Origin of the sequence: Kitasatospora sp. NPDC051914 (assembly GCF_040680995.1) — a bacterium.
Classification (GTDB): Bacteria; Actinomycetota; Actinomycetes; order Streptomycetales; family Streptomycetaceae; genus Kitasatospora.
In genome coordinates this window covers 1-54,447 of sequence record NZ_JBFAXX010000034.1, presented here as the reverse complement: position 1 = coordinate 54,447, position 54,447 = coordinate 1, and the positions used below count along the sequence as shown (strand labels likewise).

Sequence of the window (54,447 nt, the reverse complement as noted above, 5' to 3'; positions counted from 1 at the left end):
AAGTCGAGCACCACGGCGACCCGCTTACGCCCGGCCCCGGCCGGGGTGGCCGCGCACAGCGCCGCGAAGTCGCCGGCGGCGCCGGGGCGCGCGGCGTCCTTGCCGCCGTCGGGGCTCAGCGCGAACCGCCAGCCGTCGACCGAGCCGTCCGCCGGCACGTACACGGCCGGGCCCTGCTGCTGGTAGGTCCAGGCGCCGCCGCTCCACTTCCAGAACGACCAGTAGCGGTAGTCCGCGGCCTGCGCGGGTGCCGCGGCCGACACCAGGACGAGGAGGGCTGCCGGGACGGCGGCGAGCAGGGCCGCCGCCCGGCGCAGCGCGCTGGTCACTGCTGCCCGTCGTCCTTCGCCGGGGTGTCCGTCGATGCGGCCGCGGCGGCCTGCCGACGGCGGTTCAGGCTGATGGCCAGCCCGCCGCCGATGCCGACCACCAGGCCGGTGCCGACCAGCCAGATCGGCGAGAAGCCGCCGTTGTCCTCGCCGTCGGTGATGCCGGAGCCGGGGGCCGCGGTGCCGTCCGGGTTGGCGGACGCCGCGGAGGCCGCGGCGGAGGGCACCGAGGCGGCCTTCGGGCCGGCGTCCAGCAGCAGCTGGACGAGGTTGGTGCCGCCGAAGTTGTAGGGGTCGAGCTTGGCGGCCTGGGCGACCAGCAGCAGGGTCGCGGCGGCGGCCGCGTCGGTGCCGTTCTTGCCCTTGGCGGCCCAGGTGTAGCCGTTGCCGGCCAGCCAGTCCGCGGCGGCGGCGGCCTGGTGCGGATGGCCGGCCTTCACCAGCGACAGCACCGCCCAGGAAGTGGCGTTCAGGTCCGGGGCGGGCTCGGCGCCGGGGGTGGTCAGCATCAGGTGCTGGCCGTTGGCGTTCAGCTGCGACACCAGGTACGCGGAGGCGGCCTCGGCGGACTGCGCGCGCGGCACGGCGGTCGCGGCGCCGCCCTGGGCGCACGGCAGGGCGACCGGGGCGGAGTCCACCCGGTCCGTGGTGGTCACCGGCAGCGCCCCGCCGGCCGCGGCCAGCGCCGCCTGCGCGGAGGCCAGGCCGTTGGCCTTGGCGTCGGCGGCCGGCTGGTAGACGAAGCCGCCGCGCTCGGCGGCGGTGGCGGCGCAGCCGAGCTGGAAGGAGGCGAGGCCGTCCCAGGCCGTCCGGCCGGCCTTGGCGACCTTCGCCGGGTCGGCGTGCGCGGCGGCCAGCGCGTTGAGGGCCAGGCCGGTGGAGTTGGCGTCGCCCGGGTTGCCCGGGTTGTAGGACCAGGTGCCGTCCGCGTTCTGGTTCGCCTTCAGCCAGTCGACGCCCTTGGTGACCGCGTCCTGGTGCCCGCCGAGCACGGTGAGCGCCTGCACGGCGACGGCGGTGGCGTTGCTGTCCTCGGTCTTCGGGTCGCAGGCCGCCGCGGTGTCCGCCCGGAACGACGGCCAGCCGCCGTCCGCGCACTGCTGCCCGGTCAGCCAGTCGACGGCGGCCGGAGCCGGGACGACCTTCGCGGAGGCCAGCGCGGTCAGTGCCAGCGCCTGGCGCCACACGCCGTCGTAGGTGGGGTCGCCCTTGCCGTACAGCGCGGCGGGCGGCGTGACCGGGGACGGCGCCGGGGTGTCGGCCAGGGCGGGGGCGGCGGCGCCGGCCAGCAGCAGGCCGGCCAGCGCGGTGGCGCCCAGGCGGGCGGCGGTGAGCATGTGAGGGTGAGCCTTTCGGTGAGCGGTGCAGCAGCCCGGCGGGGCTGCCCGTAGACCTCGACGGAACCGGGCGTGCCACGCCCGGCCGGCCGCTCGCCCCGGCCCCGGGCAGTCCGGCTCGCCCGCCGGGCGGGCTCACGGTTGCGGGTCAGCGCCGGATTCGCACCGGCTTCCCCCGGGAGGGGCGGATGGAGTTGTCGTGCGCCCCGACTCTAACGGGCGACCGTCCGGGGACTGCGGCCGCTCCGGTGGAACGTGTTCCAGTTCCGGCCGGGGACACCCCGAAGAACGGCCCGGTACCCCCGCTAGCCCTCCACGGTGAGCAGCCGTGCCGCCGCGTGCAGGTCGCTGCGGACCTCCGCCAGTGAGCTGCGCCCGGACAGCCAGCTCAGCAGCGTCGCGTGCCAGGTGTGGCCGACCACCCGCAGGGCGGCCCGCTGCTCCGCCGTCGGCGGCCCCGGCAGCCGGGCCGCCGCCAGGACGATCTCCGACGTCAGTTCGGCCACCGCGTCGACCTCGCGCCCCGCCGAGCGGTCCGCGAAGGACAGCGCCCGCACCATCGCCTCCGCCAGCCGCGGGTCCCGCTGCAGTGCGTGGAAGGCCAGCGTCAGCGTCTCCGCGACCCGTCCCGCCGGGTCGGCGGCCGTCGGCGGATGCCTCCTCACCTGCTCCTTCAGCCCGCGCAACTGCTCCTCCATCACCGCCACGAGCAGGTGCACCTTGGACGGGAAGTAGCGGTAGAGCGTGCCCAGCGCGACCTGCGCGCCCTCGGCGACGTCCCGCATCTGGACGGCCTCCCAGCCGCCCCGGGAGGCCAGCGCGGTCGCGGCGCGCAGGATCGCACGGCGGCGCTCCGCCTGGCGCTGGGAGAGCCGGCGGTCGGCAGTGCTGGACGCGGTCAACGGAGCCCCCAGGGCGTTGACGGAACGAGACCGGGCACGTGGCGTGAATCACCTTCCCTGGCTCAAGCCGTGAAGCTACGGGCCGGTATCTTCGAGGTCTCTCGTCGTCCACCTGCCCGACGACGAGGAGCCACTTCGCCATGAAACGTGATCTACTTTAACCGCTGCGGCCGCCGGTGCCGGGTTGAGTAGGGATAAGGGGCCAGCATGACCGCGCTGCCGCGACCGCTGCGGATCGCCCTCCTGTCCTACCGCGGCGACCCGTTCTGCGGTGGCCAGGGCGTCTACGTCCGCCACCTCTCGCGCGAGCTGGCCCGGCTCGGCCACCACGTGGACGTGATCGGCGCGCAGCCCTTCCCCGTCCTCGACGAGGTCGAGGGCCCCGGCTCCGTCCGGCTCGTCGAGCTGCCCAGCCTCGACCTGTACCGCAGCGACGACCCCTTCCGCACCCCCGCCCTCGCCGAGTACCGCGGCCCGGTCGACGTGCTGGAGTTCCTCACCATGCGCACCGGCGGCTTCCCCGAGCCGCTCACCTTCTCGCTGCGCGCCCGGCAGTTCCTCGCCCGGCACAAGGGCCGCTACGACGTCGTCCACGACAACCAGACCCTCGGCTACGGCCTGCTCGGCCTGGAGCGGCACGGCTTCCCGCTGGTCACCACCGTGCACCACCCGATCACCGTCGACCGGAGGCTCGAACTGGAGGCCGCGGCCACTGCCGTCAAGCGGCTCTCGCTGCGCCGCTGGTACGCCTTCACCCGGATGCAGAAGCGGGTCGCCCGGCGCCTGGAGCACGTCATCACCGTCTCCTCGAGCTCCGCCGCCGAGATCGTCGAGCACCTCGGGGTCGCCGCCGGCGCCGTCTCCGTGGTGCCGATCGGCGCCGACACCCGGCTCTGGTCGCCCGACCCGTCGGTGGCGACCGTGCCCGGACGGATCGTCACCACCTCCTCCGCCGACGTGCCGCTCAAGGGGCTCGTCCACCTCGTCGAGGCGCTCGCCAAGGTCCGCACCGAGCGCGAGGCCCACCTGGTGGTCGTCGGCAAGCCGCAGAAGGAGGAGGGGCCGGTCGCCGACGCGGTGCGCCGCTTCGGCCTGGAGAAGCACATCGACTTCCGGACCGGGCTGACCGACCGGGAACTCGTCGACCTGTACCGCTCCGCCGAGGTCGCCTGCGTGCCCTCGCTGTACGAGGGCTTCTCGCTGCCCGCCGCCGAGGCGATGGCCACCGGCACCCCGCTGGTCGCCACCACCGGCGGCGCCATCCCCGAGGTCGCCGGAGCCGACGGCGAGACCTGCCTCGCCGTACCGCCCGCCGACGCCGGCGCGCTCGCCGCCGCCCTCGGCCGCCTGCTCGACGACCCGGCCCTGCGAGAACGCCTCGGCACCGACGGCCGCGAGCGGGTGCTGGCCAACTTCACCTGGCAGCGCGCCGCCGAATTCACCGCCGAGCGCTACCGCGCCGCCGTCGCCACCGGGGCCGGGCAGCGCGCCCGCGCCGGGCACGGCTGGCGCTACGTCGCCTGACGCTTCGCCATCCTCCTTCAGTACAGCAGCAACGAATGGGAGCCCCGCAGTGCTGACCGTCGATTTCTCCCGCTTCCCGCTCGCCCCCGGCGACCGGGTGCTCGACCTGGGCTGCGGCGGGGGCCGGCACGCCTTCGAGGCCTACCGGCGCGGCGCGAACGTCGTCGCCCTGGACCAGAACGGCGACGAGATCGCCGAGGTCCGCAAGTGGTTCGCGGCGATGGAGCAGGCCGGCGAGGCCCCCGCGGGCTCCTCCGCGGTGGCCATGGAGGGCGACGCGCTCAACCTGCCCTTCGACGACGACACCTTCGACCGGATCATCATCTCCGAGGTGATGGAGCACATCCCGGACGACAAGGGCGTCCTCGCCGAGATGGTCCGCGTCCTCAAGCCCGGTGGCCTGCTCGCCGTCACCGTGCCCCGGTACCTGCCGGAGAAGATCTGCTGGGCGCTCTCCGACGAGTACCACGAGGTCGAGGGCGGCCACATCCGCATCTACCGCGGCGACGAACTCGTCGACAAGGTCCGCGAGGCCGGCCTGGAGCCCTACGGCACCCACCACGCCCACGCCCTGCACTCGCCGTACTGGTGGATCAAGTGCGCGGTCGGCGTCAACAACGACAAGGCGCTGCCCGTCCGCGCCTACCACCAGCTGCTGGTCTGGGACATCGTCGGCACCCCGGTGATCGGCAAGCTCACCAAGGCCGCCGAGAAGGCGCTCAACCCGGTCATCGGCAAGAGCTTCGTGGTGTACGCCTCCAAGCCGCACCGGGCCGGCAAGTGACCGCGGCCGTCCCCGAGGCGCTGCTGCTCGACGGCGTCCTCGACGCCGAGCAGGCCGTCGCCACCGTCCGCTCGATCCTCGCCGACCAGCAGGCCGACGGCGCGATCCCGTGGTTCCACGGCGGGCACCTCGACCCGTGGGACCACACCGAGGCCGCCATGGCCCTCGACACCGCGGGCGAGCACGCCGCCGCCGAGGCCGCCTACCGCTGGCTCGTCGACCACCAGAACCCGGACGGCTCCTGGTACGCCGGCTACTCCTACGGCCACGGCGGCCCCGACGGCGAGGTCACCAACACCGCCAAGGAGACCAACTTCTGCGCCTACGTCGCCGTCGGCGCCTGGCACCACCACCTGGCCACCGGCGACGACACCTTCCTGGAATGGATCTGGCCCACCGTCCGGCGCGCGCTCGACTTCACCGTCGGACTGCGGCTGCCCGGCGGCCCGATCGCCTGGCGCCAGGACGAGGACGGCACCGCCCCCGACGAGGCCCTGCTCACCGGCTCCTCCTCGATCCTGCACGCCCTGCGGTGCGGTCTCGCCATCGCCGACCACCTCGAAGAGCCCCAGCCCGACTGGGAGTTGGCCGCCGGACGGCTCCGCCACGCGATCGCCCACCACCCGGAGCGGTTCCTCGACAAGGACCGCTACTCGATGGACTGGTACTACCCCGTCCTCGGCACCGCGCTGCGCGGCGACGCCGCCGAGCAGCGGCTCGCCCGCGACTGGGACCGCTTCGTCGTCCCGGAGCTCGGCGTGCGCTGCGTCAGCGACCGGCCCTGGGTCACCGGCGGCGAGAGCGCCGAACTCGCCCTCGCCCTCTGGGCGGTGGGCCAGTCCGACCGCGCGGTGGAGATCCTCCGCTGGATCCAGCACCTGCGGCACACCGACGGCTCCTACTGGACGGGCTACGTCTTCGAGGACGACGCCATCTGGCCCGAGGAGCGCACCACCTGGACGGCCGGCGCCCTGCTGCTCGCCGTCGCGGCCCTCGGCGGGGACCACGCCACCGTCGCCGTCTTCGGCGGCGAGGGCCTGCCCGCCGGCCTGGTCGTCAACGACTGCTGCTGACCCCGGAACGCAACGCCGGAGGGGCGGTACCCGGACCGGGTACCGCCCCTCCGGCGTTGCGTCTCCGTCAGCCGCGCTGGATGCCGGAGGTGTCGTTCAGCAGGCCGTGCGAGCCGTCCGGCAGCTGCGCCACCAGCGCCGCACCGCGCTGCTCGACCGCCAGGTACCAGGTGCCCGGGACGAGCTCGCCGACCGGCGGGCCCGCCGGGTTGTCCTTGCCCACCAGCTGGCGGACGGCCGGCACCGCGAACCAGAACGGCTGGAACGGCGCCGCCGGGGCGGCGTGGGCGTCCTGCACCGGCTGGGGCTGCGGGTGGCCGCCCTGGGCCGCCGGGTAGCCGTAGCCGCCCGGCTGCGGCTCGGCGCCGAACGGCGCCTGCGCGGCGCCCGGCTGGCCGCCGGCCTGCGGGTAGCCGTACTGGCCGGGCTGGCCCGGCTGGCCCGCGCTCTGCGGGAAGCCCTGGAAGGCCTGCGGGGCCGGCGCGGCCGGCTTGTCCGACAGCAGCGGCGCCTGCAGCGCGGGCACCAGCGGGCCCGCGGCCGCGGCACCGGCCAGCACCAGCGCGGCCAGCAGGCCGAGCCAGGCGCCGAAGCCGTGGTCCACGTTCTCGCCGGCGCCGCCGAGCGCCCACAGCGCCGTCCAGAAGTTGGCGACCGCCAGCGCGGTGCCCCACTGGTCCAGGCGCAGGCCGAGCACCTGGCGGGTGGCCGAGGCCTCGCCCTGCAGGCGGTGCACCAGGATCAGCGCGGCCGCGACGATGCCGAGCAGGAACGCCGACGGCAGGATCGGGAAGAGCGCGGCCTTCCAGGCGTTCTGGGTGTCCGAGGTGCACCGGCCGGCGATGCAGAACTCTGCGGACAGGTAGGGCAGGAAGGACGCGATGAAGAGCAGTACGGCCGCACCTGCGACGGCGGCGTCTCCCCGCGTGAGAGCGCGCAGATTCACTAACGTTCCCCTCGTTGGTGTGTCGTGGACTGCGTGTCGGGGCGGTCGGCTGACCGTACGGGATGTCCCCGGACTGCCAAGAGCCTAGGGCCCTGGTCGGGCGCTGTGCACAGCGCCCCGGGTATACCCCCGATTTCGTGGCGAAATCGCCCGTGACTCCAGGTCAGCGCAGGGTACTGTCGCCCCTCACCTCCGGGCCCTCCTGATCCGGTGCCGACGGTCGTCGCTCCGTCGCTGCGCTCCCTCGCTCCTCGCTTTCGGCACCGGCGGGCCCTTCGGCTCGGGGCGGTCTTCGCTCCCTCGCTCCTCGCTTTCGGCACCGGCGGGCCCTTCGGCTCGGGGCGGGTGTCGCCCTCGCGCTCGGGCGGGTGCCCGCCGTCAGGAGCCGGCGGCGAGGAAGGCGGTCACCGCCTCGGCGATGCCCTCGGCGGCCTTCTGTCGCCACTGCGGGTCCGTCATGTGCTGGGCGTCTTCGGAGTGGCGCATGTTCCCGCACTCGATGAACACCTTCGGCACCCGCGACAGGTTGAGGCCGCCCAGGTCCGTGCGGGTGTCCAGGCCCTGCTTGCCGATGTAGTCGGAGTACGCCTGCCCGGTCGCCTGCTGGAACCGGTCGCGCAGCAGCTCGCCGAGCCGGTGCGAGGGGTCGACGATCGCCGTGGTGTCGGCCGGACCGGCGGCCACCTTCCCCGGCATGATCACGTGGAAGCCGTGGGCACCGGCCGGGGCGCCGTCGGCGTGCACCGACACGGCGGCGTCCGCCTTCGCCTCGTTGCCGATCCGGGCCCGTTCGTCGATGCACGGGCCGAACGGCCGGTCGCCGTCCTGGGTGAGCACCACGCTCGCGCCCCGCTGCCGCAGGATCTCCCGGGCCCGGTGCGCCACGTCCAGGGTGAACTGGGCCTCGCTGTATCCCGCGTTCGTCGAGGTGCCGGTGGTGTCGCACTCCTTGCGGGCGTTGCCGATGTCCACCTGCCGGTTGATCTCGGAGGTGTGCTTGGCGTTGCCCGGGTTGTGCCCCGGGTCCAGCAGCACGGTGCGGCCGTTCAGCGGGCCGGAGCCGGTCGGCGCGGACGGGCTCGGCGCCGCCGCCGAGGAGGCCGGGGCCGGCCCGGCGGGCTCCGGGAACGCCGCCGTCGGCTCGGCCGGCGACCCGGCGGCGGACGGCGGTGCGGCGGACGGCCGGGCGCCGTCGGCCAGCGCCTGCCAGCCGAACCAGCCGCCCGCGCAGAGCGCGGGCACCGTGCAGACGAGCACGGCGATGCCGAGGCGGCGGGCGCGGCGGGGGCGCTCGGGGTACTGGGTGTCGCTGGCGGTGCCGGTCACGGGTGGTTCAGATCCTGTCCCAGGTGCGCTCGGTCAGACCGTAGGTCTTCGCGATGGCGTTCCATTTCGCCACGAAGTCCTTCTTGGACTGGGTGGCCTGCGGATTGAGGTCGTTGGCGCGCTTCTTGTCGGCGGTGTTGGGGGCGGTGCTGCCGGAGCAGCCCTGGGCGGCAACAGTACGTGCCCAGGCCGCGTACGCGCGGTCGATGTCCCCGGACGTCTGCCAGGCGGTCTTCAGGGTCTGCGCGGCCTCGGCGCCGCCCGGCAGGTCGCCGAGGTCCAGCTTGCCGAGGTCCGCGACCAGCTTGTCGCGCTGCACGGCCCCGTCGTCGAAGACCTGCGCGGCGCTCTCGACCTCGGACTTGTCGGGGCAGCTGGTCACCTTGGCGACCGCGCTGCCGATCGGCGCCTTGGCGCTCTCCCCGCGGGCCAGCAGCGCGTCCAGTGCCTTGGCCTGGCCCTCCGCCCCGGCACCGGCGCTCGCACTGCCGCTCGGCGAGGCCGCCGCGGACGCGCTGCCCGCCGGCGCGGAGGCGCCGCCACCGGCGCCGCCCTGCGGCGCGGGCAGGGCGGTGCCGGCCGGGGCCGCCGTGGACGGCTTCCTGCCGCTGTCGGAGTTCTGCACCGCCCACACCACGCCGACCCCGATCAGCAGGACCAGCGCCACACCCGCGGCGATCAGCAGCGGCGTCCGGTTGCGGGGCGGCTCCTCCTCGTCGAGGTCCTCGTACGCCGGGGCCGGGGCGCCGAGCGGGCGCGCCGGGGCCTGCGACGGGTCGAAGCCCGGGAACGGCGGGCGGGCGGCACCGTCGAACGGGGCCGCGCCCTGCGGCGGGAAGCCCTGCGGCCGCGGGGGAAAGCCCTGTGCCTGCGCACCGGCCTGCGGCGGGAAACCGGGCGGCGGGACCTGCGGCGGGAAGCCGGGCGGCCCGGAGACGTACGGGCGGGCACCGAGCGGCGGCCCGGCATCGCCGACGCCCCTGGTGGGCACCGGCGGCAGCAGCGCGGTCGACTGCTCGTCCTCCGCCGCGACCCAGCGCGGCGGCACGCCCTGCGGGGGGAAGCCCTGCGCCTGCGGCGGGAAGCCCGACGGCGCGGCCGCCGAGGGTGCGGGAGGAGCAGCCGGGGGCGGGCTGCCCTCGGGCACGGCCCTGCGCCGCACCCAGCCGCCGGCACCGCCGCGCGCGGTCGGGTCCCAGACCGCCGGCGGCGTGTTGTCCTGATCCGTCATTCCCCTGCCCTCGCCCGCTGCGTTGTCGCGTCGTACCCGCCGCGCCGTGCCCCAGCCGTTCGACTGCTGCCGCACACCGTACAGACCGGAGGTACGCCGCGGCACGGCACCCGGCGGGTGCCGCCCGTGTCGTACGACGGAGGAAGGCCCGCGATCGTGCCCGCGGGCCCGTCCGGCCCGGTCAGCGGGCGGTGCGCCGCAGCACCCGCAGCGAACCGGTCACCGAGACCTCCTCGAAGCCCTCGTCCAGGGCCCGCAGGTAGACCCGGTACGGCGCCTGGCCGCCGTCCTCCGGGTCCGGGAAGACGTCGTGCACCACCAGCAGGCCGTCCTCGGCCAGGTGCGGCGCCCAGCCCTCGTAGTCGCCCGTGGCGTGCTCGTCGGTGTGCCCGCCGTCGATGAACACCAGCGCCAGCCGGCCGCCCCACAGCGCGGCGATCTGCGGCGAGCGGCCCACCAGCGCCACCACGTGGTCCTCCAGCCCCGCGTGGAACAGCGTGCGGCGGAACGACGGCAGGGTGTCCATCCGGCCGACCTCCGGGTCGACCAGCGTCGGGTCGTGGTACTCCCAGCCCGGCTGCTGCTCCTCCGAACCGCGGTGGTGGTCCACGGTGAGCGCCACCGTGCCCGTCCGGCGGGCCGCATCGGCCAGCAGCACCGCCGAGCGGCCGCAGTACGTGCCGATCTCCAGCACCGGCAGCCCGGTGCGCTCCGCGGCCTCCACGGCCGCCGCGTACAGCGCCAGCCCCTCGTCCACCGGCATGAAGCCGGTCGCCGACTCGAAGGCCTTCAGCACCTCGGGCCCGGGCACCGGGCGGTCCGTACCGGGCACGTCGTGGCGGTCGGTCATGCTGCTGCTCCCTGCTGGGCCGGACGGAACGGTGCAGGGGACCCTACCCGACGGTACGGACCCGGCCGCCGCCCAGGTCCGAAGGCCGGGTCCGCGGGCCCGGTCGCAGGCCGACGGCCCCGCGCGGCCCGGCCGCCCGTACGCTCGTCGCCGGGAACGGCCGCCACACGAGGGGAACGGGAGCACCCATGCGCGCAGCGATCCTGCACGAGACCGGACAGGACGAGCTGGAGGTCCGCGACGACGTGGAGACGGTCCCGGTCGGGCCGGGAACCGTCCGGGTCCGGCTGCGGGCGGCCGGGCTCTGCCACTCCGACCTGTCCGCGATGAGCGGGGTGCTGCCGCAGCCGGCGCCGTTCGTGCCCGGCCACGAGGGCGCCGGCGAGATCACCGAGGTCGGCGAGGGCGTCACCGGCCTCGCCCCGGGCGACCGCGTGGTGCTCTGCTGGATGCCGCCCTGCGGCAGCTGCCCGCACTGCCGGCACGGCGAGACCCACCTGTGCACCGCCAGCCTCAAGCGGCTGTCCGTGCCCGCCTTCCGTTTCGGGCCCGGCACGCCCGCGTACGGCTTCTACAGCACCGGCAGCTTCGCCGAGGAGACGGTGGTCGCCGCCGACGCCGTCCTGCGGATGCCCGAGGACCTGCCCTTCGAGCTGGCCGCCCTGGTCGGCTGCGGGGTCACCACCGGCTTCGGCGCCGTGGTGAACACGGCGCGCGTCGAGACCGGCTCGACCGTGGCCGTGCTCGGCGCCGGCGGGGTCGGCGCCGCCGCCGTCCAGGCCGCCCGGATCAGCGGCGCCGCCCGGATCACCGTGGTCGACCCGGTCGTCTCCCGCCGCGAGCGGGCACTGGCGCTCGGCGCGACCGACGCGATCGCCCCCGAGGAGCTGAAGGCCGCCGCCAAGGGCCTCGCCCTCGGCGGCTACGACTACGTGGTGGAGGCGGTCGGCCGCTCGGAGACCGTCCGCGCCGGCTACGACGCGGTTCGGCGCGGCGGCGCCGTCGTGGTGGTCGGCGCGGGCGCCCGCGACGACCGGGTCTCCTTCAGCCTCGGCGAGCTGTTCTTCAACGAGAAGCAGGTGCTGTCCTCGCTCTACGGCGGCGGCGACGTCGCCCGCACCGCCGCCACCGTCGTCGACCACTGGCGGGCCGGCCGCCTCGACCTGGCCGCCCTGGTCACCCACCGGGTACCGCTCGCCGACGTGAACGAGGCGATCGCACAGATGCGCAGCGGCGAGGCGCTGCGCACGGTGATCACCCTCGACTGAGGCCGGGCGATGTAGGCCGGGAGAACACACCGGCGGCCCGGGGCGGGTGCCCCGGGCCGCCGGTGAGCGGGCGGACGGTCAGCGGCGGTGCCGGCCGTGCGGGTCGGCGTCGGCGCGGTCGTCCGGGGCCGTCCTGCCGCGGTGGCGTCCGTGCGCGCTGTCCTCGGTCATGGCCTCGTCGGCGCCGGGCGCGGTGCGGTCGTGCTCGGTGGTGTCGGTGAGGGTTTCGGACATCAGGTTCTGTCTTCTCCGTGCGGTGCGGTGCTGCGGATGCAGCGTCGTCTGGACGGGCGCAGGGCGGCAGGCCGCCCGGGGCGTTCGGCACCCGGGCCGGGGCCGCCGCGGCGGCCGCATCGCACAGGAGCCTATCTGGACGGTCACTGCCCGCGCACAGCAGACGCCAATCCCCCCGTCCACGGGCCGGGACACCGGCCGGGGGCGGCCCCCGGGGCGCCGCGGCCGCTACGCCGGGCGGCCCGTCCGGAGGAAGCCGGCCAGCAGTTCGTGCAGGACGGCTGCGCCCTCCTCGGTGAGCAGCTCGTGGCCGGCCCCGGCGGCCTCGACGTAGCGGAAGTCGGAGCCCTCGGCGCGGCCGAGCCGCAGCAGCTCGTGGCGGAGGGTGCGGGACTGCCCGACCGGCACCACCTCGTCCCGGTCGCCGTGCAGGACCAGCAGCGGTGCGGTGATCCGGTCGGCGAGCTGCAGCACGTCCCGCGGGCCGCGGCCGTCGCCGGGTTCGGCGTCCCCGCCGAGCCGCGCGCACATCGCCCGGACGGGCTCCGCGGACTCGGCGAGCAGCCGCGCGCCGGAGAGGAACGGCGCCACCACCGCACACCGGGCCAGGTGCCCGGCAGGGGCGTGGGCGGCGGCGAGCAGGGCGAGGAAGGCGCCGTAGCTCACCCCGAACAGTGCGGGCGGCTCCAGGCCGAGTGCGGCCCGCTGCTCGGCCAGGCCGTCCAGCAGGTGGAGGACGTCGTCGAGGTCGGGACCGCCCCAGGCGCCGTGCACCGCCGCCTCGTGCTCCGGCCCGTAGCCGGTGGAGCCGCGCTGGTTGGGGGCGACCACGGCGGTGCCCTGGGCGGCGATCCGCTGCAGGGCCGGGTCGAACTCCAGCCGCCAGGCGTCGGCCGGGCCGCCGTGCAGCGCCAGCACCAGGTGGGGGGCGGCGAGCCAGCCGTCGCCGCCGTACACCACGGCCTCGACCGTCCCGGCCGGGCCGCCGAGGTGGACGATCCTGGCGCCCTGCCAGTGGCCGCCGTCGCCGGGCTCGGCCGAGCCGTCCACCCGCCAGCCCGGGTGCTCCCCGGTGCCGGCACCGGGCGGCGCCTCCGGCACCGCGCCGGCGGCGAGCGGGGCGAGCTGCAGCGGCAGCGGCGGCGGGACGGCCCCCGGGGCGCCGCCTGCGAGGGAGGCCAGCAAGGTGTCCACGTCGAGGGTGGCCAGCGCGGCCGGGCGGTCCGGTGCCGAGTACGGGATGCGCAGGCCGCCCGCCGACCAGTGGCCGGTCTCGCCGAAGCGGCCGGGCGGGGCGGGCAGCCGGTCGAGCCGGCCGGCCGCGGGTTGCCAGAGGGCGAGCGCGGACGCGGCGCCGTGGTCGAGCTGCAGGACGACCCGCGGCTCCGCCGCGCCGCCGGGGGCGAGCGCGATCGGGCGCAGCAGGGTGCCGGGCAGGTGCAGGCAGTCCGGGAAGCGGACGGGGTCGGTGCCGCCGAGCACGGCCCAGCCGAGCCGGTCGGCTCCCGCGGCGTCGCTGCGGACCATCCCGAAGCCGCTCGCCGGGTCGAACAGCAGCAGCCGGTCGTTGCTGCCCTCGGCGATCTCCAGCAGCGGTGTGACGGCGCCGAGTTCGAGGTCCAGGACGACGGTGCGCACCGATCCGTCGACCACCCTGTCCAGGGCGAGCAGCCGGCCGGCGTCGTCCAGCCAGACGCCGCCGCCGTACAGGCCGGGGAGTTCGGCGGCCGGGGCGGGCGGTGAACCGTCGGCGGCGATCCGCCAGACCGTGGTGACCGGGCGCTGGTCGGTGCCGAGCGCGATCGCGCCGCCGGCCGGTGCGGGCAGCAGCCGCAGGCCGGGCATCCACAGCCGGGCCAGCTGCTGCTCGCGCTCGGCGGCGCCGGGGGAGAGCAGGACGAGGTCGTGGCGCTCGCCGTCGTGGCGGCAGACCAGCACCCGGCCGTCGGGCAGGGCGACCAGCTGCGAGCGGAGGTTCTCGGTGCGGCCGCCGGGCAGGGCCAGCGGGCCGGTCTCGGCGGGGCCGCCGTCGGCGGGCAGTCGCCAGCTCTCCGCGTACCAGCCGCCGTCCGGGCCGGCGGCCAGGCAGGCGGCGTGCGAGCCGTCGGGGGCGAAGGTGAAGCCGAACCGGCGCAGCGCCCGGGCGGCGGTGGGGGCGGCGGTGCTCATCGGCGGCACTCCTGGTCCGTGCGGGGGCGGGGCGTTCGGCGCGGTCGGCAGCGGTCAGGCGCCGGGCGGTGCCGGATCGGCGAGGGCGGCCGCCGCGCGGTCGAGGGACCAGCGGTCGGCGGGTGCCTCGGCGCGCAGGCCGAGGACGAGCGGGGCGAGCCTGCGGGCGGTCTCGCCGCTGCGGGCGGCCAGCGCCAGCCAGCGGCGCAGCCGGGCCTCGGCGGGCAGCGGTGCGGGGGCGGCGGCCCGGGCCTCCGGGAACTCCTCGGCGAGCAGCGGGTCGTGGCCGGCGGCCAGCAGGAACAGCAGCCCGCCGAGCGCGTGCCGGTCGTCGCCGTACCCGCCGCGGCGCAGCACCGCGGCCCCGGCCGCCGGGGCCGGGTACGGCTGCGGACCGGCGAGCCACAGGGCGCCGTCCGGCCGGACGCGCACCTGGGCGGGGGAGAGGTCGCGCAGCGCGAGCCCCAGCCCGTGCACCCGTGCGAGCAGCTCGACGAGGTCGCGGGCGACCGGTCGGGCCGCGGGCCAGGCGACCCCGGGATCGCCGTCGCGGCGCAGCCGGTCGAGGACCCAGCGGCCCAGCGGCAGCCCGGCGGAGCCCGCCGGCAGGCCAGGTGGTGCGGCCAGCCCGGCACGGGTCAGGCGGGCGGATAACCGCTCCCGTTCGCCGGCCGGCCGGCCGGCCGACCCCCTCCCCTCGAAGGGGTCGACCGCTGACGCGGAGAAATCCCGTGCACCACCGGGGAGTTCGCCCTCTGCCGGCCTGCGTCGCACCGCGGTGCGGTACGCCGTTGCGGACGGCCGGGCGCTGCGCCGGGGGCTCTCGACGGCGGCCGCCCGGCCGCCCTCGCCTCCCCGCCCCTGCGCACCGGCCGCGGCCGTCCGCACGACCTCCAGTGCGGTGCCGTCCGCATCCGGCCCCTCACCGACCGGCCCCGCCACCGAGGCCGAACGCAGCGGTGTGCCCGCCCCCATCGCTTCACACCCCTTCGTGTCGACGCCGCGGCTGCCCACTGCTCCGGCACCGCGGCCCGGTCGTCCTGGAAGTGACGAGAGCCGCCCTCCGCCGGACCGCCCCGGGCCACTCGCCCGGCCCGGGCCGATCGACGGCGCCCCTTCCCGACCCCCCAGGTCAGGGCAACTCTCGTTCGCGGAACTGAAGTTACTTTCGTGGTCGGTGTGACTCAACGCAGCCCGGGTCACTTCACTCATAAGGGTGATCCAGATCCCATTCCGGTCGTTCGCGGCCGCCGGTGTGCGACCGGATCGCGGCCTACCGTGCCGGAGCGCGCCGGCCGCGGAGCGCTCCTCCTCCGGCGGCCGCCGCGGACCGCGCACCGTCGCGCGCGGGTTGACGCGCAGCTGTACGGGCCGCGCTCGGAACGGCGCGGAACGGCGCGCCCGCCGGGCGCGGTAGTCTCGACAGGTGCCGAATCTGTCCGACGTGATCACCGCGCTCGAAGAGCTGTACCCGCCGCAGTGGGCGGAGTCCTGGGACGCCGTCGGCCTGGTCTGCGGCGACCCGGACGCCGAGGTCGGGCGCGTCCTCTTCGCCGTCGACCCGGTGCAGGCCGTGGTCGACGAGGCCGTCGCGTGGGGCGCCGACCTGGTCGTCACCCACCACCCCCTCTACCTGCGCGGCACCACCAGCGTCGCCGCCACCACCTTCAAGGGCCGGGTGGTGCACACGCTGATCCGGCAGGGCATCGCGCTGCACGTCGCGCACACCAACGCCGACCACGCCGACCCCGGCGTCTCCGACGCCCTCGCCGAGGCGGTCGGCCTGCGCGTCACCGGCCCGCTGGTGCCCGACCCCACCGACCCCGCGGGCCGCCGCGGCGGCGGCCGGATCGGCGTCCTGCCCGAGCCGATGACCCTCGCCGCCTTCGCCGCCCAGGTCGCCGCCGGGCTGCCCGCCACCGCCACCGGCGTCCGCGTCTCCGGCGACCCGGAGCGGACGATCTCCCGGGTCGCCGTCTGCGGCGGCTCGGGCGACTCCTTCTTCGCCGAGGTCCGCGCCGCCGGCGTCGACGCGTACGTCACCGCCGACCTGCGCCACCACCCCGCATCCGAGGCGTCCGAGGCCGCGCCGGTCGCCCTCGTCGACGCCGCACACTGGGCCACCGAGTGGCCCTGGCTGGACCTCGCCGCCCGGTCCCTGACCGAGGCGGCCGGCAAGCACGGCTGGCAGCTGGAGACCAAGGTCTCCACCGTGGTCACCGACCCGTGGACGGGGCACGCCCCCATGCCGTACACCGCCTGACACCTGATCGATTCCACACAGGAGCTTCCCGCTTGAACGCCGCGCCCGCCGACCAGATCCGCCTGCTCGACCTGCAGGCCATCGACTCCCGCCTGGACCAGCTGGCCCACCGGCGCCGCACCCTGCCCGAGCTCGCCGAGATCGAGAAGGCCGGCGCCGACCACACCGCCCTCAAGGACCTGGTCGTCGCCGCCCAGGCCCAGCTCTCCGACACCACCCGCGAGCAGACCAAGGCCGAGCAGGACGTCGAGCAGGTCCGCGCCCGTGCCGCCCGCAACCAGCAGCGGATGGACTCCGGCACCGTCACCTCGCCCAAGGACCTGGAGAACCTCCAGCACGAGATCGGCTCGCTCGCCAAGCGCCAGTCCGACCTGGAGGACGTCGTCCTCGAGGTCATGGAGCGCCTGGAGTCCGCCCAGGGCCGGGTCACCGAGCTGACGGCCCGTCTGCAGCACTCCGAGGTCGTCCTCAAGGAGGCCGAGGAGCGCCGCAACGCCGCCTGGGCCGAGATCGACGCCGAGGTCGAGAAGACCACCCGCGACCGCGAGGCCGTCGCCAAGGTCATCCCCGCCGACCTGCTCAAGCTCTACACCCGCCTGCGCGAGCAGCAGGGCGGCGTCGGCGCGGCCCGTCTGCAGCAGCGCCGCTGCGAGGGCTGCCGGGTCGAGTTCGCCATCACCGACCTCAACGCCATCAAGGCCGAGCCCGCCGACGCGGTCGTCCGCTGCGAGAACTGCGGCCGCATCCTGGTCCGCACCGCCGAGTCGGGCGTCTGAGCCCGTGGCCGGCCGCAGGTTCATCGTCGAGGCCGACGGCGGCTCCCGGGGCAACCCGGGGCCGGCCGGCTACGGCGCGGTGGTCCGGGACGCCCAGTCCGGGGCGATCATCGCCGAGGCCGCCGAGTTCATCGGGCACGCCACCAACAACGTCGCCGAGTACCGCGGGCTGATCGCCGGCCTGCGGGCCGCCCACGGACTCGACCCGGACGCCTCCGTCGACGTCCGGATGGACTCCAAGCTGGTCGTCGAGCAGATGTCCGGCCGCTGGAAGATCAAGCACCCCGACATGCAGCCGCTGGCCGCCGAGGCCCGCACCGTCTTCCCGCGCGGCCGGGTCGCCTACACCTGGATCCCCCGCGAGCGGAACAAGGACGCCGACCGGCTCGCCAACGAGGCCATGGACGCCGGCCGGGCCGGCCGCCAGTGGGAGCCCAAGGCCCGCCCGGCCCCCGCCGCCCCGGTGGAGGAGGCACTGCCCGAACCCGCCGCCCCGCGGGCCGGCTGGGCCGCCCCCGCGGACCTCGGCACCCCCACCACCTTCGTCCTGCTCCGGCACGGCGAGACCGCCCTCACCCCGCAGAAGCGCTTCTCCGGCAGCGGCGGCACCGACCCCGAACTCTCCGAGAAGGGCCGCTGGCAGGCCGAACGGGTCGCCGAGGCGCTCGCCGCCCGCGGCACGGTCCAGGCCGTCGTCAGCTCCCCGATGCGGCGCACCCGGGAGACCGCCGAGGCCGTCGCCCGGCGGCTCGGCCTCGACGTCCGGCTGGAGGACGGCCTGCGGGAGCTCGACTTCGGCGCCTGGGAGGGCCTCACCTTCGGCGAGGTCCAGGAGCAGTACCCGGACGACCTGAACGCCTGGCTCGGCTCCGCCAAGGCCAAGCCCACCGGCAGCAGCGAGAGCTTCGCCGGCCTCGCCCACCGCACCGGCGTCGCCCGCGACAAGATCCTCGCCCGCCATCCCGGCCGGACCGTCCTCGTGGTCTCCCACGTCAGCCCCATCAAGACCCTCGTCCGGCTCGCCCTCGGCGCCCCGCCCGACGCCGTCTACCGCATGGAGCTGTCCGCCGCCTCCCTCTGCGCCGTCCAGTACTACACCGACGGCAACGCCTCCCTCCGCCTCCTCAACGACACCAGCCACCTGCGGTAGCTCCTGTCAGGGCGTGGGTCAACCACACAGGGGCGCGGGAGGTGCCCCCACGCGCCCCTGTGCGGTTGACCCGGCCTGCTAGTGGATCTCGTTCACCACGACGTCGAGCTGCCAGGGCCGGCGGGCCGTGCCGCGGGCGGAGACCTCGACGCGGTAGCCCAGCGCGGTGAGGGCGTCCACGAGGTCGCCCGGGCCCGCCGGGTCGGCGCCCGCGTTCAGCAGGTCGCGCACCAGCCGGCCCTTGGTGGCCTTGTTGAAGTGGCTGACCACCGACCGCTTCGGCTCCCCGTCGACCATCCGCTCGTGCAGCACCCGCACGGTCGCCGTCCGCGCAGCGACCTCCCCCGCGGGCTTCCACGCGGCGGCGTACGCCGAACTCCGCAGGTCCAGCACCAGCCCGTCCCCGGCGGCCTCCGGCAGGACGCTTCCGGTGGCGGCCCGCCAGTACGTGCCGAGGGCGCCGAGCGGCGGCAGCTTCACCCCCATCGAGCAGCGGTACGGCGGAATCCGGTCGCCGATCCGTACGGCGCCCCACAGCCCGGAGAAGACCAGCAGCGAGCGCTCCGCCCGCCGGTACGCCTCCTCGTCGAGCTTGGCCAGGCCGAGGTTGTCGAACAGCACCCCGGTGTACACCTCGCCGGCGGGCAGGGCCCCGGCCTCCGGCAGCCCGGCGTTGCGGGCGATCTCGCCCCGCAGCCCCTTGGACAGCCCGAGCACCTCGGCCGCCGTGTCCTCGTCCCCGCGGCAGAGCCCGACCAGGGCGTCGAGCACGGCCCGCCGCGCCGAGGTCAGGCCGGGCAGCGAGAGCCCGTCCAGCTCGACGGGTGCGCCCTCCGCCGACGCGGCCTTGCCCTCCGAGGGCGGCAACAGGACCAGCACGGCGGCACTCCTCAACACTTTGTGGCAGACGTCCCCGCCACTGTACTGGCGCCCGGGTGGCCGCCCGCACCCCGGCCCGCACCACTCACAGCGGTCGCACCGGCCCGTCCGGAGACCGGTCGTCAACTCCCCGCCACGCGGCCTCACCGCCTCCGACCACCGGGGGGACGCGCCCGACGGGCCCGGGCCCGGTCCCGCCCTTACGCTGCGATCATGCCGCGCCGACAACTGAGTGTCCGCACCGCCGACACCGCCCGGATCAACACCGAGCTCGCCGATCTGCGCAGCCGGCTGGAGATCCGCACCGAATGGCCTGCCGAGGTGCTCGCCGAGGCCGACCGCGCGGCCGCCGTCCCCCGGCTCCCCGATGCGGACGCCACCGACCTCGAACTGTTCACCCTGGACCCGCCGGACTCCCGCGACCTCGACCAGGCGATGCACCTGGCCCGCCGCGACGGCGGCTACCGCGTGCACTACGCCATCGCCGACGTCGCCGCGTTCGTCGCACCCGGTGGCGCGGTCGACGCCGAGGCCCACCGCCGGGTGCAGACCCTCTACTTCCCCGACACCCGGGTGCCGCTCCACCCGCCCCGGCTGTCCGAGGACGCCGCCAGCCTGCTCCCCGGCCGGCTGCGCCCCGCGGTGCTGTGGCAGATCGACCTCGACGCGGACGGCGCCGTGGTCCTCGCCGACGTCCGCCGCGCCCAGGTCCGCTCCCACCGCAGACTCGACTACGCGGGCGCCCAGGAGGCGGTCGACGCCGGCACCGCGGACGAGCAGCTCCTGCTCCTCGCCGAGATCGGACGGCTGCGGGAGCAGCAGGAGGCCGCCCGCGGCGGGATCAGCCTCCCCGTCCCCGAGCAGGAGGTCGAACCGGCCGACGGCGGCTACCGCCTGGCCTACCGCTCGCCCCGCCCGGCGGACGGCTGGAACGCCCAGATCTCCCTGCTCACCGGCATGGCCGCCGCCGACCTCATGCTGGACGCCGGGATCGGCCTGCTCCGCACCCTGCCCGCCGCCCCCGAGACCGCCTACGCCAGGCTCCACCGGGTCGCCCGCGCGCTGGGCGTCGACTGGCCCGGGACCATGGCGTACCCCGACCTGATCCGCTCCCTCGATCCGGCCGACACCCGCAACGCCGCCTTCCTGGAGGAGTGCACCGGCCTGCTGCGCGGCGCCGGCTATCACGCCTTCGACGAGGCACAGGGCGCCGCACCGCCCGCCGACCCGGGCCACGCCGCGCTCGCCGCCCCGTACAGCCACTGCACCGCGCCGCTGCGCCGGCTCGCCGACCGGTACGCCCAGGAGATCTGCCTGGCGGTGGCCGGCGGCACCGAGGTGCCCGGCTGGGTCCGCGACGAACTGCTCGGCGTGCCCGGGGCGATGGAACGCGGTGACCGGCGGGCCCACGAGGTGGAGCGGGCCTGCGTGGACCTCGTCGAGGCCGAGCTGCTGAACGGCCGCGAGGGGGAGGACTTCGACGCCGTGGTGATCGACGTGGACGAGCACCGCCCCACCCGCGGCACCGTACAGCTGTCCGAGCCCGCCGTCGTGGCCAAGTGCGACGGCGACGGGGCCGGGCTGCCGCTCGGCGAACGCATCCGCGTCCGCCTGACCAGCGCCGACCCCGCCACCCGTACCGTCCGCTTCGCACCCGTGTGAGCCGCCCCGATGTCCCTGAGCCGACCCCTCCCGCCGTCGCCCGGTCCCGGTTTCGGCGACCCCGACGCCCGTGCCGACGCCCCGGACGGCGGCCGCCGGCGCCGCCTGCTCGTGCTGGCCGTCTGCTGCCTCAGCCTGTTCATCGTCAGCCTCGACACCACCGTGGTGAACGTCGCGCTGCCGGCGATCCAGCACGACCTGGCGGCGCCCGCCTCCGGCCTGCAGTGGGTGATCGACGCCTACACCCTGGTGCTGGCCGCACTGCTGATGCTCTCCGGCTCGGTCGCCGACCGGGTCGGGCGCAGACGGATCTTCCTGATCGGCCTGCTGGTCTTCGTCCTCGGCTCGCTGCTGTGCAGCCTCGCCCCCGGCCTCGGCTGGCTGATCGCCTTCCGCAGTCTGCAGGCGGTCGGCGGCTCGATGCTCAACCCGGTCGCCATGTCGATCATCACCAACACGTTCACCGACCCGCGGGAGCGCGCCCAGGCGATCGGCGTCTGGGGCGGAGTGGTCGGCATCTCGATGGCGCTCGGCCCGCTGATCGGCGGCTTCCTGGTGGACAGCGCCGGCTGGCCGGCGATCTTCCTGGTCAACGTCCCGGTCGGCCTGGCCGCCTTCGTGCTGACCGTGCGGTACGTGCCGGAGTCCCGGTCGCCCAGGCCGCGCCGGCTCGACCCGGTCGGCCAGCTGCTGATGCTGCTGCTGCTCGGCTGCGGCACGGCCGCGATCATCGAGGGACCCGGTCACGGCTGGACGTCCCCGCTGATCCTCGCCCTGGCCGGGGCGGCGCTCACCGCCCTCGTCCTGCTGCCGCTGTGGGAGTCGCGGGTGCGGGAGCCGCTGATCGACCCGCGGTTCTTCGCCAGCGTGCCGTTCAGCGGTGCCACCGTGACCGCCGTCTGCGCCTTCGCCTCGCTCGGCGGCTTCCTCTTCCTCAACGCGCTGTACCTGCAGGAGGTCCGCGGGTACGACCCCGTCCAGGCGGGGCTGTTCACCCTGCCGATGGCGGTCATGATGCTGGTCTTCGCCCCGGTCTCGGGACGGATCGTCGGGCGGCGCGGGCCCCGGTTGCCGCTGGTCTGCGCGGGTGTCGCGCTGGCCGCCAGCGGACTGCTGCTGACCCGCGTCGCCGCGGACTCCCCGCCGGCGATCGTCCTCGGCGCCTACGCGCTGTTCGGGCTCGGCTTCGGCCTGGTGAACGCGCCGATCACCAACTCGGCGGTCTCCGGCATGCCGCTCGCCCAGGCCGGGGTGGCGGCCGCGGTCGCCTCCACCAGCCGCTCGGTCGGCCAGTCCCTCGGGGTTGCGGTGATCGGCACGGTGGCCACCTCCGCCCTGGTCGGACCGCTCGCCACCGGCTTCGCCGAGGCCAGCCACGCCGGCTGGTGGATCGTCACCGGTCTCGGCCTCGCCGTCGTCGGCCTGGGCGTGGCCACCACCACCCCGCGGGCGGCGGCGAGCGCCGCCCGGGTCGCGGCCCGGCTCGACCCCGCCAGGGCCGGTGTGCCGGGGGCGGCCCCCGAGCGGCTACGATGACCATTACGGCGGACGAGCCGGCCGGGCGGTCGCGACGGGTCCCACACGGGCCCGCCGAGGAACGTCCGGGCTCCACAGAGCAGGGTGGTGGGTAACGCCCACCCGGGGTGACCCGCGGGACAGTGCCACAGAAAGCAGACCGCCCACCGCTTCGGCGGCGGGTAAGGGTGAAACGGTGGTGTAAGAGACCACCAGCGACCGAGGTGACTCGGCCGGCTCGGTAAACCCCACCTGGAGCAAGGTCAAGATCGGTGCCCCTCGGGGCCCCGTGCGCGGATGTTCGAGGGCTGCTCGCCCGAGTCCGCGGGTGGACCGCACGAGGCTGTCGGCAACGGCAGCCCTAGATGGATGGCCGCCTCCCCGGGCCGCGCAAGCAACCCGGGAGACAGAACCCGGCGTATAGGTCGACTCGTCCGTCGGTCACTTGAGGGAAGGCCCTCTGATCTGCATCTCCGCAGGTAAGAGGGCCTTCTTCGTGTCGAGACGAGGTCGGCCCACTTGCTGCCTGATCGGGCCTTTTTCGGCCTGTTTCTCGGTGCCGTGTGGCGATCGTGTGGAAGTGAGGACCGGCCGATGTCGGCAATCAGGGGGCCAGTCGACACCCTGGAGAGCCCAGCGCTGGCAGGTCCTTGTGGCGGACTCGGTGACCGAACTGCTCGAAGACAATCGCGCCGAGTGGGCAGGTCTAGGAGTAGTCCCCAGCCAGTGCTTCGGTGATAGTCCCGGCAACGTACCCACTGATCTGCTCCATCTCGTGAGTCAGATCCACGCCCGCGTAGTTCCCGGCCAGGCGCAGCCAGGTCGAGAGCACCAAGCCGCTGACGATCAGCACGTCGACCACCGTGGGACCGCCTGCGATGCCGGAGGCCAGCACCCACGGACGGCTGTGCGACGCGCCGGAGAGCCGGGTGTACGGATGCCCAGCGTCCTTTGGCCAGAACCCGGTGATGACGTTCGCTATGACCATCTCGCTGACCTTCGCCCCGGCCAATTCGATCTTCCGCTCCTTCTTCTCCGGATCTTCCACGACCTGAGCGCCAGCGTGATCGCAGATCCGATCCAAGCCGCGCTGGTAGCGGCCGTTCGAACCGATCGCCGGCTCTCCTAGAGTCTTTGCCAGCTGGCCGGCGTAGTGTGCGTCGGTTAGCAGCACGGAGGCCGTCCGCCCGAGGCGCTTGCGTACGTCCTTCTCGGTCTGGAATAGGTACGCGAACCCCGCCTCGGCCTCCAGCGCGCTGCGTACGAGCGAGGTCGTGGACCACACCGGGTCCGGGTCATGCCGGGTGAGGTCGTGGGCTGCGGCGCGCAGGTAGTCACGCCCGCTGTTCCAGGTCAGTTCACCCATGCCGAGGGCGATCCGGTGCAGGGCGAGCCTTCCAGAGAGTTCGGTGTTCTTCGTGGCGGCCTTCCGGATGGCGGTTGCATCGGCCAGGGCGCCGGCTCCCGTCGCAAGGTCCGGGAAGGCGTCCTCCGCAATCTTTAGGCAATCGAGGACGGTCTCTGCCGCCGCATGCTTCAGCATGGGGGTCAGGGCGATGTCGGCGGAGGTCGGCTCAGGCTGTGTGGGCATGGTCCCGACGGTAGGAGCAGCAGGGTGCGCGCGGCCACAGCTTAGTGTGGATCTCTATCGGCTATCGGGTTCTCCTCGACTGTCAGTGTCAGCTGGTAGGAGAGTATCCATGGCTGACGACCGCCCTCCTATGCCTTCGCCCCTGGAGAGTGCCCTCTCCGCGATGAAGCCCCTCAGCGGATGCGTTCTAGGAAACCCTGAACTGCTTAGCCTGCTGGGCGACAACATCAGCGATCGGGAGACCGCGCACCTTCGTCAAGAGCGAGAGAAGCACAGGGCGCAGGCGGCCGACGGTACCGCTCCGGTCATGCAGTTGCTGTTGGAAATTGCCCACATTCGTGATTGGGCAGACGCCAAGCGGGTTGTTCGTGATGAGGGTTGGCCCGAGTCAATGGCGCCTCTTGACGTGGCCGCTCAACGGTTTCATCGACTGCTGAACGTCACCCTGCTCTGTCCGGACAGCCACAAGCTGTACGACAGCCAGCACAACCCGTTCGACGCGCGAACGGTCGAGATCGCTACGGACTTGATGTGGAGCCAGCCCGAGGCGGCGCACCCACTGAGGAAGTTCATCGACTCACTGGAGGGCCGATTCGGTCACCAGCCCGACGTCATAAACGTCGGGGCCGCCGCCGGCCTCCTCCAACGGCACCACGCTCAGGCGGACCCGATCACTGTCCGGCCTTGGCAAAAGAAGCACCGAGATCTGTGCACTGCGGTGCACTTTCCGGCCGACGGCGGCCCATTCCTGCGGAGAAGGTCTGTGTCTGCGCGGCAGACACAGACCTGACACGACCGAGAGCGTTCGCGGACTGCAACCCAACCTCGGCAAAGCCAGGACGGCCGAGGCTTGTTGGGGCGACGATGGGTTGGGCCGCAAGGCGCGCAAGCTCTCGCAACTTCTGGGCATGGGAGGACAACATGTCGCTACGGTTCATCGCCAAGGACCCGAACTCGCCCGACGGCGACTCGCCGACCATCTGGGTGGACGAGGAGACTTCCGATCTCGTCATCCAGGGCTGGAAGATCGACCAGGCCACCGAGGACGAGTGCAGGGCCGTCGGTAACATTCCCGACCACGAGACCGTGGTCCGGGTGCCCGCTCGACTGGCGCGGGCCATTAGGGAGGCGTGCGATGTCGCTGAGCGCGGCAAGGATTGACGAGCTGCTGCGGAACACCCAGCGATCCGCGATGCACCTCGAAATGCGCGACGGCTACATGCAGGATGATCCCGCCTTCGCCGCCTGGAAGGCCGGGCACCGCCTCGACCCGAATGACAGGCAGTCCTGGTGGCGCCCCTGGCTCGACGTGATCGCCGAGGCCACCAGCCGCGGCGTCGAGGTCCGCCGGGCCCGCATCGTCTCCGAGCCGGTGAGCGAGTACATCCGGTACGAGTACGACGTCACCTTCCCCAACGTCGCGGCGGGCGAGCAGGTCCGCTGGCTTCCCCGGCGGAACGCCTCGAACATCGCGCTGCCTGGCAACGACTTCTGGCTGTTTGACGGCAAGATCCTGCGCTGGGGCCACTTCTCCGGCGATGGGGACTCACTCGGCGGCGAACTGACCGAGGACCCGGCGGCCGTGAAGCTGTGCGCCGAGGCGTTCGAAGCCGTCTGGGATAGGGCGATCCCGCACAGCCAGTACACCGTCTGATCACCGCACCCAGCCTCCGCACAGAGCTCCCGGTCATGGCCTACACCCCGTCGTCCAGCGTCGTCGCCGCACGTAAGGCGCTCGCCGTCCGCCTCCAGGACATCCGCAAGGACGCCGGCATTACCGGCCGGGAGCTCTCTGCGCGCTGCGGGTGGCACCCCGCAAAGACGTCCCGAATCCAGGACGGCAAAGCCGCCCCGTCCGAGGCAGACATCCGAGCCTGGTGCCAGGCATGCGGGGCCGAGGACCAGATCGCCGAGCTCATCGCCTCCTCCCGGGCCGTCGACTCGATGTACGTCGAGTGGCGCCGCATGGAACGGGCGGGCCTCCGCCAGGCCCAGGAGTCCGTCCTGCCGCTCTACGAGCGCACCAGCGCCTTCCGCGTCTACGCCAGCCGTGTCGTGCCCGGTATGCTCCAGACGAAGGCGTACACGACCGCCGTGCTACAGGCTGTGCAGCGCTCCCGAGGCACCCTGGACGACGTCGAGGCAGCCGTAGAGGCCCGCATGGAGCGACAGCGCATGCTCTTCTCCGGTGGCCGCACCTTCGCCCTCGTCGTCGAGGAAGCGGTCCTGCGAGGCGGTGTCTGCGACGCTGATGCCATGGCCGGACAGCTCGGCCACCTGATCACCATCAGCACCCTGCCGGCCGTCAGCCTCGGGGTGATCCCGTTCCGGCAGGAGCGGCTCCGCTCGCCAGCCGAGGACTTCTACATGTTCGACGACGCGCAGACATCCGTCGAGCTCGCCTCCGGCTACCTCCAACTCACCCAGCCGCACGAGGTGGCCATGTACGCCAAGACCTTCGTCGAGCTGTCTCAGATGGCCGTGTACGGGCCGAACGCGCGCGCGGTGATCACGGCCGCGATTGACGCTCTCGGGTGACGTCTGCGCAACTACTCGCAACTTTCTGGAGGGCGAATCGCCCCCTTCCCTAACGTCTAAGGCGTCACCAAACGCCTTGAGACGGGGGGAAGATGACATGACTTCAGCCATTGTCGTAGCGCCGTCACGAAGCCCGGCCACCGCCGCTCTCAAGTACCAGCCGGAATCCGCCGGCGCCGCCCGTCGACTGGTGCGGCGGAAGCTGGTCGAGTGGGGCCTCGACGGGCTCATTGACGCCGCCGAGGTGATCGCGAGCGAGCTCGTCAGCAATGCCGTCAAGACCGGCTGCCACACGCACATGGTGGTCAAGATCCGCCGCAGCACCGAGGGCCTGATTCGAATCTCGGTCCGAGACGGCTCGCGGACCATGCCGGTCCTGCTGCGGGCAGGCGCCGACGACGAGTGCCACCGCGGCCTCGCCCTCGTGGACATGCTGACCGGCGGCCTGTGGGGCGCCACCCCGGACCCGTTCGGCAAGACGGTCCACGCCGACCTGAGAGTGCCGGCAGCCCAGGCCCCTTGAGGCCCGACAAGCTCCCGCCGGGTTCGAGGAAGCACGCGCCCGGCGGGTCTCAACTCCCGCTCCTCATGGGGCGGGTACGGTGCGGGGACGGTCTCCGCGCCGGCAGTTCGAAGGAGGCAGAACCATGCCCGACCTCGGCATCTACGAGCTCCAGGCCGACCCGAACGCGCAGTCCACCGCCTACTGCGGCGGCGCCTGCACGGACGGCTGCATGGAGGTCACCGCGCTGGTCGAGAACGCCTTCGCGGTGACCGACAACAAGCTCACCCGCGTCGGCCAGACCAGCCCCGAGATCCGGATGTCCGGCGACGAGCTCGACACCTTCGCCGTCCAGTGGGCGCGTGAGCGTGGCCTGAGCCTCTGACACACCGACACAACCACAGCGGCCCCCTCGCTCCCACCGCAATTGGGAGCGGAGGGGCCGCCTCCATCGAGAGTAGAGGTGCAATGGATCACTGGACCAGGCCGGGCCTCCACTGGCATGCCTACCTTTGGACGGGTACGAGTCGGCCCGAGGACAAGCAGAGGCGGAACCCGCTGGAATCGGCGCCGCCCTTGGAGGTCATGCACTGGCTCCGGAAGTCCCCCGAGCAGATGAAGCTGACCTCCAGCGATCCGGCGGAGGTACTCGTCTGGCTGGAGGAGCGCCTCAAGGAGAACCCGCCGCTCGACGGCTACCAGCACGAGCCATCGTGGCTGGACGCCGCCCGGGAGTCCCTCGCCCGCTTTCCCGGTGACGTCGTCTGGGGCTTCTACACGGTGGGCCAGCAGTACCGGGCCATCGCCGCGGTCTCCTGCCCCCGGACCTTCAACGCCACCAGCGAGACCCTGCCGCCGTGCCCCCTTGGCCAGCCGGCTGCGTGACGAGCTGCACCAGACCGAAGACCACGATCTCCAGGGAGAGAATCGTCCGGCCAAGGTTGCGCTTGGCCACCACGACGAAAGAGGGGCGTCCGTCCACAGGCTGTGGACGGACGCCCCTCGGGGGTTTAACCGCCGTACGGCTACTACTCACCCCCGGGCGATCCGCATGCCGTCGGGCAGAGGTGGGAATAGCCCAGGTACTCGTGTCCACAGAGTGAGCAATCCTGGGGGGAATCATGACGGGTGACCGTCACGACGGGGCCGGCCCGGCTCGCCGCACCTGGCGCGAGAAGAGGACGGCTTGGTGGGGCCGCAATGCGTTGTGGGTCGCCATAGGCGGCTTTTTGCTGATGGTGGCGGTGTTCTTCCTGATTGCGCTCACCAACCCTCCCAGCGGTGGCAGGCCGTGCCCGCCCGACAAGGTCTGTGGTTTCGTCCGTTGAGCTTGCCGAACCGGCCAAGCGAACCTGACCAGCTTGCTTGGCCCCTCCGTGACCTCGTGTCCCGGCCCAACGAGCACGCACCTCCCCGTACTGGGCGGGACACCGCTCCGACTGGCTCAAGTACCGCGTGAAGCAGGTTCGAGCGGCTTAGCGGACCGGGCAGGCTCCGGTCGAGCACTCCTCGTCGGTGCCGTCCTCGATCCGGGTCAGCTCGTACTGGGCGAACTGCTCGGCCGTGATCCGGGTGTACGGCGCCTGCTCTCGCGTGCCGTCGACCATGATGGTCGTGCCCTTGAGCTTCGGCAGCCACCGCTTGATGGTCGCCGCGGTCTCGTCCAGGTCTAGGCCCTCGGGAACGTTGGCCGTGAAGCTCACCGCGTTGTCCGCGTAGTGCTCCTGGTACATCGCCTGGAAGGCGAGGAGCTGGTCGAGGGTGAGCTCGTCCTGCGACTCGACGATCTCGGCGGGGTAGCCCATCGCCTCGACCTCGGCGACGAGCTTGTCCTTCGTGGGGTAGACCACGACCGCGGTGTTCCCGCTCTTGTCGTAGACGCACTCCTCGACGGCGAAGCCCTGGGCGAACGCCTTGTTGACCGTATCGGCCTGGTCCGGGTCGGCGAGGCTGAAGCGCACGCGGCGCTCGAAGAAGCGGGAGTAGATCGCGTGGATGCCCTCGGACACGCCCGGGAGCTTGGCGATCGTGCCCGTCGGGGCCACCGTGGTCACCTTGACCGGCTCCGAGATGCGGAGCTCGAAGGCGTACGAGCGAGCCTCATCGCGGACGTGCTCCGACATCAGCTCCAGGTCGAACGGGAAGTCGCTCTCGGGTGCCCGCGAGTACCGAATCCCGCGCTTGGCCAGGAAGCCCTGTACGCCCAGGTGGCCGACGCCGATCCGACGGTTGGCCGCCAGCCGGCCAGCCTGCTCCGCGTCGTTCACGTCGCCGTAGGTGGCTCGGATCAGGAAGCGCGTCATGAGGCGGTGGGCCTCCAGGATGCCGTTCCAGTCCTCCTCCGCTCCCTTCTCGGTCGGCGCGAAGGAATCGAGATTGATGTGCCCGAGCGCGATCAACCTCCGCAAGCACATTCAGCCGACCTTCGGCGGCGTGCTGCTGCATCGCATCGAGCCAACCGACGTACAGGCGTGGGTCAACGGGCTGAAAGCCAAGGGTCTGGCGCCCCGCACGGTGCACCTGATTTACAAGACGTTCCGGGCGTGCATCAACAGCGCTGTCCGGAAGCGGGTCCTGCCCTACTCTCCGTGCGTCGACATTGATCTTCCGAAGGTGCAGAAGAAGCGCATCGTTCCCGCGACGCGCGAGCAGGTGTGGGCACTGTACAAGGCCATGCCCGAACACTCTCGGGCCCTGATCATGGTGGGTGTCGGCTGCGGCCTGCGCTCCGGCGAAGCCCTGGGCCTCTGCGAGGATGCGATCGACTTTGAGGCCGGCACCCTCACGGTCCGCCGCCAGGTCATCAAGGTGCAGTCTCGGGCTGAGTTGGTCGGCTACAACAAGACCGAGACCTCACACATGCGAGAGGTCCCGCTACCGGCCTTCGCGCACCGGGCACTCCTGCTGCACCTGGACACTCAGTCGGTGCTCGTCACCCCCGAAGGGCACCGCGTGCTCTTCCGCTCGTCTCGCGGCAACCTGTTCCGGCGAGATGCCTTCTACAAGACGTTCAAGAAGGCACTGGAAGAGGCGGGCCTGCCTCTGGACTTCCGCTTCCACGACCTCCGCCACACCTTCGCCTCTCACGCCCTCGATCAGGGTGTGCCGGAGTCGACAGTGCAGCTCTACATGGGCCATGCGTCGACCGAGGAGCTGAAGGGCACCTACCACCACCAGGTGAAGGGTGCGGCGGCCCGTGACCGCGTGGCCCTTGAGACAGTCTTCTTCGAAGAGACTGCCGAGGTGGACGTTCCCGCTACCGTGGAGGCGGATGACGAGGACGACGCCGAGTGAGTGTGGCGGCCTCTGGGGGTGTGGCGATTGCATGGCGATCGGAGCCCTTCGGAGGACGTTTTACCAGCTCAGTGCCCCTAGGGCGACTGTGCCCGGCGTACAGGCCGACTCGTCCGCCCCCAGCCACTCGGAAGGCCCCCGGCCTGCGCAGCGCGGCCCGGGGGCCTTTGCGTGTCAGCCGGGCCGACGGGGGCTCAGCCGGTCTGCAGGAGGGTGTGGATCTTGGCGGAGGCGGGGGAGAGCCGGTAGACGCCCTGGACACCGACGGCGCGGAGCAGGCGGCCGTCCTCGACGTGGTCGAGGGTGCGCTCGCCGCGGCGGGAGATGTAGGTGAGGCGTTCGAGCGGGTCGGCGTCGCCGTCGTACGGGGTGATGCGCTCGACCCGGAGGCAGCCCAGGACGTGCAGGCGGGCGTTGAAGGCGCGGACCGGGTGGATCCGGTCACCGGGCTGCACGCCGGCCCGGCGGAAGCCCGGCTGGGACTGGTGGGGGCCGCCGAAGAGGACGGTCGGGTCAGGCCGGTCAGGCGCGTTCGGCGTCGTGGGCGGCCACGGCGGCGGTGATGCGCAGGAGGTCGGCGGGGCGGGCCGGGTCGAGGCCGGTGAGGGCGGCGATGCGGCGCAGGCGGTAGTCGACGGTGTTGGGGTGGAGGTGGAGGGCACCGGCGGTGTGCCGCCGGTTGAGGCCGCCCGCCAGGTGGGTGCGCAGGGTGGCCAGCAACTCGCCCGCTCCCTCCAGGGGTTGGATGAGGGCGGCGAGTCTCGGCCGGGCGTGGCCGGGTCTGCTGAGCTGGTACTCCAGCAGCAGGTCGTCCAGCCGGTACAGCCCCGGCGGGCGGCCGAACGCCTGGGCCACTTCCAGTACTTCGCAGGCGAGTGCGGCGGCCGCGGCCACGCCCGCCGGGTCGGCGGGCGCCGCCGCGGCCAGGACGGGCACGCCTGCCGCCCGTGCCGTCCGGGCGACGGTGTCCGCGAGGCGCTGCCACTCCGCGGCGGGGACGGCGGACGGCCGGCTCTCCAGCGGGACGAGCACCACGCCGCCGCTCGCGGAGAGCACCGAGAGGGCGGAGTGCCGTGTCCGGTGGTCGAGTTCGGCGCGCAGGCGGCGGAGTTTGCGGCGGCCGGCCACCGTCCGGTCGACGCCCTCGGTGTGCTCGTCGGGGTGGTCGGCGACGGCCAGGACGAGGACGGCGTAGCCGGGCGGGAGCCGTACACCGGCGCGGGCGGCGGCCTCCTCGGCGGGGGCGCCGTCGAGCAGGGCGGTGAGCAGGGCGTGCCGGGCGGCGTGCCGTTCGTCGACCATGGTGCGGCGCTCCTCGAAGTAGCCGGCGCCGGCCGCGGCGGTGATCTGCCGGAGGTGGTCGAGCAGCAGGCGGTGGAGGGCGAGCAGGTCGGCGGTGTCGCCGTCCCCGGCGTGCCCGGTCATCCGCTGCCAGCAGACCTCCAGGCCGAGGTGGTGGGCGAGCAGGACGGCGTCCAGCGGCAGTCCTTCCTCGGCGCGCCGGGCGGCGGCCTCGCGCACGGTGGCGAACTCCTCGTCGGGGGCGGTCTCCCCGGTGCGGACGGCGCGGGCGAGGGTGCGGATGCGGCGTTCGGTGGTGCGGCTGAGTTCGCCGTCGACCAGTTCGCGCGGCAGCCGCCGGTAGGTGGGCAGCCGGTCGAGCAGGACGGCGAGCACGTCCCGGACGAGCTCCGGGACGGCCGCGAGCAGCCGCTGGTCCGCGGGGACGCCGCCGATCACCGGGACGCGCCAGTCTCCTGCGGGCGGAGGGGAATTGTGACTGCTCACAGAAATCACCGTCCAGGTCTGGGGGACGCCCAAGCGCCGGTCGGGTGCGGCGACCCGATGATGGAGGCACTCCGGGTTACCTGTTGGTAACAAACTTCTGGTGTGGAGGCAACAGTTGAGAACCCCACTTCTCTGCTTCTCCGCAAGACCGCTGCACCGCAAGCCCGTTCGCAGCAGGCTCGTCGCCGCCCTCGGCTCCGCCCTGCTGGCCGCCGCACTGCTGGGCGGCGGTGCGTCCACCGCCGTCGCCGCCGAGACCGCGACCGCCGCCTCGACCCCGCCCGACGGCGACACCGTGGCCTCCCCGCCCGGCGCCAACGACTGGAACTGCCGGCCGAGCGCCGCGCACCCCAACCCGGTCGTCCTGGTGCACGGCACCTTCGCCAACCGCTACGAGAACTGGCTGGTGCTCTCCCCGCTGCTGAAGAGCAAGGGCTACTGCGTCTTCGCCCTCGACTACGGCATGGTGCCCGGCATCACCTCCTCCGGCAGCGGGCTGCTGCTGCCGATCGGCGGGCTCGGCCCGGCCGCCGAGTCCGCGGCCCAACTCGGCCGGTTCGTCGACCTGGTGAGGTCGTACACCGGCGCGTCCAAGGTCGACATCGTCGGGCACTCGCAGGGCGGGATGATCCCGAACTACTACCTGAAGTTCCTCGGCGGTGCGAGCAAGGTGGACAAGCTGGTCGCGCTGGCGCCGTCCAACCACGGCACCACGCTGTCCGGGATCGCCAACCTGGCCCCGTACCTGCCCCGGGTCGCGGAACTGATCTACACCGCCTGCCCGGCCTGCAAGGACCAGGTGGTCGGCTCGGCCTTCAACCAGAAGCTGTCCTCGCTGCCGGACACCGTGCCCGGCGTCCGGTACACCGTGATCTCCACCGTCTTCGACGAGGTGGTCACCCCGTACCGGACGCAGTTCCTGGCCGGGCCGAACGTGGACAACATCACCGTCCAGGACAGCTGCCTGATCGACCTATCGGAGCACGTCCTGGTGGCCTTCGACCCGACCTCGCTGCACCACGTCACCAATGCGCTCGACCCCGCCCACGCCACGGCGGTCTGGTGCGGCTGATCCCGCCCCCGACACGGTGTCCGCACCGGCCCTGCGCCGGTGCGGACACCGTGCGTTCAGGGCGCGGTGAGCACGGCGAGGACGCGGTCGCGCAGCGGGGTCAGCCGGCTGCCGCTGAAGCCGTGGTAGACCGCGTTGGTCAGCAGCACCGCGTAGCGCCCGGTGCCGGGGGAGAAGAACAGGCTGGTGCCGGTGTAGCCGTGGTGGTAGGCCGCTCCCGCCTCGGTGAGGAGCCAGCCGAGGCCGCGGGTGCGGCCCGGGTCGACGGCGATCTGCGGCGCCAGGGAGGCGGCCGGCCAGGGATCGTCGGTGGTCAGCAGGTGTTCGGCGAAGAGGGCGAGGTCGGCGGCGGTGGAGAACGCCCCTGCGTGGCCGGCGATGCCGTTCAGCAGGGCGGCGTTGGGGTCGTGCGGGATGCCCCAGGTGCGGGGTGCGCCGCGCAGCCGCTGTTCGGTCGGGGCCACCTGCGGCGACCGCCGGATCGGCCCGAACTCGGTTTCCCGCATACCGAGTTCGCCCCACAGGCGGTCGGCGAGGGCGTCCAGCGGCAGGTCGTGGGCGGCGGCGAGCAGCAGTCCGAGCAGCACGTACCCGCGGTTGATGTAGCGGTGTTCGGTGCCGGGGGTGGCCACGAGCTGTTCGGCGCAGAGGAGTTCGGCGAGCGGCCGGTCGATGTGGAGGTAGCGGTCCAGCCGGGTCTCGGGCTGCAGGCCAGCACTGTGCGAGAGCAGTTGGCGCACGGTCAGCAGACCGCCCGGGGCCGGGAGGTCCGGGAAGCGGCTGCGGAGCGGGGCGTCCAGATCGAGCAGGTCGGCGGCGAGGGCCCGGCCGGTCAGCGCCCAAGTAGCGATGATCTTGGTGAGGGAGGCGATGTCGTAGCGGGTGTGCTCGTCGGGGGCGGCCGGCCCGCACTCGGGGCCGACCGTGCCGCGGGAGACGACGGTGCGGCCCGAGCCGGGGCCGCTGTCGGCGGTGCCCAGCACGAGGACCCCGCCGGGGACGCCGCGCTCCCGGACGGCGTGGTCGAGGGAGTCGGCGAGTGCGGCGGCGGCCGCGGGCGTCCAGGGCATGGTGGTCACGTGCGTCCTCCGTTGCCGGTGGAGGCGAATCCGGTCGTACAGGTGGTACCCGGGGCGGGGCCGCCGCTCCCGTCCGAACGCCCCGGACGCGGCCCCGCCCGAACGCCTCGTATGCAGTCCCGCGAGCGGGCGACGATCAGCCCTGGCGGACCGACAGTTCCTCCAGGACGCGTACCGCCCGCTCGCCGTCGGCCGCGGGGACGAACAGGTGGTCGTGGTGGAATCCGGCAGCGACGTTGCAGCTGATGCCGTGTGCGGCGAGCTCGGAGGAGACCGCCGCGGTGAGGCCGACCGCCTCCAGTGCGGAGTGGATGCGCAGGGTGATCCAGGCGGCGACGAAGTCGTAGCGCAGGCCGAGCGAGTCGGCGTCGTCCTGCGGCACCACGACGGTGATGCCCTCGTCCTCGGTGACGGTCACCACCGGCCGCAGGCCGGGCGGCACCTTCGTCGGCAGCGTGCAGTACACGTACCGCCCGGGGTTGAGCACGGGGTGCATCCCGATGAGCAGGGTGACGAGGTCTCGTTCCGCGGCCATGCGGCCACCGTAGTGCGTGGCGGTCCGTCCGGTGTGTCCCGCAACGCCCGGTGTGTCGCACCGGCCGGCTGCGGGGTGAGGGGCCGTCACACCGCCACGGGCGGGCCGTGGACGTGCGCGGGCCCGCCGGGTGGGCGGGGTCGGTGGCAGGTGCTCGGGTGCGGCGTTCAGGCGGTGGCCGCCTGCTCCAGGTCGTGCGCCGCGGCGAGCCAGTCGGCGAAGAGCGCGGGGTCGATGTCGGCGGCCGTCCGGAGCTTGACGGAGGCCATGGTGCGGGCGCCCGGCGCGAGCCGCCCGGACGGGTCGGGGATCTCCTGGCCGCGCCAGAATCCGAAGGCGACGTGTCCGGCGTAGGCCTTGAGGTAGCAGACCGGGTTCTTGCCGGGGGCGGCGCCGAGGCTCCACACCGGGTGGCCGTGCCAGACGGCGCCGGCGCCGGGCAGGGCCGCCTCGACGAGCGGCAGGAGCGCGTCGGTGATCTCGTGCTGGGCGGCGGGGAGGGTGGAGAGGTAGTCCTGCACGGTGGCCTTGGCGGGCATGTCGTTCGTCTGCGGCGGTCATGCCGATGCCGTGGGCGAGGACCGGCCGCGGTGCCCAGCGGCCGCCGGGCTGGGCCGCACTGGACGACCTCGCGGCCGGGCTCGACCGGCGCCCCGAGCCCCCGGCCACGACCGGGCAGATCCCGCCCGAGCTGCTCGAACGGCTCTGGGCGCTGCCCGGCCTGCCCCTGCGCGAGCACACGCTGTGGCGGCTGCTGCACGAGTCCGCCGCCCCGGTGCAGGCCGTGCTCTCCCTGAGCGTCGAGGACCTCGACCTGGCCGACCGCCGGGCCCGGACCGGCGACACCTGGGTGGGCTGGCGTTCCGGCACCGCCCGCCTGCTGCCCGACCTGCTGGCCGGCCGCACCCGCGGCCCGCTCTTCCTCGACGAGCGCCGACCCGGCCCCGCCCGCACTCCGGGCCCCGCCGACCTCTGCCCCGACACCGGCCGCCGCCGGCTCTCCTACGAGCGCGCCGAACACCTCTTCAAGCAGCTCACCCGCCCGCTCGACCCGACCGGCCAGGGCTGGACCCTGCGGATGCTCAAGACCTGATTGTCGCCCGCTCGCCTCCGGGCCCTCCGACCCGGCGCCGACACTCTCCCCCAGCCCGGCGGCTGGGAGGTGCCCCCATGCTCCGTCGCTTCGCTCCCGCGCTCCTCACTTTCGGCACCGGCGGGCCCTTCGGCTCGGGCGGGTGTCGCCCCCGCGCGTCGGACGCTGCATCAGAAGTGCTGCGGGCGAACCGGATCACACCCGTCGTTCGACCGTGTGCAGCTCTCCTCCCTCGCCGGGCTCCTCCGGCGGCGCCCGGCCCTTCCCGCGGCCGCTGCGCTCGCAGCCCGTTGTCGGAATCCGTTGACGGGCGACAGTCACCGATATATCGTCGAGTTATCGAGATGCTTCGGGGGAAGCGTCACGGACGAAAGGTGGTGCGCGTCATGCGCGAAGGAAGGCGGAATCGAGGAGAGTGGCGCCGCAGGCCGGTGCCCGGCGAGGGGATGCCGGGGGAGGGCTTCGAGCGGCGGTTCGCGTTCGGGCCGTTCGGCCCGCCCGGTGTACCGCCGGGCGGCCCGGGGATGCCGGGGCCCGGCCCGTTCGGGCACGGCTTCGGTCCGGGGCACTTCCCCGGGCACGGCCGCGGCCCGCGGGGCGGCGGATGGGGCCGCGGTGGCGGAGGCCGCCGGGGCGGCAGGGCGCGGCGCGGCGACGTCCGCGCGTCGCTGCTCGCGCTGCTCAAGGAGCGGCCGATGCACGGCTACGAGATGATCACCGAGATCGGCGAGCGCACCGGCGGTGCGTGGCGGCCGAGCCCGGGCTCGGTCTACCCGACCCTCCAGCTGCTGGAGGAGGAGGGTCTGATCGCGGCTCAGGAGAGCTCGGGGAAGAAGCTGTTCGAGCTCACCGACGCCGGCCGTGCCGAGGCCGACGCGGGCACGGAGTCCCCGTGGGAGGAGGCCGGCCGCGGCGTCGACTGGGAGGCGATCCAGGAGGTGGGTGCGGCGGTCGGCGCGGTCGACCACGCGATCCGCCAGGTGATGCTCACCGGCACCGAGGAGCAGCGGGCCAAGGGCCTCGCCGTGCTCAACGAGGCGAAGCGCAAGCTGTACCTGATCCTCGCCGACGAGCAGGTCTGACGACCGGCACCGGGCTCGGCGTCGGTGCTACGCCTCGGCGTCGTACTCGTAGCGCCAGCGCCAGCCCTTGGTGCCGTGGATCTTCGCCCGGCGGTAGACGAGAGTCACGGCGGGCAGGTCGTCCTGTGCGGGAACGGGCACGCGGTAGACCTTGGGGATCGTCCAGAAGCTGCTCAGCATGACCGGCAGGACCCTGCCGTCCAGGGGCCCGCCGACGAATTCGGTCTCCGCGCTCTTCACGCACTCCAGGGTACGCGGGGCCCGTGCCCCGGGCGCGGGCGTGCAGGTCCCGAAGAGGCGCTGTGGAGCCGATGTGACCGGCGCAGCACCGCCCCCGGTCAATCGGGGGCCCTGCGCACCCTTATCCTGCTCTGTACGCCTCCGGGTTCACCCCGGGTCCGCGGGCCCGCACGGGCCGGTCGGGGCGCGCAGCGCCGCGCCCCGCCGCCGAGTCGTACCTCTCGAACTCCGTATCGTGCCCCGGGTGTCGGCCGTCCCGGTGATCCCGGCCACGGCCACGGCAGATGCAACGGACAGCGTCCCGGGAAGCGGTGGGCGTCGGCCGGTGTTTGCGTCCGATGGTGCGTCGTTCGCCGTGCTGCACCAGGCACGGCAGGTCACGGCAGAGCGGAAGGGGCCCGATGGAAGCCAGCAGCAGGTGGACGGCCTGGTGGCGGCGTGAGCGGCGGCAGGTCCGTCCGGTCACCGGCGGGGAGGCGGCCGTGCGGCTGGACCTGCTGCTGGGGGCGGTGCTCGCCGGGTTCCCGGTGGCGCCCGCGGCACACCCGGCCGGGCACCGGTGTTCCTGCGACCGGGTCGGCTGTCCGGCTCCGGCCCAGCACCCCGTGTCCTTCGCCTGGCAGACCCAGGCGACCACCGATCCCGAGCAGCTGGCCCGCTGGCTGTCCCGCGACCCGCAGGCGAACTTCGTCACCGCCACCGGCCGCGTGCACGACGTGCTGGACGTCCCCGCCGAGGCGGGGAAGCTCGCCCTGGAGCGCCTGGACGAACTCGGCGTGGGCGGCCCGGTCGCCGCGGTCGGCGACGAGCGGTACCTCTTCTTCACCGCCACCCGCGGCACCCCGGCCGACGAGGACGAGTGGTGGACGAGCGAACTGGACTCCACCCCGGACACCATGTCCGAGCACCCCGGCCTGCGCTGGCACTGCCGCGGCTCGTACACCCTGCTGCCGCCGGCGGCCCTGCTGGACGGCTCCGAGGTGCGCTGGCTGCGCGGCCCCGGCCAGCCGCTTCCCGACCCGCTGCGCGTGCTGGACGTCCTCACCGACGCCTGCACCGAGGTCGGCGCGGTCGCCCAGGAGCAGTGGCTGATCGGCTGAGCGTCCGCCGCCGGGCGATCGGCACCGCCGCCGGCCGGTGACGGGGAGCTAACGGTGCTCCTCCGGCGGGCCGCTCTGGGCCGCTGCCTCGTCGGCCTCCAGGCGGGCCGCCAGCGCACGGAGTGCGGCGTACTCCGCCTCGTCGACGGCCTCCAGGGCGAAGTCGACCGCCTCCAGGGCGTACCGCTCGGCGTACTCGGCCGCCCGTTCGGTGGCGCCGGCGTCGTGCCGGGCCTCGCGTTCCTTCAACGCCCCGATGCGCCGGTGCCAGCTCTCGCGGATGTGGTGCCAGGCCGACCCGGCGTGCTCCTCGTGGCCGTGCTCGGCCTTCCGGGCCGGGCCGCCGCGCCCCAGCGCGCCCGCCTCCGCCCGCTCCAGGGCCTGCTGCACCTGGGTACGGGACTGCCGCTGCACGGATTCCACGTGCTGCGCCGCGTCCGCGGCCCGCTGCGAGACCCGCGCGAGCCCCTGCGCCTCGTCCATGGAGAACACCTCGTCGTCGGCCGACACTCCACCTCCAGACTGCGACCGCACCGCTGCGGACGCCTGCGGGTGCGGCCGTCCGGTGCCCCGGCGCAGTGAGCACCGCGGGCACCGGACGGCGGGTCGGTCATCGCGCCGCGGCGGACTCCGCGGCGGTGGGGAACCCCACGGTGCCGCCGTCGAGGGTCAGTTCGACGGGGTGGCCGTCCACCGGGAGCATGCAGCCCTGGGTCTCGCTGCAGGCGGCGTAGCCGACCAGGACGGTCGCCGCCCCGGACGCCGTCCTGTGCACGGGCAGCGTCACGGTGACGGGGCCGTCCGGGTAGACCGGCACCGCCGGGAGGTCTCCCGGGAGCTGCAACGGGTGCGGCGCGGAGTCGGCGGCGGGGCGGCCGGTCTGCTCCAGGCCGCCGCGCAGCCGCAGCGAGGTCGGCCGTCCGACGCCGTCGATCCCGTCGGGCGGCAGGTCGAGGCTGTAGAGGTGGTATCCGGCCCGCTCGGGGGTGAACACGGCGGTCAGGGTGCCGGCCGAGCCGTCCCACTTTCCGAGGGAGAGGTCGACCGTCACCCCGTTCTCGGTGAACCGCGCCGAGGACGGGACGGCGGCGGGCCGGTCGTCGGCGCTGCACGCGGCGGCCGGGCAGAGCGCGAGTACGGCGGCGAGCGCGGCGGCGCACCGGCGCGCGCGGTGGTGCGTGCCCTGCTGCGCGGGCCGACGCGCCGTCACTTCGCCCACTGGCGGAGGAAGCCGTCGAAGCCGGTCTCGGTCAGCTTCGGCAGACCGGTCCGGTTGGTGTTGGTGACGACCTTCCCCTGGGCGTCGACGATGATCAGCACGGGTGTGCTGAAGCCGTGCGAGCTGTCGTAGTGGCTGAGGATCGCCATGTTGGTCCGGCTGTTCGCCAGGTCGATCTTCACCACGTGGTAGGAGGCGTCCAGGGTGGTCCGTATCCGGCTCTTGGCGAAGAGGCCGTCGACGGCCCGGCAGACCCCGCACTCGTTCGTCCCGAAGTCGAGCAGGACCCGCCGTCCGTCGCTCTTCGCCAGGGCGAGGGCCGCGTCGATGTCGCGCTGCGAGTTCGCCTTCGGGTTGTAGCCGGCCAGGGAGACGGTGGAGCGCTTGGTGGCGCTCGGCGTGGGGGAGGCGGTGGGGGAGGCCGTGCGGACGGGTGCGCTCGTCGAGGGGCTCGCCGTACCGGGCTCGGCGGAGGCCGTGCTCGGCTGGAGCACGGGCAGGGCGGTGCCGGCGGCCGTGCTCGGCGGTGCGGCGGCGGCCGTGCTGCTGCCGGAGTCCGTCGGTCCGCAGGCGGCGAGCGCGGCGGCGGCCGTCAGGGCGGCGAGGACGGTTCCGAGGGGTCTGCGGGCGAGGCTCATGGGGTGTTGCTCCCGGGCGGTGCGAGGGTGGGTGGTGCTCCGTGCCCTAGGAGAGTCCTCGCGCAGGTGCCGGATAACGGAAAATCCGCGACCCGGCACCTGCACCGCCCTCCGGCCCCTCGGCGATCCCCTCGGCCGGCCCCGGTCGCGGGCCCTACGGCAGGGTGAGGATCTCCGCGCCGTCCGCGGTGACCACCAGGGTGTGCTCGAACTGGGCGGTCCGCCTGCGGTCCTTGGTGACGACCGTCCAGCCGTCCTCCCAGATGTCGTAGTCGTGGGTGCCCAGGGTCAGCATCGGCTCGATGGTGAACGTCATGCCGGGCTTGATCACCTCGGTGGCCCGCTCGCTGTCGTAGTGCGGGATGATCAGCCCGGAGTGGAACGAGGTGTTGATGCCGTGGCCGGTGAAGTCCCGGACGACGCCGTAGCCGAACCGCTTGGCGTAGGACTCGATGACCCGGCCGATCACATTGACCTGCCGGCCCGGCTTGACCGCCTTGATCGCCCGGTTGAGCGCCTCGCGCGTCCGCTCGACCAGCAGCTTGGACTCCTCGTCCACGTTGCCGCACAGGTAGGTGGCGTTGAGGTCGCCGTGCACGCCGTGGATGTAGGCGGTGGCGTCGATGTTGACGATGTCGCCGTCCTGAAGGACCGTCGAGTCCGGGATGCCGTGGCAGATCACCTCGTTGACCGAGGTGCAGATCGACTTCGGGAAGCCCCGGTAGCCGAGGTCCGAGGGGTACGCGCCGTGGTCGCACATGTAGGCGTGCGCGACCGCGTCGAGCTCGTCGGTGGTGATGCCGGGGGCGATCAGCTTGGCCGCCTCCTCCATGGCCTGCGCGGCGATCCGGCCGGCGATCCGCATCTTCTCGACCGTCTCGGCGGTCTGCACCTCCGGGCCGGTGTACGGCGCGGGCGCGGGCCGTCCCACGTACTCCGGGCGCGCGATGTGGGCGGGGACCTTGCGGGTGGGGGACACGGTGCCGGGTACGAGAGCCATGCCCGCGAGTCTAGGGCGTGTCCGGCCGGGACGGGCCGCGCGGCGGGCCCGCCGTGTGTACGGCAGCGGCGCCGGGAAAGGATCACCCCAGGACGACGTCACCGACAGGAGCAGCCCCATGGCACTGGGATTCGGCCGCAAGCCCACGGGAAAGCCGGGCGAGTGGTTCTACTGCATCAAGCACGGCAAGGTCGAGGAGGGGCCGGAGTGCCCGGCCAAGGACCGGCTCGGCCCCTACGCGACCCGCGGCGAGGCGGCCGCCGCGCTGGAGATCGCCGCCGAGCGCAACCGCGAGTGGCAGAACGACCCGCGCTGGCGCGACGACCGGCCGGCCGGCGACGACGAGGACTGACCGCCCGTCAGGCCGTCGGAACGGGCTCGCGGCCGCCTGCGCCGGTGCTGCGCCCCTCGGCCGCGGCCCGCACCGCCTCCGCGTGCGGATTCGTCCGGGAGTCGTAGGCGAGCAGGCTCGGCAGGGCGACGGCGAGTGCGGCGACACCGAGCACGCAGGCCGCGCCGCCGCTCCAGATCGCGCCGCGCACCCCGATCAGGCCGGCCGCGCCGCCCGCCCGGACCTGGCCCAGCTGCGGGCCCACCGAGTAGCTGAGCAGCTCCACCCCGGCGAGGCGGCCGCGCAGTTCGTCGGGGATCGACTGGTTCCACATGGTGGAGCGGGCGGTGCCGCTGATCTGGTCGGCGCCGCCGGCCGCCGCCAGGCAGAGCAGCACCAGCCAGATGTTGCCGGCCAGCCCGGCCAGCACCATGGCGGCGCCCCAGCCGAGGGCGGCGAGGACGAGCATCCGGCCGTGCCGGTGGATCCGCGACGTCCAGCCGCTGGTCGCCGAGACGGCCAGCGCTCCCGCCGCGGAGGCGCCGTAGAGCAGGCCGAGCGCCCAGCCGGCGTCCAGCTCGGCGGCCAGGAACGGGAAGATCGCCACCGGGTAGGCGAACAGCATCGCGCAGACGTCGATCGCATAGGTGCCCAGCAGGTCCTTGCGGCTCCACGCGTAGCGGACGCCGGTCGCGACGGCCCGCAGCGAGGGGCGTTCGGCGCCGCTCGACGGCGGCACCGCCCGGATGCGGACGAGCAGCAGCAGCGAGACGGCGAAGCTCACCACGTCCAGCGCGAACGCGGTCTGCACCCCGGCGACCGCCACCACCACACCGGCCAGCGCCGGGCCGGCCACCGAACCGACGTTGCGGTACAGCGAGTTGAAGGCGAACGCGGCGGTCAGCTGCTCGTGCGGGACGATCCGCGGGGTCAGCGAGTCCAGGGCCGGCCGCTGCAGGCCGTCCACGGCGGCGACCAGTGCGGCCACCGCGTAGACCGGCCACAGCATCGGCTCCGGCAGCAGTGCGTTGACCAGCAGCAGGGCGCTCAGCACGCCCAGCCCGCCCTCGGAGAGCAGCACCAGCCGGCGGCGGTCCACGGCGTCCGCCAGCGCACCGCCCCACAGGCCGAAGACCACCAGCGGCACCAGCTCGAACGCCCCGACCAGTCCCACCTGGAAGGACGAGCCGGTGAGCTCCTTCACCTGCAGCGGCACCGCCACGTAGGTCAGGAAGCTGCCCAGGCTGGAGACGCAGCCTGAGCTCCACAGCAGGCGGAAGTCCCGCGAGGTGCGCCAGGGGGCGGTGTCCGGGAGCAGCCCGCGCAGGGTGGTGCGCAGCCGCCGGGGCGATCGGGGTGGTTCGGAGCTCACGGTCGGCCATCCTCGGCCCGCCCCCGCGGCGGGGCAACCGAATTACCGGCCGTACACCACCGGCCGCGGGCCGCCGCTCACCAGCGCAGCACCGGCGGCGCCACCAGCCGCTCCGCCAGCCCGGCCAGCCGGCTGCGCAGCCCCCGGGAGGGCCGCGCCGAAGCGGCCGCGCCGACCAGGTGCTGCACCAGGTCGAACGGCCCCTCGCCGGCCACCGGCACCGCCAGCCGCTCGTGGGCGAGCGCACCGAGCTCGTGGTCGCCGGCGTCCAGCGCGAGCACGGTGGCCCCGCCCCGGCGCGCGCCCTCGACCCGCTCCAGCAGGCCCTCACCGGCCTCCTCCGGCGCCACCACCAGCACCGTCGCGCCGCGCCGCGCCTCGCCGAGCCGCTGCAGGCCGTGCGCCAGGTGGTCCGGCGCGGCGGCCGGCACCCGGTGCCGCAGCAACACCGGGGTGAGGCCGCCGATGCCCGTGCAGGCGGCCTCCTCGTCCAGATGGGCGGCCAGGTGCCACGGCTCGTACCGCTCGGTGCCCACCAGCAGCAGCCCGGCGGCGGAACGCCGGGTGACCGAGCGGTGCAGCGCCCCGCCGAAGGCCCGGGTGACGTCCAGCAGGCCGGTGCCGACCAGCGTCGCGCTCAGTGCGGAAAGTCTCACCGCGTCCATGCGGCACAGCATGGAGGAGGGCCCCGGGCTTTGGCAGGATCTTGTCCATGACGCAACCCGAATCGGTGAATCCTGCCGCTGCTGCGGCCCCCGCTCCGCTCGACGTGTCCTCGCTCGTGGTGGGTGTCCTCGGCGGCACCGGCGACCAGGGCCGCGGCCTGGCCTACCGGCTCGCCAAGGCCGGCCAGCAGGTCGTGATCGGCTCCCGGACGGCCGAACGCGCCGAGGCCGCCGCCGGGGAGATCGGCCTCGGCGTGCGGGGCGCGGACAACGCGGCGTGCGCCCGGGAGAGCGACATCGTGATCGTCGCGGTGCCCTGGGACGGCCACGCCGGCACCCTCGCCGCCCTGCGCGAGGAACTCGCCGGCAAGATCGTCGTGGACTGCGTCAACCCGCTGGGCTTCGACAAGCAGGGCGCCTACGCGCTCAAGCCGGAGGAGGGCAGCGCCGCCCAGCAGGCCGCCGCCCTGCTGCCGGACTCCCGGGTGACCGCGGCCTTCCACCACCTGTCGGCGGTGCTGCTGCAGGACCCGTCGATCGAGCGGATCGACACCGACGTCATGGTGCTGGGCGAGGACCGCGCCGCCACCGACACCGTGCAGGCGCTCGCCGAGCGGATCCCCGGCATGCGCGGCATCTTCGCCGGACGGCTCCGCAACGCCCACCAGGTCGAGTCGCTGGTCGCCAACCTGATCTCGGTCAACCGCCGCTACAAGGCGCACGCCGGCCTGCGGATCACCGACGTCTGAGCCGGCCGGGAGGGACCTGCGGGAGCCGGGCGCCCATGAGGGGCGCGGGGAACCGCGCGGGGTGCCCGGCCACCTCCGACGACACCCCCCGGCCCCCGCGCGGGGTTCGGGGGGTGACAATGGGGTGCCAGCTGTCCCCGGCTCCGGCCGGGGGCGTCCCTGTCCAGGAGAGTTCCACCATGCCGCGCAACGCCCTGCTCGCCTCGATCGTCCTCGTGCTCGCGGTGACGGCCGCCGTCGTCTCCTTCGTCCAGGGCAACTGGTTCGGCGTGATCTGGGTGCTGATGGCCGGCGTCTCCTCGAACATGGCCTGGTTCTACATCCGCAAGGACCGCCAGGAGCGCGCCGCCGCGGCCCGCGTCGCCGAGCAGCAGCCGTAGGCCGGTCGTCGCGGCCGGGCACCCCGGGCGCCCCCCGGTGTGCCCGTGCCCGGGCTCACTCCCAGAAGCGGAAGAGGAACTGCCCGACCACCGGGTAGGCCTTGGAGACGCCGAACAGGTCGGTGATCGCGAACACCAGCTCCGAGAACCACCGGCTGGCCGCGGTCTGCCAGAAGATCACGAACACCGCGAGCATGCCGTACGGCGCGAAGGGCTCGATCGCCCGGCGGGTCTTGAGCGACAGCCAGGGCTCGACGATGCCGTAGCCGTCCAGGCCGGGCACCGGCAGCAGGTTCAGCAGGGCCGCACTGACCTGCAGGAACGCCAGGAAGCCGAGGGCCGCGGGGAAGGCCGAGACGATCAGCTCCTGGCCGTCCAGCACCGCCGGCTTCGCCGGGTCGTCGAACACCCCGGAGCTCACCAGCACCAGCAGGCCGATGCCGATCACCACGTTCACCAGCGGGCCGGCCGCCGAGATCAGGCTGTGCTTGAGGCGGCCGCGGATGCGGTGCCGCTCGATGTAGACCGCACCGCCGGGCAGGCCGATCCCGCCCATGATCACGAAGATCACCGGCAGGACGAAGCTCAGCAGGGCGTGCGCGTACTTGAACGGGTTCAGCGTCAGGTAGCCCTTGGCGCCGATGGTGATGTCCCCGCTGTGCATCGCCGTCCGCGCGTGCGCGTACTCGTGCAGGCAGAGCGAGACCATCCAGCCCGCCACCACGAACAGGAACACCCCGAACCGGGGATTGCCGAAGCCGCTCACCACCGCCCACGCGGAGGTGCCCAGGGTCGCGAGCAGCACCCAGAACACCGGGCTGATCCGGCTCTCCTCGCTGCGGCGCTGCGTGGTGGCGAAGGTCATGGTGCGGAGCTCCGAGTGTGGGCCGGGGGCGGGCAGGGACCGATCATGCCGCGCGGCTCGCGACGGCGACAAGCCGTCACGGAAGAACGCCCGGCACCCGCCCACGGTTCCACCGGCCCGGATATATGTGCGCCCGCCACGCGGCCCGTCGACCAGAATGGGGCCGTGCACTACGGCATCCTCGGAACCACCACGGCCCACCGCGACGACGGCACCCCGGTACCGCTCGGCGGTGCACGCCTGCGGGCCCTGCTCGCGGCGCTGGCGCTGCGCGAGGGCCGGCCCGTCCCGGCCGACCTGCTGGTGGACGAGGTGTGGGGCGACGACCCGCCGCAGGACGCCTCCGCCGCACTGCAGACCCTGGTCGGCCGGCTGCGCCGCACCATCGGCCGCGACGAGATCGGCTCCGGGCCCGCCGGGTACTGGCTGACCGGCCGACGGACGGACGCGGACGACTTCCGCCGGCTCGCCGCCGACGGCCGCCGGGCGCTCGCCGCCGGCGACCACCTGGAGGCCGCCGGCCACCTGCACAGCGCGCTCGCCCTCTGGCGCGGCCCCGCCCTCGCCGACCTGCCGGACCGGGTCGGCCCCGCCGTCCGGCTGGAGGCCCAGCGCGACGAGGCCCGCCGCCACCGGATCGCCGCCGACCTCGCGCTCGGCCGCACCGCCGACGTCACCGCCGAACTCGCCGAGCTCTGCGAGCAGCACCCGCTCGACGAGCAGCTGCACGCCCTGCTGATCCGCGCCCTGCGGGCCGAGGGCCGCACCGCGGAGGCCCTGCAGCGCTACGAGCGGGCCCGGCGCACCCTCGCCGACCGCCTCGGCGCCGACCCCGGCCCCGAACTGCGCGCCCTGCACGCCGAACTGCTGGCCCCCGTACCCGCACCGGCCGCACCCGCACCCGTGCCGGCCCAGACGGCCTCCCCCGCCGGGAACCTGCGCCCCCGGCTCACCAGCTTCGTCGGCCGCGACGGCGACCTGACCGCCCTCGGCCGGGCCCTGACGGCCGGCCGGCTCACCACCCTCACCGGGCCCGGCGGCTCCGGCAAGACCCGGCTCTCCGTCGAGGCCGGCCGGGCCGCCCAGGCGGACGGCACCTGGCCGGACGGCGTCTGGATGGCCGAACTCGCCCCGCTGGAGGACGACCTGGCCGTGCCGGCCGCCGTCGCCGCCGCGCTCGGCCTGCGCGAGACGGTGCTGCACACCGGCGGCGCCGTCGCCGAGGTGATGGACTCCCGCCGCGGCGACCCCGTCCGCCGGATCGTCGAGCACTGCGCCCCGCGCCGGATGCTGCTCGTCCTCGACAACTGCGAGCACCTCGTCCAGGCCGCCGCCGACCTCGCCGACCGGCTGCTCGCCGAGTGCCCCGGCCTCACCGTCCTCGCCACCAGCCGGGAGCCGCTCGGCGTCCCCGGCGAGTCGGTGCTGCCGGTCGAGCCGCTGCCCGACCCTGCCGCGCTGCGCCTGCTCGCCGAGCGCGGCGCCGCCGCCCGCCCCGGCTTCGACCCCGCCGAGGACCCGGAGGCCTGCGCCGAGATCTGCCGCCGCCTGGACGGACTGCCGCTCGCCATCGAGCTCGCCGCCGCCCGGCTGCGCGGCCTGACCCCCCGCCAGCTCGCCGACCGCCTCGACGGCCGGTTCGCCCTGCTCACCGCCGGCTCCCGCACCCTGCTGCCCCGCCAGCAGACGCTGCGCGCCGTCGTCGACTGGAGCTGGGACCTGCTCGGCGAGCGGGAGCGGGCCGTGCTGCGCCGGCTCTCCGTCTTCGCCGGCGGCTGCACCCTGGAGGCCGCCGAGCAGGTCGCCGCCGACGGCACCGACGTCCGCCGCGAGGACGTCGCCGACCTGCTGCTCTCCCTGGTCGACAAGTCCCTGGTCGTCGCCGACCTGGACGGCGGGCCGCGCTACGGGATGCTGGAGACCATCCACGAGTACGCCGCCGAGAAGCTCGCCGAGGCCGGCGGCGACGGTGCCGAGCAGCGCCACGTCCGCTGCTACCGCGAACTCGTCCGGACGGCCGACCTCCACCTGCACGGCGCCGGGCAGCTCGAGTGGCTCGCCCTCCTCGACCGCGAACTGGAGAACGTCCGGGCCGCGCTGCGCGCCGCCGTCGAACGCGGCGAGGAGCAGGAGGCACTGGTCCTCGCCCTGGGCATGAGCTGGTTCTGGTCGCTGCGCGACTACCGGCGGGAGGCCTGCGAGTGGTATGACGCGATCTGCGCGCTCGGGCCCGACGCCTACGGCCCCGACGCCCCCCGCCCGGTGCCGCTGACGACCGCTCCGCTGGACGCGCCGTTGCCGATGCCGCCCGAGATGCTGGAGGAGGCCCGCCGGCAGATCCAACTCCACCGGCTGGTGGAGACGTTCACCGGCGACATGGAGATGCTCGGCGACCCCGCCGCGCTCGACCTCTCGCACCGGGTGCTGGACACCTACACCCGGGACCTGCCGCAGTCCTACCGCTTCCCCGCGCTGCTGCGGGTGTTCGCGGTCTTCCTCTCCGGCGAGATGGACCGGATGCGGGAGACCATGGACGACGCCGTCGACGGTGCCCGCCGGCACGGCCGCCCGATGGACCTCGCCTTCGCCCTGCAGCTGCGCGCCCGGCTGCTCAACGACTGGGTCGGCGGCCTCGACCAGGCCGTCCGGGACAGCGCCGAGGCCCTGGAGATCTTCACCCGGCTCGGCGACCGATGGGGCATGTCCGAGGCGCTCTCCGCCCAGGCCGAGAACGCGGCCAAGCAGGGCGACGGCCGCCGGGCGGTCGCCGCCTACCGGCAGGCCATCGAGATCGCCGAGGAACTCGGCGCCCTGCAGGAGGTGCCGCTGCTCCAGACCCGGCTCGGCGAGGCGCTGTTCGAGTTCGACGAGGCCGAGGGTGAACGGCTGATCAGGGAGGCCCTGGCCGCCGTCCGGCACGGCAACCACGCGTCCGACGGCGCGCTGCTCTACGGCCGGCTGGTGCTCTGCAACATCCACACCCAGCGCGGCGAGTACCCGCAGGCCATCGCCGAGCTCGACCGGCTGGTCGCCACCCAGGAGGCGTTCGGGCCGCTGGTGCCCGGCGTCTTCCGCGGCATCGTGGCCTGCATCCGCGGCTGGGTGACCGCCCGGGCCGGCGACGCCCCCCGCGGCCTGGAGCTGCTCGCCGAGGGGCGCCGCACGATGGCCACCGTGCCCGGTGGCGCCAGCGCCTTCGCCGAGCACATGGGCGTGATGCTGCTGCTCCCGGCGTCGGGTGCGCTGCTCGCCCTCGCCGAGCAGCGCGAGGACGTGCGGGCGGCCCGCCGGGCGGCCGTGCTGCTCAGCGCCCACGACGCCCTGCACGGGGCGCCCGGCTCCCACATCGAGCGGCAGGAGCGCGACCGCCTCGTCCCGGAGATCACCCGGCTGCTCGGCCCCGAGGAGTACGCCGCGGCATGCGCCGAGGGCGGCCGCCTCACGGTGTCGGAGGCGGCCGCCCTGCTGGACGATCCCGGGAGGTTCTGACGGCCGGTCGGCCGGCGTCCCGTCAGGTCCGCTTGCGGAAGCGGGCGACGGCCAGCGGCGCGGTGACCGCGGTGATCGCCACCGACCAGACGAGCACGACGGTCACCGAGTGGGCCAGCGGCCCGCCGTTGATCAGGCTGCGGCAGGCGTCGGCCAGCGCGGAGAGCGGGTTGTACTCGGTGAAGGCCTGCAGCCAGCCCGGCATGGTGTCGGTCGGCGCGAAGATCGAGCTGCCGAACTGCAGCGGCATGACGACCAGCATGCTGACGCCCTGGACGGCCTGGGCGCTGCGCAGCGACATGCCGACCAGCATGGAGATCCAGACGATCGACATGCCGAACAGCAGGGACAGGCCGACCGCGCCGAGCAGCTGCAGGAAGCCGGTCTTGATCTCCAGCCCGAGGATCATCGAGAAGCCGATGAGGATGGTGAAGGAGACCAGGCAGCGGCAGGTCTCGGCGGCGATCTTGGAGAGCAGCACGGCGGCCCGGCCGATCGGCAGGGTGCGGAAGCGGTCCATCACGCCGGTCTGGAAGTCGCTGTTGAGACCGGTGCCGACGGCCATCGCCAGGTTGAGGCCGGTGGTGCCGAGCAGGCCCGGGATCATGTACTGGATGTAGTCCTGCTGGCTGCCGGAGACCGCGCCGCCGAAGACGTAGACGAACAGCACGGTGAAGATGATCGGGAGCAGCACCGCGTCGAGCATGGACTCCGGGTCGGCCTTGATCCGCATCAGGTTGCGGCGGGTCAGCGCGCCGACGTGGCGCAGGTGTCCGGCGAGGCCGATCCGCGGGTCGTCCAGCTGGGCCGGGGCGGGGGTCAGGGTGGCGGCGGTCATGCCACGGGCTCCTTGTCGAGGATCGGGGCGGCCGGGGCGGACGGCTTGCCGGTGATGGCGAGGAAGACCTCGTCCAGGCTGGGGAGTTTGGTGTCGATGCCCGCGATGCCGAAGCCGCGGGTGCCCAGCACGCCGACCACGGCGGTGAGCTGGTCCTCGCCGGTGAGCTGCACGGAGAGCAGACCGGTGTCGGCGGAGAAGGTCGCGGCCACGCCGGCCTCGTGCAGGCAGCGGGCCATCTCGGGCAGTTCGGCCGGGCGCAGCGGGCGGACCTGCAGGGTCTGGCCGCCGACCTGGGTCTTGAGCTCCTCGATGCCGCCGGCGGCGGTCACCCGGCCGCGGTCGATCACGGTGAGCTCGTGGGCGAGCTGCTCGGCCTCCTCCATGTACTGGGTGGTGAGCAGCACGGTGGAGCCCTCGGCGACCATCCGCTGGACCTCGTCCCAGACCTCGTTGCGGGTGCGCGGGTCGAGACCGGTGGTGGGCTCGTCCAGGTAGAGCACCTTCGGCCGGCCGATCATGGAGGCGGCGAGGTCGAGGCGGCGGCGCATGCCGCCGGAGTAGGTCTTGGCGGGCCGCTTGGCGGCGTCGGTGAGCGAGAAGCGTTCGAGCAGCTCGCCGGCGCGGGCCTTGGACTCCTTGGCGGAGAGGTCGAGCAGCCGGCCGATCAGGTAGAGGTTCTCGTAGCCGGAGAGCAGCTCGTCCACCGAGGCGTACTGGCCGGTGAGACCGATGGTGCGGCGCAGCTGCTTGGGCTGGCGCAGCACGTCGTAGCCGCCGACGAAGGCGGTGCCCGCGTCGGGCTTGACGAGGGTGGAGAGGATCCGGACGAGGGTGGTCTTGCCGGCGCCGTTGGGGCCGAGCAGGCCGAGGACGGTGCCCTCGCGGACGGTGAGGTCGACGCCGTCGAGCGCCCGGGTGGCGCCGAAGGTCTTGACGATGCCGCGGACTTCCACGGCGTTGTTGCGGGGCCCCCGGTCGTTCGGGGCGGTGGCGATCGGTGTCATGCCGCCAATCTGCCGGGGCCCGCTGTCGGCGCGCTGTCGTCCGGCTGTCAGCGGGCGGCGGCCGCTGTCACGCCGCTGCCGGCGCCCCGGTACGCCGACGGCGCGCCCGCCGGGGCGGGCGCGCCGTGACGCTGCATCGACCGGAGAGCTGGGTCTCAGCTGAAGCTGTGCTCGGGCGCGGGGAAGGCACCCGTGCTGACGTCGGCCGCGAACTCGCGGGCGGCCTCGCCGAGGACGGCCCGCAGGTCGGCGTACTGCTTGACGAACTTCGGCACCCGGCCGGCGGTCATGCCGGCCATGTCCGTCCAGACGAGCACCTGGGCGTCGGTGCCGACGCCCGCGCCGATGCCGACGGTCGGGATCGCCAGCTGCTCGGTGACCTGGGCGGCCAGCTCGGCGGGTACCGCCTCCAGCACCACCGAGAAGGCGCCGGCCTGCTGCACGGCCTTGGCGTCGCGCAGCAGTTGGTGCGCGGCCTCGTCCCCGCGCCCCTGCACCGGGTACCCGCCGAAGGCGTGCACCGACTGCGGGGTGAGGCCGATGTGCGCCATCACCGGGATGCCGGCCTCGACCAGCAGCTCGATGGAGCGGGCGCTGCGCTCGCCGCCCTCCAGCTTGACGGCGCCGACGCCGGCCTCCTTCATCAGGCGGGCGGCGTTGTGCATGGCCTGGGCGGGCGACTCCTGGTAGGAGCCGAAGGGCATGTCGCCGACCACAAGGGCCCGCTTGGTGCCGCGGACGACGGCTGCGGAGAGCATCACCATCTGGTCCATGGTCACCGGCACGGTGGTCTCGTAGCCGAGGTGGCAGTTGCCGGCCGAGTCGCCGACCAGCAGCACCGGGATGCCCGCCTCGTCGAAGACACCGGCGGTCAGCGCGTCGTAGGCGGTCAGCATCGCCCAGCGCTCGCCGTGCTGCTTGGCCTTGGCCAGGTCGCGCACGGTCACGCGCCGGTTGGTGATGCCGCCGTAGAGCACGGTGCCCTCCTGCGACGGGGCAGGCTGAAGCGGAGAAGCGTTCATCGAACAGACTCCTGAAGGGTTGTCGTCTCGTGGCGCCGTACGGCGTCCCCGGATCTGCTCCCATGCTTGCACGCCGCCCGCCCGCCGCAAAGACCCGGGGCGGCGGCTTTCCGGGCCCCTGGTGCGAACCCTTTACCCAGACTTTGCGATACGGATCCGTCTCGTATCGAAAAAAGGGCTAGGCTTGGGCCGAACGGGTTACGAGACGCTTTCGGCTCGTAAGTCCGCACAGGCACTCTCGTACGGACGGGGACTCCACACCATGACCACCGCAGCGCCACCGCGCTCACCCGACGCCATCCACCGTCGCCGCTGGGCGATCCTGGGCACCCTGATCCTCGCCCTGCTCGTCGTCGTCCTCGACAACTCGATCCTCAACGTGGCGATGAAGACCATCGCCCAGCCCGCCCCCACCGGCCTCGGTGCCAGCCAGAGCGACCTCGAGTGGGCGATCAACTCCTACACGCTGGTCTTCGCCGGCCTGCTCTTCACCGCCGGCCTGCTCGGCGACCGGCTCGGGCGCAAGTGGTCCCTGCTCGCCGGCATGGCCGTCTTCGGCCTCGGCTCGCTGCTCTCCGCCCTCGCGGACAGCCCCGGCCAGCTCATCGCCTTCCGCGCGGTCATGGGCCTCGGCGGCGCCTTCGTGATGCCCGCCACCCTCGCCATCATCATGAACGTCTTCGAGCGCAAGGAGCAGCCCAAGGCGATCGGCATCTGGGCCGGCGCCGTCGGCCTGGCCATCGCCATCGGCCCGATCACCGGCGGCCTGCTCATCGAGCACTTCTGGTGGGGCTCGGTCTTCCTGGTCAACGTCCCGATCGTGCTCGTCGCCCTCGTCGCCATGTCGATCCTGGTGCCGAACTCCCGCGACCCGAAGCCCGGCAGGCTCGACCCGGTCGGCGTGCTGCTCTCCGTGATCGGCCTGGTCGCCCTGATCTACGGCATCATCAAGGGCGGCGAACTCGCCGACTTCACCGCCGCCGGCGCCTGGGTGCCGATCCTGGTCGGCCTGCTCGCCCTCGCCGCCTTCGTCGTCTTCGAGCGGCGCACCTCCCACCCCGCGCTGGACGTCACCTGGTTCCGCAACCGGGTGTTCTCCGCCTCCGTCGTCGTCATCGGCGTGGTCTTCTTCGGCCTGATGGGCGTCTCCTTCTTCGGCGTCTTCTACACCCAGAGCGTCCGCGGTTACAGCGCCCTCCAGTCCGGCCTGCTGATGCTGCCGCTGGCCGCCGCCCAGATGGCCTTCGCCCCGCGCGCCCGGCTCGTCGTCGACCGCTTCGGCGTCCGCGCCACCTGCGCCGGCGGCATGGCCCTCGTCGCCGTCGGCTTCCTCGGCTACCTGCTGCTCGACGCCACCACCCCGATCTGGGTGCTCGTCGTCATCGGCTTCGTCATGGGCGCCGGCATGGCCCACGTCATGCCGCCGGTCACCGTCGCCATCATGGGCTCGCTGCCCCGCGAGAAGGCCGGCGCGGGCTCCGCCATCAACAACACCTTCCGCCAGGTCGGCGGCTCGCTCGGTGTCGCCGTCCTCGGCGCGGTGCTCTCCACCGTCTACCGCGACGGCATGGGCGACCACCTCGCACAACTCCCCGCCGCCGTGCGGGACAAGGCCGGCGAGTCCCTGGAGGCCACCCTGGCCGTCGCCGAGCGCACCGGCGCCCGCGACCTGGTCGCCCCCGCCCAGGACGCCTTCATGCACGCCATGCACGTGGTGGCCGGCCTCTCCGCGGGCATCACCGCCTTCGGCGTGGTGCTCGCCCTGGTGCTGCTGCCCGGCAAGGCCCCCGCCGGGCCGGCCGCCGTCCCGGCCCGGGCCGACAGCGAACCGCGGCCCGCCAAGGTCTGACCCCCCGGGGAGATCACCGGAGAACGGCCCGATCAGGAGAGAATGGCGCCATGCACACCGAACCGACCGTCTCGGCATGCGGCGCCGACGAGGACGACCCCGCCGCGGAGCTCTGCGCCCCGCGGCGGGGCCGTCCGCGCAGCGAGGCGGCCGAGCAGGCCATCTTCGCCGCCGTCGAGAACCTGATCGAGGACGGCAGGAGCCTCTCCGAGCTGTCGATCGAGGGCATCGCGGCCGCCGCCGGCGTCGGCAAGGCCACCATCTACCGGCGCTGGCCCAACAAGGAGGCCCTGCTGGTCGACGTGGTCGCCAGGCTGGAGTCCCCGCTCCCCGAGCGCACCGGCGGCACCGTCCGCGACGAGCTCGTCGGCATGATCGACTACATGCGCCGCCGCGGCCTCGCCAAGCGCTCCCGCTGGATGCTGAAGTCCGCCCTCAGCCAGATGAACACCTGGCCCGAACTCCGTCAGGCGTACCAGGAACAGGTGGTCGGGCCCCGCCGCGAGCTCGCCCGCGCCATCGTGCGCCGCGGCATCGAGGAGGGCGTGCTCCGCGCCGACCTCGACGTCGAACTCGTCTGCGAGATCATCACCGGCCCGATCCTGCTGCGCACCGTCCTGTGGGACGAGGCCCCGCTGGACGACCCGAAGCTCGCCGAGCAGATGGTCGACGCCGTGCTCAACGGCGTCGGCGCACAGCCGTCCGGTGGGCAGCCGTCCGGGCAGTCCCGCTGATCGGGGGCGTGCCGCAACCTCCCGGAGGCCCCTCGGCGTCCATGCCGTCATAGGCTGAGCCGAGAATACGACCGGGCGTGGGGGGGGGGTAGAACCCCAAGCGCCCCACACCCCCCACCCGCCCCGGCGGCGCGGGGCACGGCCCAACCCGGCGCCC

At 73.9% G+C, this 54,447-nt stretch carries 56 protein-coding genes, 1 other RNA gene and 1 riboswitch (1 of these 58 only partly in view); of the genes, 28 read left to right on the top strand and 29 right to left on the bottom strand.

The genetic code is table 11. From position 1 onward, the window contains the following. The 3 genes from AB0M03_RS22640 to AB0M03_RS22630 form a co-directional block, all read right to left on the bottom strand. Positions 1-329, bottom strand: the 5' portion of a protein-coding gene (locus AB0M03_RS22640; protein WP_363493605.1) for an SCO2322 family protein. It extends 328 nt beyond the left edge of the window; only the first 329 of its 657 coding nucleotides appear in the window; it begins with the start codon at positions 327-329; its stop codon lies off the left edge, out of view. Then, positions 326-1,666, bottom strand: coding sequence for a prenyltransferase/squalene oxidase repeat-containing protein (locus tag AB0M03_RS22635; RefSeq protein ID WP_363493603.1), 1,341 nt, complete (start codon positions 1,664-1,666; stop codon positions 326-328). Before AB0M03_RS22635 ends, AB0M03_RS22640 begins: the two co-directional genes overlap by 4 nt. A gap of 106 nt (positions 1,667-1,772) precedes the next feature. Then, positions 1,773-1,842, bottom strand: a riboswitch (cobalamin riboswitch). A gap of 129 nt (positions 1,843-1,971) precedes the next feature. Continuing rightward, complete coding sequence (locus tag AB0M03_RS22630; RefSeq protein WP_363493601.1) at positions 1,972-2,568, bottom strand: TetR family transcriptional regulator; 597 nt, start codon at positions 2,566-2,568, stop codon at positions 1,972-1,974. A gap of 207 nt (positions 2,569-2,775) precedes the next feature. Here AB0M03_RS22630 and AB0M03_RS22625 point away from each other — a divergent pair, with 207 nt between their 5' ends. From AB0M03_RS22625 to AB0M03_RS22615, 3 genes are read left to right on the top strand one after another with little or no spacing between them, the layout of a single operon-like run. Continuing rightward, on the top strand, positions 2,776-4,092 hold the full coding sequence (locus AB0M03_RS22625) for a glycosyltransferase family 4 protein (RefSeq protein WP_363493599.1): 1,317 nt from the start codon (positions 2,776-2,778) through the stop codon (positions 4,090-4,092). Between the two features lie 49 nt (positions 4,093-4,141). Next, positions 4,142-4,876: a class I SAM-dependent methyltransferase gene (locus AB0M03_RS22620; RefSeq protein ID WP_363493597.1), complete on the top strand. Its 735-nt coding sequence runs from the start codon at positions 4,142-4,144 to the stop codon at positions 4,874-4,876. Further along, complete coding sequence (locus AB0M03_RS22615; protein WP_363493595.1) at positions 4,873-5,949, top strand: prenyltransferase; 1,077 nt, start codon at positions 4,873-4,875, stop codon at positions 5,947-5,949. The genes AB0M03_RS22620 and AB0M03_RS22615 overlap by 4 nt, the downstream gene beginning before the upstream one ends. 67 nt (positions 5,950-6,016) lie before the next feature. On the opposite strand, the gene AB0M03_RS22610 is transcribed toward AB0M03_RS22615, so the two are convergent. From AB0M03_RS22610 to AB0M03_RS22595, 4 genes are all read right to left on the bottom strand, one after another. After that, positions 6,017-6,895, bottom strand: coding sequence for a hypothetical protein (locus AB0M03_RS22610; RefSeq protein ID WP_363493593.1), 879 nt, complete (start codon positions 6,893-6,895; stop codon positions 6,017-6,019). Positions 6,896-7,273: 378 nt separating this feature from the next. After that, the gene (locus AB0M03_RS22605) at positions 7,274-8,221 is read right to left on the bottom strand and encodes an N-acetylmuramoyl-L-alanine amidase (protein ID WP_363493591.1); all 948 of its coding nucleotides are present in this window, start codon (positions 8,219-8,221) and stop codon (positions 7,274-7,276) included. 7 nt (positions 8,222-8,228) lie between these two features. Continuing rightward, entirely contained in the window at positions 8,229-9,452 is a 1,224-nt protein-coding gene (locus AB0M03_RS22600; protein WP_363493589.1) for a hypothetical protein, read from the bottom strand. 181 nt (positions 9,453-9,633) lie between these two features. Continuing rightward, positions 9,634-10,302, bottom strand: a complete 669-nt coding sequence (locus AB0M03_RS22595) for a class I SAM-dependent methyltransferase (RefSeq protein ID WP_363493587.1) — start codon at positions 10,300-10,302, stop codon at positions 9,634-9,636. A 188-nt stretch (positions 10,303-10,490) separates the two neighbouring features. Between AB0M03_RS22595 and AB0M03_RS22590 the strand changes: the two genes are divergently transcribed. Further along, positions 10,491-11,570, top strand: coding sequence for an alcohol dehydrogenase catalytic domain-containing protein (locus tag AB0M03_RS22590; protein WP_363493585.1), 1,080 nt, complete (start codon positions 10,491-10,493; stop codon positions 11,568-11,570). A 78-nt stretch (positions 11,571-11,648) separates the two neighbouring features. On the opposite strand, the gene AB0M03_RS22585 is transcribed toward AB0M03_RS22590, so the two are convergent. The 3 genes from AB0M03_RS22585 to AB0M03_RS22575 all read right to left on the bottom strand — a co-directional run bounded on the left by AB0M03_RS22585 (position 11,649) and on the right by AB0M03_RS22575 (position 14,948). Next, positions 11,649-11,804 carry a hypothetical protein gene (locus AB0M03_RS22585; RefSeq protein ID WP_363493583.1) on the bottom strand — a complete coding sequence of 52 codons (156 nt, stop codon included), beginning with the start codon at positions 11,802-11,804 and terminating at the stop codon, positions 11,649-11,651. Between the two features lie 228 nt (positions 11,805-12,032). Next, entirely contained in the window at positions 12,033-13,973 is a 1,941-nt protein-coding gene (locus tag AB0M03_RS22580; RefSeq protein WP_363493581.1) for an alpha/beta fold hydrolase, read from the bottom strand. Positions 13,974-14,027: 54 nt separating this feature from the next. Further along, the gene (locus tag AB0M03_RS22575) at positions 14,028-14,948 is read right to left on the bottom strand and encodes a hypothetical protein (protein ID WP_363493579.1); all 921 of its coding nucleotides are present in this window, start codon (positions 14,946-14,948) and stop codon (positions 14,028-14,030) included. A 451-nt stretch (positions 14,949-15,399) separates the two neighbouring features. Between AB0M03_RS22575 and AB0M03_RS22570 the strand changes: the two genes are divergently transcribed. The 3 genes from AB0M03_RS22570 to AB0M03_RS22560 are packed head-to-tail and all read left to right on the top strand — an operon-like array spanning position 15,400 to position 18,162. Continuing rightward, a complete protein-coding gene (locus AB0M03_RS22570; protein WP_363493577.1) occupies positions 15,400-16,236 on the top strand; it encodes a Nif3-like dinuclear metal center hexameric protein in 837 nt (278 codons plus the stop codon). Between the two features lie 32 nt (positions 16,237-16,268). Continuing rightward, positions 16,269-17,012 carry a C4-type zinc ribbon domain-containing protein gene (locus tag AB0M03_RS22565; protein ID WP_363493574.1) on the top strand — a complete coding sequence of 248 codons (744 nt, stop codon included), beginning with the start codon at positions 16,269-16,271 and terminating at the stop codon, positions 17,010-17,012. A gap of 4 nt (positions 17,013-17,016) precedes the next feature. After that, complete coding sequence (locus AB0M03_RS22560; RefSeq protein WP_363493572.1) at positions 17,017-18,162, top strand: bifunctional RNase H/acid phosphatase; 1,146 nt, start codon at positions 17,017-17,019, stop codon at positions 18,160-18,162. 78 nt (positions 18,163-18,240) lie between these two features. Here the strand turns inward: AB0M03_RS22560 and yaaA are convergent, their stop codons facing one another. Next, positions 18,241-19,041: a peroxide stress protein YaaA gene (gene yaaA / locus AB0M03_RS22555; protein ID WP_363493571.1), complete on the bottom strand. Its 801-nt coding sequence runs from the start codon at positions 19,039-19,041 to the stop codon at positions 18,241-18,243. Between the two features lie 213 nt (positions 19,042-19,254). On the opposite strand from yaaA, the gene AB0M03_RS22550 reads away from it, so the two are divergent. The 3 genes from AB0M03_RS22550 (at position 19,255) to rnpB (ending at position 22,655) form a co-directional block, all read left to right on the top strand. Continuing rightward, a complete protein-coding gene (locus tag AB0M03_RS22550; RefSeq protein WP_363493569.1) occupies positions 19,255-20,703 on the top strand; it encodes an RNB domain-containing ribonuclease in 1,449 nt (482 codons plus the stop codon). Positions 20,704-20,712: 9 nt separating this feature from the next. After that, entirely contained in the window at positions 20,713-22,239 is a 1,527-nt protein-coding gene (locus AB0M03_RS22545) for an MFS transporter (RefSeq protein WP_363493567.1), read from the top strand. A gap of 13 nt (positions 22,240-22,252) precedes the next feature. Beyond that, positions 22,253-22,655: RNase P RNA component class A (gene rnpB / locus AB0M03_RS22540), an RNA gene on the top strand. A gap of 269 nt (positions 22,656-22,924) precedes the next feature. Here rnpB and AB0M03_RS22535 read toward each other — a convergent pair. Beyond that, positions 22,925-23,809 carry a hypothetical protein gene (locus AB0M03_RS22535; RefSeq protein ID WP_363493565.1) on the bottom strand — a complete coding sequence of 295 codons (885 nt, stop codon included), beginning with the start codon at positions 23,807-23,809 and terminating at the stop codon, positions 22,925-22,927. Positions 23,810-23,918: 109 nt separating this feature from the next. Here AB0M03_RS22535 and AB0M03_RS22530 point away from each other — a divergent pair, with 109 nt between their 5' ends. From AB0M03_RS22530 to AB0M03_RS22500, 7 genes are all read left to right on the top strand, one after another. Further along, positions 23,919-24,599: an HNH endonuclease gene (locus AB0M03_RS22530; protein WP_363493562.1), complete on the top strand. Its 681-nt coding sequence runs from the start codon at positions 23,919-23,921 to the stop codon at positions 24,597-24,599. 131 nt (positions 24,600-24,730) lie between these two features. Continuing rightward, positions 24,731-24,970 (top strand): hypothetical protein, encoded by a 240-nt coding sequence (locus AB0M03_RS22525; RefSeq protein ID WP_363493560.1) that lies wholly within the window; start codon positions 24,731-24,733, stop codon positions 24,968-24,970. Next, on the top strand, positions 24,945-25,463 hold the full coding sequence (locus tag AB0M03_RS22520; RefSeq protein WP_363493559.1) for a DUF6879 family protein: 519 nt from the start codon (positions 24,945-24,947) through the stop codon (positions 25,461-25,463). Before AB0M03_RS22525 ends, AB0M03_RS22520 begins: the two co-directional genes overlap by 26 nt. Before the next feature lie 35 nt (positions 25,464-25,498). After that, positions 25,499-26,347 (top strand): helix-turn-helix transcriptional regulator, encoded by an 849-nt coding sequence (locus tag AB0M03_RS22515; protein ID WP_363493557.1) that lies wholly within the window; start codon positions 25,499-25,501, stop codon positions 26,345-26,347. 97 nt (positions 26,348-26,444) lie between these two features. Beyond that, the gene (locus AB0M03_RS22510) at positions 26,445-26,870 is read left to right on the top strand and encodes an ATP-binding protein (protein ID WP_363493555.1); all 426 of its coding nucleotides are present in this window, start codon (positions 26,445-26,447) and stop codon (positions 26,868-26,870) included. 124 nt (positions 26,871-26,994) lie between these two features. Continuing rightward, the gene (locus AB0M03_RS22505; RefSeq protein ID WP_363493553.1) at positions 26,995-27,234 is read left to right on the top strand and encodes a DUF397 domain-containing protein; all 240 of its coding nucleotides are present in this window, start codon (positions 26,995-26,997) and stop codon (positions 27,232-27,234) included. Positions 27,235-27,434: 200 nt separating this feature from the next. Beyond that, positions 27,435-27,734 carry a hypothetical protein gene (locus AB0M03_RS22500; protein WP_363493551.1) on the top strand — a complete coding sequence of 100 codons (300 nt, stop codon included), beginning with the start codon at positions 27,435-27,437 and terminating at the stop codon, positions 27,732-27,734. A gap of 590 nt (positions 27,735-28,324) precedes the next feature. On the opposite strand, the gene AB0M03_RS22495 is transcribed toward AB0M03_RS22500, so the two are convergent. Continuing rightward, positions 28,325-29,248 carry a hypothetical protein gene (locus tag AB0M03_RS22495; RefSeq protein ID WP_363493549.1) on the bottom strand — a complete coding sequence of 308 codons (924 nt, stop codon included), beginning with the start codon at positions 29,246-29,248 and terminating at the stop codon, positions 28,325-28,327. On the opposite strand from AB0M03_RS22495, the gene AB0M03_RS22490 reads away from it, so the two are divergent. Then, positions 29,229-30,143, top strand: coding sequence for a tyrosine-type recombinase/integrase (locus AB0M03_RS22490; RefSeq protein WP_363493548.1), 915 nt, complete (start codon positions 29,229-29,231; stop codon positions 30,141-30,143). The two genes, AB0M03_RS22495 and AB0M03_RS22490, sit on opposite strands and share 20 nt — an antisense overlap. Positions 30,144-30,337: 194 nt before the next feature. Here the strand turns inward: AB0M03_RS22490 and AB0M03_RS22485 are convergent, their stop codons facing one another. Together AB0M03_RS22485 and AB0M03_RS22480 are read right to left on the bottom strand one after the other, a co-directional pair. Beyond that, a complete protein-coding gene (locus AB0M03_RS22485) occupies positions 30,338-30,598 on the bottom strand; it encodes a hypothetical protein (protein WP_363493545.1) in 261 nt (86 codons plus the stop codon). A 67-nt stretch (positions 30,599-30,665) separates the two neighbouring features. Beyond that, positions 30,666-31,931, bottom strand: coding sequence for a helix-turn-helix domain-containing protein (locus tag AB0M03_RS22480; RefSeq protein WP_363493543.1), 1,266 nt, complete (start codon positions 31,929-31,931; stop codon positions 30,666-30,668). 202 nt (positions 31,932-32,133) lie between these two features. Between AB0M03_RS22480 and AB0M03_RS22475 the strand changes: the two genes are divergently transcribed. Further along, positions 32,134-33,003 carry an alpha/beta fold hydrolase gene (locus AB0M03_RS22475; RefSeq protein WP_363493674.1) on the top strand — a complete coding sequence of 290 codons (870 nt, stop codon included), beginning with the start codon at positions 32,134-32,136 and terminating at the stop codon, positions 33,001-33,003. A 56-nt stretch (positions 33,004-33,059) separates the two neighbouring features. On the opposite strand, the gene AB0M03_RS22470 is transcribed toward AB0M03_RS22475, so the two are convergent. The 3 genes from AB0M03_RS22470 to AB0M03_RS22460 form a co-directional block, all read right to left on the bottom strand. Beyond that, on the bottom strand, positions 33,060-34,073 hold the full coding sequence (locus AB0M03_RS22470; protein ID WP_363493672.1) for a serine hydrolase domain-containing protein: 1,014 nt from the start codon (positions 34,071-34,073) through the stop codon (positions 33,060-33,062). Between the two features lie 145 nt (positions 34,074-34,218). Further along, the gene (locus AB0M03_RS22465) at positions 34,219-34,617 is read right to left on the bottom strand and encodes an ACT domain-containing protein (protein WP_363493542.1); all 399 of its coding nucleotides are present in this window, start codon (positions 34,615-34,617) and stop codon (positions 34,219-34,221) included. 167 nt (positions 34,618-34,784) lie between these two features. Beyond that, complete coding sequence (locus AB0M03_RS22460) at positions 34,785-35,156, bottom strand: DUF1801 domain-containing protein (RefSeq protein WP_363493540.1); 372 nt, start codon at positions 35,154-35,156, stop codon at positions 34,785-34,787. 20 nt (positions 35,157-35,176) lie between these two features. Between AB0M03_RS22460 and AB0M03_RS22455 the strand changes: the two genes are divergently transcribed. Further along, positions 35,177-35,710, top strand: coding sequence for a hypothetical protein (locus tag AB0M03_RS22455; RefSeq protein WP_363493539.1), 534 nt, complete (start codon positions 35,177-35,179; stop codon positions 35,708-35,710). 446 nt (positions 35,711-36,156) lie between these two features. Then, positions 36,157-36,792 (top strand): PadR family transcriptional regulator, encoded by a 636-nt coding sequence (locus AB0M03_RS22450; protein WP_363493670.1) that lies wholly within the window; start codon positions 36,157-36,159, stop codon positions 36,790-36,792. A gap of 27 nt (positions 36,793-36,819) precedes the next feature. On the opposite strand, the gene AB0M03_RS22445 is transcribed toward AB0M03_RS22450, so the two are convergent. Then, positions 36,820-37,032 carry a hypothetical protein gene (locus tag AB0M03_RS22445; RefSeq protein ID WP_363493537.1) on the bottom strand — a complete coding sequence of 71 codons (213 nt, stop codon included), beginning with the start codon at positions 37,030-37,032 and terminating at the stop codon, positions 36,820-36,822. 401 nt (positions 37,033-37,433) lie between these two features. Between AB0M03_RS22445 and AB0M03_RS22440 the strand changes: the two genes are divergently transcribed. Continuing rightward, entirely contained in the window at positions 37,434-38,132 is a 699-nt protein-coding gene (locus AB0M03_RS22440; RefSeq protein ID WP_363493535.1) for a bifunctional DNA primase/polymerase, read from the top strand. A gap of 48 nt (positions 38,133-38,180) precedes the next feature. Here AB0M03_RS22440 and AB0M03_RS22435 read toward each other — a convergent pair whose 3' ends face one another. From AB0M03_RS22435 to map, 4 genes are all read right to left on the bottom strand, one after another. Continuing rightward, a complete protein-coding gene (locus AB0M03_RS22435; protein WP_363493533.1) occupies positions 38,181-38,642 on the bottom strand; it encodes a hypothetical protein in 462 nt (153 codons plus the stop codon). A gap of 100 nt (positions 38,643-38,742) precedes the next feature. After that, a complete protein-coding gene (locus tag AB0M03_RS22430) occupies positions 38,743-39,342 on the bottom strand; it encodes a hypothetical protein (RefSeq protein ID WP_363493532.1) in 600 nt (199 codons plus the stop codon). Then, the gene (locus AB0M03_RS22425) at positions 39,339-39,989 is read right to left on the bottom strand and encodes a thioredoxin family protein (RefSeq protein WP_363493530.1); all 651 of its coding nucleotides are present in this window, start codon (positions 39,987-39,989) and stop codon (positions 39,339-39,341) included. The genes AB0M03_RS22430 and AB0M03_RS22425 overlap by 4 nt, the downstream gene beginning before the upstream one ends. Before the next feature lie 154 nt (positions 39,990-40,143). Then, positions 40,144-40,989: a type I methionyl aminopeptidase gene (gene map, locus AB0M03_RS22420; protein ID WP_363493528.1), complete on the bottom strand. Its 846-nt coding sequence runs from the start codon at positions 40,987-40,989 to the stop codon at positions 40,144-40,146. 118 nt (positions 40,990-41,107) lie between these two features. On the opposite strand from map, the gene AB0M03_RS22415 reads away from it, so the two are divergent. After that, on the top strand, positions 41,108-41,341 hold the full coding sequence (locus AB0M03_RS22415) for a hypothetical protein (protein WP_363493526.1): 234 nt from the start codon (positions 41,108-41,110) through the stop codon (positions 41,339-41,341). Between the two features lie 7 nt (positions 41,342-41,348). Here AB0M03_RS22415 and AB0M03_RS22410 read toward each other — a convergent pair whose 3' ends face one another. Further along, on the bottom strand, positions 41,349-42,692 hold the full coding sequence (locus AB0M03_RS22410; protein ID WP_363493524.1) for an MFS transporter: 1,344 nt from the start codon (positions 42,690-42,692) through the stop codon (positions 41,349-41,351). Between the two features lie 77 nt (positions 42,693-42,769). After that, positions 42,770-43,357, bottom strand: coding sequence for a hypothetical protein (locus AB0M03_RS22405; protein WP_363493522.1), 588 nt, complete (start codon positions 43,355-43,357; stop codon positions 42,770-42,772). A gap of 47 nt (positions 43,358-43,404) precedes the next feature. Between AB0M03_RS22405 and npdG the strand changes: the two genes are divergently transcribed. Further along, positions 43,405-44,106 carry an NADPH-dependent F420 reductase gene (gene npdG / locus AB0M03_RS22400; RefSeq protein ID WP_363493520.1) on the top strand — a complete coding sequence of 234 codons (702 nt, stop codon included), beginning with the start codon at positions 43,405-43,407 and terminating at the stop codon, positions 44,104-44,106. 179 nt (positions 44,107-44,285) lie between these two features. Beyond that, positions 44,286-44,486 carry a hypothetical protein gene (locus AB0M03_RS22395; RefSeq protein WP_363493518.1) on the top strand — a complete coding sequence of 67 codons (201 nt, stop codon included), beginning with the start codon at positions 44,286-44,288 and terminating at the stop codon, positions 44,484-44,486. A gap of 55 nt (positions 44,487-44,541) precedes the next feature. On the opposite strand, the gene AB0M03_RS22390 is transcribed toward AB0M03_RS22395, so the two are convergent. Then, the gene (locus tag AB0M03_RS22390) at positions 44,542-45,351 is read right to left on the bottom strand and encodes a site-2 protease family protein (protein WP_363493516.1); all 810 of its coding nucleotides are present in this window, start codon (positions 45,349-45,351) and stop codon (positions 44,542-44,544) included. Between the two features lie 165 nt (positions 45,352-45,516). On the opposite strand from AB0M03_RS22390, the gene AB0M03_RS22385 reads away from it, so the two are divergent. Beyond that, positions 45,517-48,840: a BTAD domain-containing putative transcriptional regulator gene (locus AB0M03_RS22385; protein ID WP_363493514.1), complete on the top strand. Its 3,324-nt coding sequence runs from the start codon at positions 45,517-45,519 to the stop codon at positions 48,838-48,840. Positions 48,841-48,862: 22 nt separating this feature from the next. Here AB0M03_RS22385 and AB0M03_RS22380 read toward each other — a convergent pair whose 3' ends face one another. From AB0M03_RS22380 to panB, 3 genes are all read right to left on the bottom strand, one after another. Beyond that, a complete protein-coding gene (locus AB0M03_RS22380) occupies positions 48,863-49,678 on the bottom strand; it encodes an ABC transporter permease (RefSeq protein WP_363493512.1) in 816 nt (271 codons plus the stop codon). Continuing rightward, positions 49,675-50,685, bottom strand: a complete 1,011-nt coding sequence (locus AB0M03_RS22375; RefSeq protein ID WP_363493510.1) for an ATP-binding cassette domain-containing protein — start codon at positions 50,683-50,685, stop codon at positions 49,675-49,677. The genes AB0M03_RS22380 and AB0M03_RS22375 overlap by 4 nt, the downstream gene beginning before the upstream one ends. A gap of 155 nt (positions 50,686-50,840) precedes the next feature. Beyond that, entirely contained in the window at positions 50,841-51,707 is an 867-nt protein-coding gene (gene panB, locus AB0M03_RS22370) for a 3-methyl-2-oxobutanoate hydroxymethyltransferase (RefSeq protein ID WP_363493508.1), read from the bottom strand. 262 nt (positions 51,708-51,969) lie between these two features. On the opposite strand from panB, the gene AB0M03_RS22365 reads away from it, so the two are divergent. Next, positions 51,970-53,556, top strand: coding sequence for an MFS transporter (locus AB0M03_RS22365; protein WP_363493506.1), 1,587 nt, complete (start codon positions 51,970-51,972; stop codon positions 53,554-53,556). A gap of 50 nt (positions 53,557-53,606) precedes the next feature. Further along, positions 53,607-54,290, top strand: coding sequence for a TetR/AcrR family transcriptional regulator (locus AB0M03_RS22360; RefSeq protein WP_363493504.1), 684 nt, complete (start codon positions 53,607-53,609; stop codon positions 54,288-54,290). The last annotated feature ends 157 nt before the right edge of the window (positions 54,291-54,447 follow it).

Excerpts from the sequence above, each read along its gene's own strand:
- AB0M03_RS22635 (WP_363493603.1), bottom strand. The coding sequence starts at position 1,666 with ATGCTCACCGCCGCCCGCCTGGGCGCCACCGCGCTGGCCGGCCTGCTG.
- AB0M03_RS22625 (WP_363493599.1), top strand. The coding sequence starts at position 2,776 with ATGACCGCGCTGCCGCGACCGCTGCGGATCGCCCTCCTGTCCTACCGC.
- AB0M03_RS22600 (WP_363493589.1), bottom strand. The coding sequence starts at position 9,452 with ATGACGGATCAGGACAACACGCCGCCGGCGGTCTGGGACCCGACCGCG.
- AB0M03_RS22595 (WP_363493587.1), bottom strand. The coding sequence starts at position 10,302 with ATGACCGACCGCCACGACGTGCCCGGTACGGACCGCCCGGTGCCCGGG.
- AB0M03_RS22590 (WP_363493585.1), top strand. The coding sequence starts at position 10,491 with ATGCGCGCAGCGATCCTGCACGAGACCGGACAGGACGAGCTGGAGGTC.
- AB0M03_RS22585 (WP_363493583.1), bottom strand. The coding sequence starts at position 11,804 with ATGTCCGAAACCCTCACCGACACCACCGAGCACGACCGCACCGCGCCC.
- AB0M03_RS22580 (WP_363493581.1), bottom strand. The coding sequence starts at position 13,973 with ATGAGCACCGCCGCCCCCACCGCCGCCCGGGCGCTGCGCCGGTTCGGC.
- AB0M03_RS22575 (WP_363493579.1), bottom strand. The coding sequence starts at position 14,948 with ATGGGGGCGGGCACACCGCTGCGTTCGGCCTCGGTGGCGGGGCCGGTC.
- AB0M03_RS22550 (WP_363493569.1), top strand. The coding sequence starts at position 19,255 with ATGCCGCGCCGACAACTGAGTGTCCGCACCGCCGACACCGCCCGGATC.
- AB0M03_RS22545 (WP_363493567.1), top strand. The coding sequence starts at position 20,713 with ATGTCCCTGAGCCGACCCCTCCCGCCGTCGCCCGGTCCCGGTTTCGGC.
- AB0M03_RS22535 (WP_363493565.1), bottom strand. The coding sequence starts at position 23,809 with ATGCCCACACAGCCTGAGCCGACCTCCGCCGACATCGCCCTGACCCCC.
- AB0M03_RS22530 (WP_363493562.1), top strand. The coding sequence starts at position 23,919 with ATGGCTGACGACCGCCCTCCTATGCCTTCGCCCCTGGAGAGTGCCCTC.
- AB0M03_RS22525 (WP_363493560.1), top strand. The coding sequence starts at position 24,731 with ATGTCGCTACGGTTCATCGCCAAGGACCCGAACTCGCCCGACGGCGAC.
- AB0M03_RS22520 (WP_363493559.1), top strand. The coding sequence starts at position 24,945 with ATGTCGCTGAGCGCGGCAAGGATTGACGAGCTGCTGCGGAACACCCAG.
- AB0M03_RS22515 (WP_363493557.1), top strand. The coding sequence starts at position 25,499 with ATGGCCTACACCCCGTCGTCCAGCGTCGTCGCCGCACGTAAGGCGCTC.
- AB0M03_RS22510 (WP_363493555.1), top strand. The coding sequence starts at position 26,445 with ATGACTTCAGCCATTGTCGTAGCGCCGTCACGAAGCCCGGCCACCGCC.
- AB0M03_RS22505 (WP_363493553.1), top strand. The coding sequence starts at position 26,995 with ATGCCCGACCTCGGCATCTACGAGCTCCAGGCCGACCCGAACGCGCAG.
- AB0M03_RS22500 (WP_363493551.1), top strand. The coding sequence starts at position 27,435 with ATGCACTGGCTCCGGAAGTCCCCCGAGCAGATGAAGCTGACCTCCAGC.
- AB0M03_RS22490 (WP_363493548.1), top strand. The coding sequence starts at position 29,229 with ATGTGCCCGAGCGCGATCAACCTCCGCAAGCACATTCAGCCGACCTTC.
- AB0M03_RS22470 (WP_363493672.1), bottom strand. The coding sequence starts at position 34,073 with ATGCCCTGGACGCCCGCGGCCGCCGCCGCACTCGCCGACTCCCTCGAC.
- AB0M03_RS22465 (WP_363493542.1), bottom strand. The coding sequence starts at position 34,617 with ATGGCCGCGGAACGAGACCTCGTCACCCTGCTCATCGGGATGCACCCC.
- AB0M03_RS22460 (WP_363493540.1), bottom strand. The coding sequence starts at position 35,156 with ATGCCCGCCAAGGCCACCGTGCAGGACTACCTCTCCACCCTCCCCGCC.
- AB0M03_RS22455 (WP_363493539.1), top strand. The coding sequence starts at position 35,177 with ATGCCGATGCCGTGGGCGAGGACCGGCCGCGGTGCCCAGCGGCCGCCG.
- AB0M03_RS22450 (WP_363493670.1), top strand. The coding sequence starts at position 36,157 with ATGCCGGGGGAGGGCTTCGAGCGGCGGTTCGCGTTCGGGCCGTTCGGC.
- AB0M03_RS22440 (WP_363493535.1), top strand. The coding sequence starts at position 37,434 with ATGGAAGCCAGCAGCAGGTGGACGGCCTGGTGGCGGCGTGAGCGGCGG.
- AB0M03_RS22425 (WP_363493530.1), bottom strand. The coding sequence starts at position 39,989 with ATGAGCCTCGCCCGCAGACCCCTCGGAACCGTCCTCGCCGCCCTGACG.
- map (WP_363493528.1), bottom strand. The coding sequence starts at position 40,989 with ATGGCTCTCGTACCCGGCACCGTGTCCCCCACCCGCAAGGTCCCCGCC.
- AB0M03_RS22415 (WP_363493526.1), top strand. The coding sequence starts at position 41,108 with ATGGCACTGGGATTCGGCCGCAAGCCCACGGGAAAGCCGGGCGAGTGG.
- AB0M03_RS22405 (WP_363493522.1), bottom strand. The coding sequence starts at position 43,357 with ATGGACGCGGTGAGACTTTCCGCACTGAGCGCGACGCTGGTCGGCACC.
- npdG (WP_363493520.1), top strand. The coding sequence starts at position 43,405 with ATGACGCAACCCGAATCGGTGAATCCTGCCGCTGCTGCGGCCCCCGCT.
- AB0M03_RS22395 (WP_363493518.1), top strand. The coding sequence starts at position 44,286 with ATGCCGCGCAACGCCCTGCTCGCCTCGATCGTCCTCGTGCTCGCGGTG.
- AB0M03_RS22390 (WP_363493516.1), bottom strand. The coding sequence starts at position 45,351 with ATGACCTTCGCCACCACGCAGCGCCGCAGCGAGGAGAGCCGGATCAGC.
- AB0M03_RS22380 (WP_363493512.1), bottom strand. The coding sequence starts at position 49,678 with ATGACCGCCGCCACCCTGACCCCCGCCCCGGCCCAGCTGGACGACCCG.
- AB0M03_RS22375 (WP_363493510.1), bottom strand. The coding sequence starts at position 50,685 with ATGACACCGATCGCCACCGCCCCGAACGACCGGGGGCCCCGCAACAAC.
- panB (WP_363493508.1), bottom strand. The coding sequence starts at position 51,707 with ATGAACGCTTCTCCGCTTCAGCCTGCCCCGTCGCAGGAGGGCACCGTG.
- AB0M03_RS22365 (WP_363493506.1), top strand. The coding sequence starts at position 51,970 with ATGACCACCGCAGCGCCACCGCGCTCACCCGACGCCATCCACCGTCGC.
- AB0M03_RS22360 (WP_363493504.1), top strand. The coding sequence starts at position 53,607 with ATGCACACCGAACCGACCGTCTCGGCATGCGGCGCCGACGAGGACGAC.